At 52.7% G+C, this 56,809-nt stretch carries 55 protein-coding genes, 1 tRNA gene, 1 pseudogene and 1 riboswitch (2 of these 58 only partly in view); of the genes and pseudogenes, 20 read left to right on the top strand and 37 right to left on the bottom strand.

Translation table 11 applies throughout. The annotated features are described in order from the left end of the window. From OLG56_RS03015 to OLG56_RS03080, 14 genes are all read right to left on the bottom strand, one after another. A protein-coding gene (locus tag OLG56_RS03015; RefSeq protein WP_000384139.1) for a DUF805 domain-containing protein crosses the window boundary here: on the bottom strand, positions 1–169 show its beginning. The gene continues 197 nt to the left of window position 1, outside the view; 169 of the gene's 366 nt are visible here — the first part of the coding sequence; its start codon is at positions 167–169; the stop codon falls past the left edge of the window. Positions 170–292: 123 nt separating this feature from the next. Then, a complete protein-coding gene (locus OLG56_RS03020; RefSeq protein WP_023217464.1) occupies positions 293–1,279 on the bottom strand; it encodes a glutathione S-transferase family protein in 987 nt (328 codons plus the stop codon). Between the two features lie 67 nt (positions 1,280–1,346). Next, the gene (locus tag OLG56_RS03025; protein ID WP_001592732.1) at positions 1,347–1,739 is read right to left on the bottom strand and encodes a DoxX family protein; all 393 of its coding nucleotides are present in this window, start codon (positions 1,737–1,739) and stop codon (positions 1,347–1,349) included. Positions 1,740–1,986: 247 nt separating this feature from the next. Next, complete coding sequence (locus OLG56_RS03030; RefSeq protein WP_000095496.1) at positions 1,987–2,286, bottom strand: YqjK-like family protein; 300 nt, start codon at positions 2,284–2,286, stop codon at positions 1,987–1,989. Further along, the gene (locus OLG56_RS03035; RefSeq protein WP_000785626.1) at positions 2,283–2,681 is read right to left on the bottom strand and encodes a phage holin family protein; all 399 of its coding nucleotides are present in this window, start codon (positions 2,679–2,681) and stop codon (positions 2,283–2,285) included. Before OLG56_RS03035 ends, OLG56_RS03030 begins: the two co-directional genes overlap by 4 nt. A 2-nt stretch (positions 2,682–2,683) precedes the next feature. Next, positions 2,684–2,989, bottom strand: a complete 306-nt coding sequence (locus OLG56_RS03040; protein ID WP_000031219.1) for an ElaB/YgaM/YqjD family protein — start codon at positions 2,987–2,989, stop codon at positions 2,684–2,686. Positions 2,990–3,030: 41 nt separating this feature from the next. Further along, complete coding sequence (locus OLG56_RS03045; protein WP_000877297.1) at positions 3,031–3,399, bottom strand: DUF1090 domain-containing protein; 369 nt, start codon at positions 3,397–3,399, stop codon at positions 3,031–3,033. Between the two features lie 144 nt (positions 3,400–3,543). Further along, positions 3,544–3,927 (bottom strand): EnvZ/OmpR regulon moderator MzrA, encoded by a 384-nt coding sequence (gene mzrA / locus OLG56_RS03050; RefSeq protein ID WP_000917516.1) that lies wholly within the window; start codon positions 3,925–3,927, stop codon positions 3,544–3,546. 3 nt (positions 3,928–3,930) lie between these two features. Next, positions 3,931–4,593, bottom strand: a complete 663-nt coding sequence (gene yqjA, locus OLG56_RS03055; RefSeq protein WP_000422143.1) for a DedA family general envelope maintenance protein YqjA — start codon at positions 4,591–4,593, stop codon at positions 3,931–3,933. A 449-nt stretch (positions 4,594–5,042) separates the two neighbouring features. After that, on the bottom strand, positions 5,043–6,287 hold the full coding sequence (sstT, locus tag OLG56_RS03060) for a serine/threonine transporter SstT (protein WP_000235360.1): 1,245 nt from the start codon (positions 6,285–6,287) through the stop codon (positions 5,043–5,045). 254 nt (positions 6,288–6,541) lie between these two features. Beyond that, positions 6,542–7,510 carry a TerC family protein gene (locus OLG56_RS03065; RefSeq protein WP_001098833.1) on the bottom strand — a complete coding sequence of 323 codons (969 nt, stop codon included), beginning with the start codon at positions 7,508–7,510 and terminating at the stop codon, positions 6,542–6,544. Between the two features lie 269 nt (positions 7,511–7,779). Next, positions 7,780–8,778 (bottom strand): Gfo/Idh/MocA family protein, encoded by a 999-nt coding sequence (locus OLG56_RS03070; RefSeq protein ID WP_061377622.1) that lies wholly within the window; start codon positions 8,776–8,778, stop codon positions 7,780–7,782. An 88-nt stretch (positions 8,779–8,866) separates the two neighbouring features. After that, positions 8,867–9,559 carry a SanA/YdcF family protein gene (locus OLG56_RS03075; RefSeq protein ID WP_001646364.1) on the bottom strand — a complete coding sequence of 231 codons (693 nt, stop codon included), beginning with the start codon at positions 9,557–9,559 and terminating at the stop codon, positions 8,867–8,869. A gap of 151 nt (positions 9,560–9,710) precedes the next feature. Continuing rightward, a complete protein-coding gene (locus OLG56_RS03080) occupies positions 9,711–10,208 on the bottom strand; it encodes a M48 metallopeptidase family protein (protein WP_000202969.1) in 498 nt (165 codons plus the stop codon). Between the two features lie 85 nt (positions 10,209–10,293). Here OLG56_RS03080 and rlmG point away from each other — a divergent pair, with 85 nt between their 5' ends. Further along, positions 10,294–11,430 carry a 23S rRNA (guanine(1835)-N(2))-methyltransferase RlmG gene (rlmG, locus tag OLG56_RS03085; protein WP_000019989.1) on the top strand — a complete coding sequence of 379 codons (1,137 nt, stop codon included), beginning with the start codon at positions 10,294–10,296 and terminating at the stop codon, positions 11,428–11,430. 80 nt (positions 11,431–11,510) lie between these two features. Here rlmG and OLG56_RS03090 read toward each other — a convergent pair whose 3' ends face one another. Together OLG56_RS03090 and ygjG are read right to left on the bottom strand one after the other, a co-directional pair. Beyond that, on the bottom strand, positions 11,511–13,529 hold the full coding sequence (locus OLG56_RS03090) for an NADPH-dependent 2,4-dienoyl-CoA reductase (protein WP_000121520.1): 2,019 nt from the start codon (positions 13,527–13,529) through the stop codon (positions 11,511–11,513). 170 nt (positions 13,530–13,699) lie between these two features. Continuing rightward, positions 13,700–15,079 (bottom strand): putrescine aminotransferase, encoded by a 1,380-nt coding sequence (ygjG, locus tag OLG56_RS03095; protein WP_072275024.1) that lies wholly within the window; start codon positions 15,077–15,079, stop codon positions 13,700–13,702. A gap of 429 nt (positions 15,080–15,508) precedes the next feature. On the opposite strand from ygjG, the gene OLG56_RS03100 reads away from it, so the two are divergent. Beyond that, positions 15,509–17,029 (top strand): methyl-accepting chemotaxis protein, encoded by a 1,521-nt coding sequence (locus OLG56_RS03100; RefSeq protein ID WP_000094642.1) that lies wholly within the window; start codon positions 15,509–15,511, stop codon positions 17,027–17,029. A gap of 386 nt (positions 17,030–17,415) precedes the next feature. Beyond that, complete coding sequence (locus tag OLG56_RS03105; RefSeq protein WP_000478462.1) at positions 17,416–18,984, top strand: methyl-accepting chemotaxis protein; 1,569 nt, start codon at positions 17,416–17,418, stop codon at positions 18,982–18,984. On the opposite strand, the gene OLG56_RS03110 is transcribed toward OLG56_RS03105, so the two are convergent. After that, positions 18,981–19,628 (bottom strand): PadR family transcriptional regulator, encoded by a 648-nt coding sequence (locus OLG56_RS03110; RefSeq protein WP_000983434.1) that lies wholly within the window; start codon positions 19,626–19,628, stop codon positions 18,981–18,983. The two genes, OLG56_RS03105 and OLG56_RS03110, sit on opposite strands and share 4 nt — an antisense overlap. Before the next feature lie 231 nt (positions 19,629–19,859). Here OLG56_RS03110 and OLG56_RS03115 point away from each other — a divergent pair, with 231 nt between their 5' ends. Further along, positions 19,860–20,627, top strand: coding sequence for a siderophore-interacting protein (locus OLG56_RS03115; RefSeq protein WP_000213762.1), 768 nt, complete (start codon positions 19,860–19,862; stop codon positions 20,625–20,627). 78 nt (positions 20,628–20,705) lie between these two features. Here the strand turns inward: OLG56_RS03115 and OLG56_RS03120 are convergent. Continuing rightward, positions 20,706–20,781: transfer RNA gene (locus OLG56_RS03120), tRNA-Ile, on the bottom strand. A gap of 125 nt (positions 20,782–20,906) precedes the next feature. Here OLG56_RS03120 and mug point away from each other — a divergent pair. Beyond that, complete coding sequence (gene mug / locus OLG56_RS03125; protein ID WP_000237776.1) at positions 20,907–21,413, top strand: G/U mismatch-specific DNA glycosylase; 507 nt, start codon at positions 20,907–20,909, stop codon at positions 21,411–21,413. Positions 21,414–21,536: 123 nt separating this feature from the next. Here mug and rpoD read toward each other — a convergent pair whose 3' ends face one another. The 3 genes from rpoD to rpsU all read right to left on the bottom strand — a co-directional run bounded on the left by rpoD (position 21,537) and on the right by rpsU (position 25,730). Beyond that, positions 21,537–23,384 carry an RNA polymerase sigma factor RpoD gene (gene rpoD / locus OLG56_RS03130; RefSeq protein WP_001519776.1) on the bottom strand — a complete coding sequence of 616 codons (1,848 nt, stop codon included), beginning with the start codon at positions 23,382–23,384 and terminating at the stop codon, positions 21,537–21,539. Between the two features lie 149 nt (positions 23,385–23,533). Next, positions 23,534–25,279, bottom strand: coding sequence for a DNA primase (gene dnaG, locus OLG56_RS03135; protein ID WP_000918862.1), 1,746 nt, complete (start codon positions 25,277–25,279; stop codon positions 23,534–23,536). Positions 25,280–25,514: 235 nt separating this feature from the next. Further along, a complete protein-coding gene (gene rpsU / locus OLG56_RS03140; RefSeq protein WP_001144069.1) occupies positions 25,515–25,730 on the bottom strand; it encodes a 30S ribosomal protein S21 in 216 nt (71 codons plus the stop codon). 227 nt (positions 25,731–25,957) lie between these two features. Between rpsU and tsaD the strand changes: the two genes are divergently transcribed. Continuing rightward, complete coding sequence (tsaD, locus tag OLG56_RS03145; RefSeq protein ID WP_001264389.1) at positions 25,958–26,971, top strand: tRNA (adenosine(37)-N6)-threonylcarbamoyltransferase complex transferase subunit TsaD; 1,014 nt, start codon at positions 25,958–25,960, stop codon at positions 26,969–26,971. A gap of 223 nt (positions 26,972–27,194) precedes the next feature. On the opposite strand, the gene plsY is transcribed toward tsaD, so the two are convergent. Continuing rightward, on the bottom strand, positions 27,195–27,812 hold the full coding sequence (gene plsY / locus OLG56_RS03150) for a glycerol-3-phosphate 1-O-acyltransferase PlsY (protein WP_001272785.1): 618 nt from the start codon (positions 27,810–27,812) through the stop codon (positions 27,195–27,197). 106 nt (positions 27,813–27,918) lie between these two features. Here plsY and folB point away from each other — a divergent pair, with 106 nt between their 5' ends. Both folB and bacA read left to right on the top strand, forming a co-directional pair. After that, positions 27,919–28,278 (top strand): bifunctional dihydroneopterin aldolase/7,8-dihydroneopterin epimerase, encoded by a 360-nt coding sequence (gene folB / locus OLG56_RS03155; RefSeq protein WP_001528101.1) that lies wholly within the window; start codon positions 27,919–27,921, stop codon positions 28,276–28,278. 97 nt (positions 28,279–28,375) lie between these two features. After that, on the top strand, positions 28,376–29,197 hold the full coding sequence (bacA, locus tag OLG56_RS03160; RefSeq protein ID WP_001281933.1) for an undecaprenyl-diphosphate phosphatase: 822 nt from the start codon (positions 28,376–28,378) through the stop codon (positions 29,195–29,197). A 104-nt stretch (positions 29,198–29,301) separates the two neighbouring features. Here the strand turns inward: bacA and OLG56_RS03165 are convergent, their stop codons facing one another. Beyond that, on the bottom strand, positions 29,302–30,543 hold the full coding sequence (locus OLG56_RS03165; protein ID WP_061377619.1) for a multifunctional CCA addition/repair protein: 1,242 nt from the start codon (positions 30,541–30,543) through the stop codon (positions 29,302–29,304). 62 nt (positions 30,544–30,605) lie between these two features. Then, positions 30,606–31,220: a TIGR04211 family SH3 domain-containing protein gene (locus OLG56_RS03170; protein WP_001125344.1), complete on the bottom strand. Its 615-nt coding sequence runs from the start codon at positions 31,218–31,220 to the stop codon at positions 30,606–30,608. Between the two features lie 241 nt (positions 31,221–31,461). On the opposite strand from OLG56_RS03170, the gene OLG56_RS03175 reads away from it, so the two are divergent. From OLG56_RS03175 to hldE, 3 genes are all read left to right on the top strand, one after another. After that, on the top strand, positions 31,462–32,763 hold the full coding sequence (locus tag OLG56_RS03175; protein ID WP_207011551.1) for a CYTH domain-containing protein: 1,302 nt from the start codon (positions 31,462–31,464) through the stop codon (positions 32,761–32,763). 117 nt (positions 32,764–32,880) lie between these two features. Continuing rightward, a complete protein-coding gene (glnE, locus tag OLG56_RS03180; protein ID WP_061377618.1) occupies positions 32,881–35,724 on the top strand; it encodes a bifunctional [glutamate--ammonia ligase]-adenylyl-L-tyrosine phosphorylase/[glutamate--ammonia-ligase] adenylyltransferase in 2,844 nt (947 codons plus the stop codon). Between the two features lie 47 nt (positions 35,725–35,771). Beyond that, positions 35,772–37,205, top strand: a complete 1,434-nt coding sequence (gene hldE / locus OLG56_RS03185; protein WP_000867682.1) for a bifunctional D-glycero-beta-D-manno-heptose-7-phosphate kinase/D-glycero-beta-D-manno-heptose 1-phosphate adenylyltransferase HldE — start codon at positions 35,772–35,774, stop codon at positions 37,203–37,205. 159 nt (positions 37,206–37,364) lie between these two features. Here hldE and OLG56_RS03190 read toward each other — a convergent pair whose 3' ends face one another. The 3 genes from OLG56_RS03190 to OLG56_RS03200 all read right to left on the bottom strand — a co-directional run bounded on the left by OLG56_RS03190 (position 37,365) and on the right by OLG56_RS03200 (position 39,949). Continuing rightward, entirely contained in the window at positions 37,365–37,424 is a 60-nt protein-coding gene (locus tag OLG56_RS03190; RefSeq protein WP_001804776.1) for a type I toxin-antitoxin system Ibs family toxin, read from the bottom strand. Between the two features lie 206 nt (positions 37,425–37,630). Next, positions 37,631–39,310 carry a flotillin family protein gene (locus OLG56_RS03195; RefSeq protein ID WP_000342876.1) on the bottom strand — a complete coding sequence of 560 codons (1,680 nt, stop codon included), beginning with the start codon at positions 39,308–39,310 and terminating at the stop codon, positions 37,631–37,633. Between the two features lie 18 nt (positions 39,311–39,328). Then, positions 39,329–39,949: an OB-fold-containig protein gene (locus tag OLG56_RS03200; protein WP_061377617.1), complete on the bottom strand. Its 621-nt coding sequence runs from the start codon at positions 39,947–39,949 to the stop codon at positions 39,329–39,331. A 257-nt stretch (positions 39,950–40,206) separates the two neighbouring features. Here OLG56_RS03200 and glgS point away from each other — a divergent pair, with 257 nt between their 5' ends. Next, complete coding sequence (glgS, locus tag OLG56_RS03205; protein ID WP_061377616.1) at positions 40,207–40,416, top strand: cell surface composition regulator GlgS; 210 nt, start codon at positions 40,207–40,209, stop codon at positions 40,414–40,416. A 73-nt stretch (positions 40,417–40,489) separates the two neighbouring features. Here the strand turns inward: glgS and ubiK are convergent, their stop codons facing one another. Next, the gene (ubiK, locus tag OLG56_RS03210; RefSeq protein ID WP_000566824.1) at positions 40,490–40,786 is read right to left on the bottom strand and encodes a ubiquinone biosynthesis accessory factor UbiK; all 297 of its coding nucleotides are present in this window, start codon (positions 40,784–40,786) and stop codon (positions 40,490–40,492) included. Between the two features lie 132 nt (positions 40,787–40,918). Next, positions 40,919–41,117, top strand: a riboswitch (FMN riboswitch). Between the two features lie 105 nt (positions 41,118–41,222). On the opposite strand from ubiK, the gene ribB reads away from it, so the two are divergent. Next, positions 41,223–41,876: a 3,4-dihydroxy-2-butanone-4-phosphate synthase gene (ribB, locus tag OLG56_RS03215; protein ID WP_001076978.1), complete on the top strand. Its 654-nt coding sequence runs from the start codon at positions 41,223–41,225 to the stop codon at positions 41,874–41,876. Between the two features lie 170 nt (positions 41,877–42,046). Here the strand turns inward: ribB and dsbI are convergent, their stop codons facing one another. The 3 genes from dsbI to assT are packed head-to-tail and all read right to left on the bottom strand — an operon-like array spanning position 42,047 to position 45,226. After that, entirely contained in the window at positions 42,047–42,724 is a 678-nt protein-coding gene (gene dsbI, locus OLG56_RS03220) for a protein-disulfide oxidoreductase DsbI (protein ID WP_000345576.1), read from the bottom strand. A gap of 14 nt (positions 42,725–42,738) precedes the next feature. Beyond that, complete coding sequence (locus tag OLG56_RS03225) at positions 42,739–43,410, bottom strand: thiol:disulfide interchange protein DsbA/DsbL (RefSeq protein WP_000096230.1); 672 nt, start codon at positions 43,408–43,410, stop codon at positions 42,739–42,741. 19 nt (positions 43,411–43,429) lie between these two features. Further along, positions 43,430–45,226 carry an arylsulfate sulfotransferase AssT gene (gene assT / locus OLG56_RS03230; protein ID WP_000460265.1) on the bottom strand — a complete coding sequence of 599 codons (1,797 nt, stop codon included), beginning with the start codon at positions 45,224–45,226 and terminating at the stop codon, positions 43,430–43,432. A 399-nt stretch (positions 45,227–45,625) separates the two neighbouring features. Here assT and OLG56_RS22165 point away from each other — a divergent pair, with 399 nt between their 5' ends. Beyond that, a complete protein-coding gene (locus tag OLG56_RS22165) occupies positions 45,626–45,802 on the top strand; it encodes a hypothetical protein (protein WP_000469257.1) in 177 nt (58 codons plus the stop codon). 66 nt (positions 45,803–45,868) lie between these two features. On the opposite strand, the gene zupT is transcribed toward OLG56_RS22165, so the two are convergent. Continuing rightward, positions 45,869–46,642 carry a zinc transporter ZupT gene (zupT, locus tag OLG56_RS03235; protein ID WP_000115874.1) on the bottom strand — a complete coding sequence of 258 codons (774 nt, stop codon included), beginning with the start codon at positions 46,640–46,642 and terminating at the stop codon, positions 45,869–45,871. 140 nt (positions 46,643–46,782) lie between these two features. On the opposite strand from zupT, the pseudogene ygiD reads away from it, so the two are divergent. After that, positions 46,783–47,570: pseudogene (gene ygiD / locus OLG56_RS03240) on the top strand (4,5-DOPA-extradiol-dioxygenase). A 61-nt stretch (positions 47,571–47,631) separates the two neighbouring features. Here ygiD and OLG56_RS03245 read toward each other — a convergent pair. The 3 genes from OLG56_RS03245 to tolC form a co-directional block, all read right to left on the bottom strand. After that, entirely contained in the window at positions 47,632–48,795 is a 1,164-nt protein-coding gene (locus tag OLG56_RS03245) for a glutathionylspermidine synthase family protein (protein ID WP_061377615.1), read from the bottom strand. 5 nt (positions 48,796–48,800) lie between these two features. Continuing rightward, positions 48,801–49,472 (bottom strand): DUF1190 family protein, encoded by a 672-nt coding sequence (locus OLG56_RS03250; RefSeq protein ID WP_061377614.1) that lies wholly within the window; start codon positions 49,470–49,472, stop codon positions 48,801–48,803. Positions 49,473–49,684: 212 nt separating this feature from the next. After that, complete coding sequence (gene tolC / locus OLG56_RS03255; protein ID WP_015899378.1) at positions 49,685–51,160, bottom strand: outer membrane channel protein TolC; 1,476 nt, start codon at positions 51,158–51,160, stop codon at positions 49,685–49,687. Positions 51,161–51,360: 200 nt separating this feature from the next. Here tolC and nudF point away from each other — a divergent pair, with 200 nt between their 5' ends. The 5 genes from nudF to parE are packed head-to-tail and all read left to right on the top strand — an operon-like array spanning position 51,361 to position 55,765. After that, the gene (gene nudF, locus OLG56_RS03260; RefSeq protein WP_001231950.1) at positions 51,361–51,993 is read left to right on the top strand and encodes an ADP-ribose diphosphatase; all 633 of its coding nucleotides are present in this window, start codon (positions 51,361–51,363) and stop codon (positions 51,991–51,993) included. After that, a complete protein-coding gene (locus OLG56_RS03265) occupies positions 51,990–52,412 on the top strand; it encodes a DUF1249 family protein (RefSeq protein ID WP_000833404.1) in 423 nt (140 codons plus the stop codon). The genes nudF and OLG56_RS03265 overlap by 4 nt, the downstream gene beginning before the upstream one ends. 24 nt (positions 52,413–52,436) lie before the next feature. Then, positions 52,437–53,264, top strand: coding sequence for a 3',5'-cyclic-AMP phosphodiesterase (cpdA, locus tag OLG56_RS03270; RefSeq protein ID WP_000444735.1), 828 nt, complete (start codon positions 52,437–52,439; stop codon positions 53,262–53,264). Then, positions 53,264–53,845 carry an esterase YqiA gene (gene yqiA / locus OLG56_RS03275; protein WP_000105725.1) on the top strand — a complete coding sequence of 194 codons (582 nt, stop codon included), beginning with the start codon at positions 53,264–53,266 and terminating at the stop codon, positions 53,843–53,845. Before cpdA ends, yqiA begins: the two co-directional genes overlap by 1 nt. 27 nt (positions 53,846–53,872) lie before the next feature. After that, positions 53,873–55,765 carry a DNA topoisomerase IV subunit B gene (parE, locus tag OLG56_RS03280; RefSeq protein WP_000195315.1) on the top strand — a complete coding sequence of 631 codons (1,893 nt, stop codon included), beginning with the start codon at positions 53,873–53,875 and terminating at the stop codon, positions 55,763–55,765. Positions 55,766–55,889: 124 nt separating this feature from the next. On the opposite strand, the gene OLG56_RS03285 is transcribed toward parE, so the two are convergent. Together OLG56_RS03285 and OLG56_RS03290 are read right to left on the bottom strand one after the other, a co-directional pair. After that, the gene (locus OLG56_RS03285; RefSeq protein WP_000958587.1) at positions 55,890–56,204 is read right to left on the bottom strand and encodes a putative quinol monooxygenase; all 315 of its coding nucleotides are present in this window, start codon (positions 56,202–56,204) and stop codon (positions 55,890–55,892) included. 31 nt (positions 56,205–56,235) lie between these two features. After that, positions 56,236–56,809, bottom strand: partial view of an NAD(P)H-dependent oxidoreductase gene (locus OLG56_RS03290; protein WP_000065416.1) — the 3' portion only. 8 nt of this gene lie beyond the right edge of the window; 574 of the gene's 582 nt are visible here — the last part of the coding sequence; the start codon falls outside the window, past its right edge; the stop codon is at positions 56,236–56,238.

The raw sequence follows: 56,809 nt of genomic DNA on the forward strand, positions 1-56,809 counted from the left end.
TGGTCAGAACGCCTTCACCCCCGGCGCGTTGCCAGCCAAGCATGGCGTCCAGCAGGCCCAACACAAAGGTAAAGATGATATTGACCAGAATAAACATCCAGTACTCTTTGCGTCGCGCGCGGCCGCCAAATCCCAGATAATTTTTTAAAACCTTTAAATACCAATCCATTTTCGCCTCAATAATGGTTCAATCACTTGTTTTTAAAGTAATCAAACTAAGAATAGCCGCGAATGAAATGCTGGTAAATATTTGTGGTATTAATTAATAAGGCGTCCCGGAGGACGCCTGAAATTAGCCAAAGCGCACGTCGCGTCCGTGAGGTTCGAGCAGATCCTGCCACGGTCCGATAGAAATGATACCTGTGGGGTTAATCGTTTTATGGCTACGGAAATAGTGGTGACGAATATGGTCCATATTAACGGTTTCAGCAATGCCCGGTATTTGATAGATATCGCGCAGGAAACCGTACAGATTCAGGTAGTCGCTGATTCGGTATTTGTCGCATTTGAAATGAGTCACGTAAACCGGATCAAAGCGTACCAGGGTCGTCCATAAGCGGATATCCGCCTCGGTCAACTGGTCGCCCGTCAGATAGCGGTGCTGTCCGAGAATCTGTTCCAGGCGCGCCAGCGCAGTAAATACCTTTTCTACCGCTTCATCATACGCTTGCTGGCTGGTGGCGAAGCCTGCTTTATAAACGCCGTTATTAACGTTGTCATAAATCCAGCCGTTTAACTCGTCAATTTTGCTTTGCAGCGCGGGGGGATAGTAATCCCCGGCTTTAGCGCCTAGCCCATCGAAGGCGGAGTTAAACATACGAATGATTTCGGCGGACTCGTTGCTGACGATAGTATGATTTTTTTTATCCCATAAGACCGGTACGGTGACGCGGCCGCTGTAGTGTGGATCGGCGTGCAGATACAACTGGTAGAGAAATTCATGCTGATAGAGGGTATCGCCGGTGGCCGCCGGAAAAGTATCATCAAACGTCCAGCCGTTTTCCAGCATCAATGGATTCACGACGGAAACCGGAATAAATGGCTCCAGACCTTTCAGTTTACGGAAAATGAGCGTGCGATGCGCCCAGGGGCAGGCAAGGGAAACGTACAGATGGTAACGATCTTTTTCTGCGGCGAATCCGCCTTCGCCGGAAGGTCCGGGCGCGCCGTCAGCGGTAAGCCAGTTGCGGAAAGCCGACGCTGAACGCTGAAATTTCCCCCCGGAAGATTTGGTGTCATACCAGGTGTCGTGCCAGACGCCATCGATCAGTTGTCCCATGTCTCTCTCCTTCAGATGACAAAAGCGAGGCGCTATTCCCTCGCTTTTTTAATTGAGTATAGATTGCTTACCACTTTTTATTCAGCAGACGGTCAAGGCTGAACGCGCCAGGCCCGGTTAACGCCAGTAATAAGAATCCGCCGGCAATGGTCAGGTTTTTCATAAACATCAGCGAGTTTACACCTTCTGCAAAATTGCTATGGAAGATCAATGCCGTCAGCAACGTAAAACCAGCGGTAAAAAGCGCAGTGGTGCGGGTGAGGAACCCCAGCAGAATCGCCAGACCGCCGCCGAACTCAAGCAGTATGGTGAGCGGCAGCAGGAATCCTGGTACGCCCATCGCTTCCATATACTGTTGTGTGCCCGCATAGCCGCTAATTTTTCCCCATCCTGCGGTAATAAACAGAACTGGCATTAAAATACGCGCTATCAGTACACCAACATCTTCTAATTTTTTCATTTTATTCTCCAGGAGGCCGATTCGGCTGCTGCTGCTATTTTCATGAGCAATGACACGGTTTAGCGCGTCATTGTTATCGCTGGAGAGAATCATAAACGTGGCGTACAGGAATTGTTAGCAAGGAAAATTGCCAAATTTTTTCAAAAAATTTGAGCGATTGATAAAGAGACGATATGCATAAAAGTATCGCGCCACCAGGTGTAATAGGGCGATAACCTGATGGCGCGATGCTATAAAAGAAAAGATATTAACCGCGGAGCTGTTGTTGACGGAGGGTAGTTTTTACCAGGCGCCAGGCGCTCCAGATACCCAGGCCGCGTTTCGCCCAGCGTACCAACATATTAGGATGACGGATGGTCCAGATGGCCATTACGCTGCTACCGACCAGCGCCCAGGAGCGCAGGCTTAACACCGTATTCCAGCCGCGATCGTACGCGCCGGTGGTCTCCAGCCAGTCGCGACGACTGGCGGACAGATCCAGCCGTTGCTGCTGGATCTGACTGAGAAGCAGCGCTTTACGTTTTTCGCGTTCGCCTTTGCTGCTCACGACTGATCGTCCTCCAGAATTTGCCGATCGTTAGCCAGTTCGTGCCGCGTATGGCGCAATAGCGTGGACTGACGCGCTTTGCGCAAAGTCCAGATGCCGCCGATTAGCGCAAGCACTAACAGCACAACTGTGGTAGCGATCATCGCGTTCAAACGGTACTGAGGATCGATAGCCCAGATGACCAGAACCATCAGGCTCATTAAGCCAAACGCCGCGAAGAGCATGGTAAGACCTACCATCAGCAAAAGCTGAAAGAGGTTCGCCTTCTCTTCTTCCAGTTCTACTACCGCCAGTCGCAGCCGGGTTTCCACCATCTCAACGATAATGGTGACAATCCGCTGCCCGATACCCAGTACGCTTTTGCCTGGTCCTTGTGCCTGTCGAGAGTCCGCCATAATTAACGACGCGTCAGCAGTACGCCCAACACCAGACCGACAGCGGCGCCAATGCCTACGCCTGTCCAGGGATTTTCGCGCACATAATCATCGGCGCGGGCGGCGGCGACGCGAGTCTGTTTGGCAATCACATCACCCGTTTCGCCCAGGCGGTAACGGCTCTCTTTCAGCGCGCGCTCGGCTTTGCTACGAATCTTACTCAACTCTTCTTTCGACTTTTCGCCCGAAGAGCTCAGCACTTCTTCAAGCGTATCGGTCAGGGATTTCAACTCAGCGCGCAGATGTTCCGTAGTGTTATCTTTCGACATAGTTTTCTCCAGGTGAGTGAGTATTTACATTCGGCGTTAATTTAGTAGTCTCTGGCCTCAAGTTTTTTTAGCTCATCCTGAGCCTCGGCCAGCTTACGTTCACGTTTGTCTATTTTATCCGCATCGCCTTTTGCTTTTGCCTCGGCTAAATCACGTTGGCGTTCGGCTACCTCTTCTTTTTGCTCAGCGATCTTTTTCTGATGCTCGGCGCGTAGCTTGCTGTCAGTACAATTAGCGCGTACTTCGCTGAGCGCCTTGTTCAGACCCTCAATACGGCGCTGATTGTTGTGCTTTTCAGCGTAGCTAATTTCCTTTTGTATATCCTGCTCTTTTTCCTGACAAAGCGAATTAGCGTAGCTACCGGCGCTAAGTGTAAAAAGCGTGATAGCCAAAGCGATGCGGTATTTCATTCCTGAACTTTCCCTTATGTTCGGACCCGTTGTCCGGGGCGGTGATCCCGATAATAACGCGGTGGGTTAAACACCGCTTTATTAATCATAGTCATTAAACAATGAAATCACCAAAGTGAGTGATATGATTCGGATTCCTGGAGATTAGCCAAAGCGGTGTGAGCTTTCCCGTAAGCGGGACAGCCACTGTACCGTTTCGTTGTCATCGTCCTGCTGAGCGACGACATAACCGTGTGGTAACGTTTGATCAAGCACTGTTTTTGCTGCGGCGCTTTGCGCAGGGGAATCGAAGGTAATGAGCAACATGTCATTTTTAGGCGTAATGCTTTTAAAATGAATGCCGTTCGCATCCAGATGATGCAGAACTGAGAAGCCGTCTGGCATACTGGCGCCCTGGTTAACCGCGCGAATGGCCAGCGTCGACTCTTGCTGACGCAGCGTTGACCACGTCATCATGAGTATGGTCAGCATCAGTAGAAAAGCGCTGATCCAAATGAGTTGTCGGGCAGTTATGCGTGGTTTAAGCATAAGTTATCCCCGGCTCCCATACTTCTTTTTCCACAGCATGACCAGTGAACCCGCCAGGCCAAAAAAGAGCAGCACCACGGGCAGCAGCATCAGGCATGACATTAACTGATCTTCATACTTCATAAAGACGGGCGTTTTGCCCAGCAGATAGCCCAGCGACGTCAGGATAAGCACCCACAACAAGCCGCTCATCCAGTTGAAGAACTGAAAGCGCGCGTTATTCAGGCCGGATATGCCGGCAATGGTGGGCAGCAGCGTTCTGACAAACGCGATAAAACGGCCTATCAATAATGCCGACAGGCCGTGTTTATGGAAAAGGTGATGGGCGCGTTGATGATAATGTGCGGGGAGATGAGAGAGCCAATTCTGCACGGTGCGGGTATTCCCCAGCCAGCGGCCCTGAATATAGCTCACCCAGCAACCCAGGCTGGCCGCGACGGTAAGCAGCAAAATGGTTTGTGGATAACCCATCGCGCCTTTGGCGATCAGCACGCCGACCAGGATCAACAGGCTGTCGCCAGGCAAAAAGGCGGCAGGGAGCAGCCCATTTTCCAGAAACAAAATCATAAATAACACAAAATATAACATGCCAATCATGGAAGGATTGGCCAGTGTTTCAAAGTCCTGAGCCCACAGGGCATTCAGCAATTGAGTCAGTAGTTCCATTCAGTATTCCTGGAGAATCGGTTAACGTCACGCCGGTGATCTGAGGTTTGCACTGCCGCAACAGAGTTGGAGTTTTTATCAGCGTTGCGGAAACGGCAAATTCGCGGCCTGAACTATTCCTTGTTAAGTTGTGAAGTAAGCAAGCACTAACACACAAAAATTCAAAATGCATCTAATTGTAACAAAGGTCAACGAAGTCCGTTATAGAAATTACGCGTCGTTGAGCTTTGATTTTGCTTATCGCAAAGGAGGGTGGCGAGAGGATTTACACAGGCTGACACTTTATACTGTACGCTGACCGAGCGCCGCGGCAGACGCCATCTACATATAACGTTACGCGAGGATGTCGCGCGTGAACATCAATTCGCTTTCCGTCACAGCCTATGGATTGGGAGATTCAGATCTATCATCACGCCGGATGGCACGCGCCATCCGGCATCGATAATCACTTAGCTACGCAAGGCGTTATTCGCCAGACGTTCGTCCTCTGCCTGGCAGGCTGCCGCAGTGAACAGAACATCGGTAGATGAGTTCAGCGCCGTTTCACACGAATCCTGCAATACGCCGATAATAAAGCCGACCGCTACTACCTGCATCGCGATATCGTTCGGGATGCCAAACATGTTGCACGCCAGCGGGATTAGCAGCAATGAACCGCCTGCCACGCCGGAGGCGCCGCAAGCACACAGCGAGGCCACCACGCTCAGCAGCAGCGCTGTAGGCAGATCCACCGGGACGCCTAACGTATGAACTGCCGCCAACGTCAGAACCGTAATGGTAATTGCCGCGCCGGCCATATTGATGGTGGCGCCCAGCGGAATGGAAACGGAGTAAGTATCCCTGTCCAGATTCAGCTTTTCGCACAGCGCCATATTCACTGGAATATTGGCGGCAGAGCTGCGGGTAAAGAAGGCATAAACGCCGCTTTCACGCAGGCAGGCGAACACCAGCGGATAAGGGTTGCGACGAATTTTCCAGAATACCAACAGCGGGTTGACCACCAGCGCGACCAGCAGCATACAGCCAATCAAGACGACCAGCAGGTGCGCATAGCCCCACAGGGTGGAGAAGCCGGTGGTTGCAAGCGTTGATGAAACCAGACCAAAAATACCGATTGGCGCGAAACGGATCACCAGTTTCACCATAAAGGTCACGGCGTTAGACATATCGTTCACGAGGTTTTTGGTAGTTTCATTGCCATGACGCAGGGCAAATCCCAGACCGACGGCCCATACCAGAATCCCGATATAGTTAGCGTTCAGCAGCGCGTCGATGGGGTTCGACACCATACTCATCAGCAGACCGCGCAGAACTTCTACAATGCCGGACGGCGGCACGATATCCTGGGCGCTACTGGACAGATGCAGCGTTGAAGGGAAGGCGAAGCTGAACACAACGGCCGCCAGCGCGGCTGAAAAGGTGCCTAGCAGGTAAAGAAAGAGAATAGGGCGAATATTGGTTTTTTGACCGTGCTGGTGGTTGGCGATCGAGGCCATGACCAGCATCAGCACCAGAACGGGGGCGACCGCTTTTAAGGCGCCGACGAACAGGGTGCCAAGCAAGCCAACCGCTTCCGCCGCAGGCTTAGAAATCCATGCCAGTAAAATCCCCAGTACCAGACCCACTAAAATTTGTTTAACCAGACTGCCTTGCGCTAAACGCTGCAGTAGCCCTGATGCTCGTTGCGTAGCCATTTCATGTTCCTTGTATTGTGTTGCTGGTCATCCCCTGCACGCTCTTACGGCGCATCTTTCAGGATGTAACAAAGTGTTTGCCTGGTTGAGTATAAGGAAAGTTGAAGGTTCGGGAAGCGAAATATCCTGGATTTTTTGCTGCGATCATGTTTTATAACTTTATATTAACAGTATTGTGACATGTTAAACAAAAACGCCCGGCAGGTGTGCGCTGCCGGGCGTTTTTGACGGGGCAGGTTTACCCCGATAAAAGATTATTGCGCTCGCAGTTTCTTATCGCGCTGATGGTTAACCCAGGCGTTAATCACCAGCGTAATGGTCAGAATGCCAAACACTACGCCCAGCGAAATCGCGATAGGAATATGGTAGAAGTCGACGATCAGCATCTTAATGCCGATAAAGACCAGAATGACCGCCAGACCATATTTCAGCATCGAGAAGCGTTCCGCCACGCCGGACAGCAGGAAGTACATCGCGCGCAGTCCTAAGATGGCAAACAGGTTAGAGGTCAGTACGATGAACGGGTCGGTGGTGACCGCAAAGATCGCCGGAATACTGTCAACGGCGAAGATTACATCGCTGAACTCAACCATAATCAGCACCAGCAGCAGCGGCGTGGCATACAGCAGGCCGTTTTTACGTACGAAAAAGTGCTCGTTCTCGATCGTATCGGTCATGCGCAGATGCCCGCGCAGCCAACGCACCATCGGTTTTTCGCCAATGCCGGATTCGTCTTCCTTCGCCAGCGCCATTTTTACGCCGGTAAACAGCAGGAAGGCGCCGAACACATACAGCAGCCATTCGAACTGAGTGATAAGCCAGGTACCGGCGAAAATCATGATAGTACGCAACACGATCGCGCCAAGGACCCCATACACCAGCACCCGGCGTTGCAGAGCCGGAGGGACGGAGAAATAGCTAAACAGCATCAGCCAGACAAAGACGTTATCTACGGCCAGCGACTTTTCAATCAGATAGCCGGTAAGGAACGCCAATGCCTGCGGGTCAGCAACTTCGCGCCCTTGCGTTTCAGCCAGATACCACCAGAAAGCGGCGTTAAACAGTAGCGAGAGCGTTACCCACAGGATTGACCATCCTGCCGCTTGTTTCATCGACATAGCATGTGCGCCACGGCGTCCCTGCAACAACAGGTCGATGGATAGCATTATCACCACAACAACCGCGAATCCACCCCATAATAATGGCGTACCAACAGTATTCATTATTTCTCCCTATGCAAAAAAAAACGGCTAACGCCGAATGGCATTAGCCGCTGCTTTTATGCATAGACCTTGCCATTCGGCAAGGTCTCACTTACAACAATAAAGGAATACGCTGACGCATTCCTTTATGGCTGCCCGGTGACCGGATGTGGTTTTGCACACATCGTAATGACGATCGACCGGCAATGAAGTTACTCCCCTTTGCGCGTAACAAAGTATGACAGGCCACGCATAGAGTCAATGACCTGTAACATATAATTTACATAATTTTACGCAGTAAGGGGATGAGTCAGATCGTCCGCCGGGAAGATGACCCCGGTTTGACGGCGTATTTCTGTCAGCCATTTTGCCGTGGCGCGACTTAGCGACAACCCCGGATGTTCCACGGCATGGTTTTCAATAAGCTGGGCAAACGCCCCGGCTTCATACAGCATGGTATTAATATGCTGAGGCTGGGTCAGATCCTGCATCAGCGCGCCGCGCGGCGCAAAACACACTTTCTGGCATTCCGACAGCTTTTCAATGACCAGCGATCCCCTCTCGCCCTGAATTTCACTGGCCAGTACCGAGTCGCTGACTTTGGAATGCTGTAGCGTGACGCTAAAATCGCCGTAATCCATAACCACGACGCCGTGCGCATCTACTCCGCTTTCCAACAAATTCGCCGACGCCTGAACGCTGCGCGGCTCGCCCCATAGCGCGATCGCCGACGCCAGACAGTAATACCCGATATCTATAATCGAACCATTGGAGAAGGCCGGATTAAACGTATTCGGATTTTCACCGTTCAGATAGCGCTGATAACGTGAAGAGTACTGGCAGTAATTTAGGAATGCTTTATGCATTCTGCCGATTTTCGGCAACGATTCCCGCAGCAGCAGGAAATTGGGCAGGCAGGCGGTTTTAAAGGCTTCAAACAGTACCCGCTGGTTATCGCGCGCGCAGGCGATAGCGGCATCAACCTCCGCCAGGTTAGAAGCCAGCGGCTTTTCGCACATGACATGTTTTTTATGCTGCAAAAAGCGCTGTGTCTGGGAGAAATGCAGGGAGTTCGGGCTGGCGATATAAACCGCCTCAATCGCGTCGCTTTGCGCCATCGCTTCCAGCGAGGTAAACAGATGCTCGACGGGATAATCATTTGCGAAAGACTGCGCCTGTTCAAGACTACGGGAGTAAACGGCGGCGAGCCTGAATTTGCCGGTTTCATGGGCGGCGTCGACAAACTGGCGCGTGATCCAGTTAGTCCCAATTACAGCGAAACGTATCATAAACGTCAGCGGACTCCAGAAAGGGATTTTTCGTCAATGTAGCACGCCTTTCCGCCCTTGCCAGTGCGCTGCGACGCACTCTGGCATTTTACTGGCGAGAAGGGCACCCGTGTGCGCTATCAGCCCCAATAGTGACGCCAGCGCCCAGATATTTAGGCTGACGGTGCAAAATTTTGGCATCCAGCACCGCGCTAACCCGCGCCAGCTTTTCCCGAAGTCGTGTGTAGGTTCCGTGCCTTTTATTCAGATCCGGCGCGTTAACGCCGATAGCGTCAATGCCATATTGTTGCGCCAGCCAGATCGCCCGTTGATTATGGAATGCTTGCGAGATAATCGTAATGCGGTTTTCGCCAAACACTTTCCGGGCGCGAACCACGGAGTCCAGCGTGGAGAATCCGGCATAATCACAAAAAATGGCCGCTTCCGGCACACCTTTCGCTATCAGCGCCTGCTGCATCGCCGAAGGTTCATCGTACTCTTTTTTGCCGTTATCGCCGCTGACTAACAGCCACTTCACTTTACCGGCGTGATACAACGCGGCGGCAGTATTAATCCGCCGGGTAAAATACCGATTGCCGGGTTTAGCGCCTAACACCAGCCCGACGTTGCGGGCGGGAACGGTCTGAATGTCATTCCATGTCAGATGCTGCGAGGCGTTGACGATAAGCCAGTTGGAATAGAAAAGCGCGACGCCTGCTGCGACAAGCAGAAAACACGCCACTGTTAACGCCCGGCGTGTAAAACAGAGGCGGCGGATAAAACGGGCACATTGTGAGAGCATGGTTGTTGCGCGGTTCCGTTGGCGGTGGATAAAAAATACCCTCTACAGATCGTCATCCTTGACGTGGCGGCAGGCAATGAGCGAAATGTGAACGCGCCGATTTTATGCCCACGCCGTTAAAAAGATACGGGGGAAGGGGCATTTTCAGAATTTATTGTGCCGACAGCGCCTGATGCGTCAGCCACAGGCGCGTATCAAACTCCAGTTGATGGTACTGCGGCTCCATATGGCAGCAGAGCTGATAAAACGCTTTGTTATGATCTTTCTCTTTCAGGTGCGCCAGTTCGTGAACCACAATCATTCGTAAGAATGGCTCCGGGGCGTTGCGAAACACGGTGGCGACGCGGATCTCCGCCTTTGCCTTGAGCTTGCCGCCCTGAACGCGCGAGACAGCGGTATGCAGTCCCAGCGCATTTTTCAGCACATGGATCTTGCTGTCATACATCACTTTATTGATGGGCGGCGCATTGCGCAGAAACTGACTTTTCAGTTCCTGAGTATAGTGATATAGCGCTTTGTCAGTGGCGTAATCATGCGCGCCGGGATAACGTTTTTCCAGCACCGCTCCCAGGCGCTGCTCGGCGATTAAGGTACGCACCTGGGCAAGGAGATGTTCCGGATACCCCTGAAGGTAAGTTAGTGAGGTCATCAAAGCTCCATGTTGCTGATAAAAAGTGTATACTCACGCACCCTTTTCAGGGATAACGCCGCAATTTTACCATTCAGGAGGCCTAATGAGCCACGTAGACGACGGTTTCCGTTCACTGACGCTGAAACGTTTTCCGCAAACGGATGATGTTAACCCGCTTCTGGCGTGGGAGGCGGCCGATGAGTATCTGCTGCAACAGTTGGATGAGACGGAAATTCGCGGCCCGGTGCTGATCCTGAATGATACGTTTGGCGCGCTAAGCTGTGCGCTGGCGGAGCATTCGCCATACAGTATTGGCGATTCGTATTTAAGCGAACTGGGTACGCGAGAGAATTTACGCCATAACGGCATCGCGGAGTCCAGCGTAACGTTTCTCGACAGTACCGCTGACTACCCGCAGGCGCCGGGCGTGGTATTGATTAAGGTACCGAAAACACTGGCGTTGCTGGAACAGCAGTTACGCGCTTTGCGTAAGGTCGTTACGGCGCAAACGCGTATTATCGCCGGCGCGAAAGCGCGTGATATTCATACCTCTACGCTGGAACTGTTTGAAAAAGTGCTGGGCCCAACCACGACGACGCTGGCGTGGAAGAAAGCGCGCCTGATTAACTGTACCTTCAGTCATCCGCAACTGGCCGACGCGCCGCAAACGCTAAGCTGGAAACTGGAAGATACAGGCTGGACGATTCACAACCACGCGAATGTGTTTTCTCGTACCGGATTGGATATCGGCGCGCGCTTCTTTATGCAGCATTTGCCGGAAAACCTCGACGGGGAGATTGTCGATCTCGGCTGCGGCAATGGGGTGATTGGCCTGAGCTTACTGGCGAAAAATCCGCAGGCGAACGTGGTATTTGTCGATGAATCGCCGATGGCGGTAGATTCCAGCCGTTTGAATGTAGAAACGAACCTGCCGGAAGCGTTCGAACGCTGCGAATTTATGATCAACAATGCGCTCTCCGGCGTGGAGCCGTTCCGTTTTAACGCTGTGTTCTGCAACCCGCCGTTCCACCAGAAACATGCGCTGACGGATAATATCGCCTGGGAGATGTTCCATCACGCCCGCCGTTGCCTGAAAATCAACGGCGAACTGTATATTGTGGCGAACCGCCATCTGGACTATTTCCACAAGCTGAAGAAGATTTTCGGTAATTGCGCGACGATAGCAACCAACAATAAATTTGTTATTTTGAAAGCGGTGAAGCAGGGGCGCCGTCGATAAGGCGCTCAAGCGTCATACCGGCCTATAAAACCGGTATGACGGTGTAAGCCCGATAAGCGCAGCGCCATCAGGCAAAGTCGTTAAATCTCCAGCGCCAGTCGAGTGCCCTGGGCAATCGCCCGTCGGGCATCCAGCTCCATCGCGACATCGCATCCGCCGATAAGATGTACCGTTTTACCTGCGGCGCGTAACGGGTCCGCCAGCTCGCGGCGGGGTTCTTGTCCGGCGCAGATCACCACATGATCCACTTCCAGCAACTGCGGCTCGCCGCCAATCAAGAGATGTAATCCGTCGTCGTCGATCTTCTGGTAACTGACCGCCGGGATCATCTTCACGCCGCGCGCCAGTAACGTCGCGCGATGGATCCAGCCGGTGGTTTTACCTAACCCTTCGCCCGGCTTGCTGGCTTTGCGTTGCAGCATGACGATTTGCCGTGGACTACGTGCCAGGCGCGGGCCTTCCGGGCGCAGACCGCCTGCCTGCTGCAGGCTGGTATCAATTCCCCATTCCGTACAAAATTCAGCAATATTTTGGCTGGTGGATTCGCCGTGCTGGCTCAGATACATGGCCGTGTCAAAACCGATCCCGCCGCAGCCGATGATCGCCACTCGTTTACCAACCGGCGCTTTATCGCGCAATACCTCCAGGTAGGTCAATGCCTTTGGATGATCGATACCGTCTATCGGCGGGCGGCGCGGTACTATTCCACAGGCGAGGATCGCTTCGTCAAACGGCTGAAGATCCTCTGCGTTCACCTGTTGGTTCAGTTTCAGCGTAACGCCAGTAATATCGATCATTCGACGGTAGTAGCGCAGCGTTTCGTAAAACTCCTCTTTACCCGGGATCTGCCTGGCGATAGTGAACTGACCGCCAATTTCACTCTGGGCGTCAAACAGCGTGACATGATGGCCGCGCGACGCGGCGTTAATCGCGAAAGCCAGCCCCGCCGGGCCTGCGCCGACAACGGCCAGATTCTTTTTGCGTATGGCCGGCGTTATCGGCATGTGGGTTTCGTGACAGGCGCGTGGGTTCACCAGACAGGAGGTCACTTTGCCGATGAAGATCCGATCCAGACAGGCCTGATTACAGCCGATACAGGTGTTGATCTCATCTGCGCGTCCGGATTGCGCTTTAGTCAGGAATTCGGCATCGGCAAGGAAGGGGCGCGCCATCGACACCATATCGGCATCGCCGCGCGTCAGGATCGTCTCGGCGACCTGCGGATCGTTAATGCGATTGGTCGCGATCAGCGGAACCGACACATGACCTTTGAGTTTCCGCGTCACCCAGCTAAAGGCGCCACGCGGTACTGGCGTGGCGATGGTCGGGATTCGCGCCTCATGCCAGCCAATGCCGGTATTAATTAGGCTTGCGCCTGCGGCTTCAATGGCTTGCGCCAGTTGTACCGTTTCGTCGAACGTGCCACCATTTTCCACCAGATCGAGCATCGACAGGCGATAGATAATAATAAAGTCGTTCCCTACCCGCTGGCGTACCGCGCGTACTACCTCAACCGCGAAGCGCATACGGCTGGCATAGTCGCCGCCCCATTCGTCATCGCGATGGTTAGTTCGCCGCGTGAGAAATTCATTAATCAGATAGCCCTCTGATCCCATCACCTCTACGCCGTCGTAGCCTGCTTCCCGCGCCAGTTGCGCGCAATGCGCGAAGTCGTCGATTAACTGCAAGATTTCATCATGCGTCAGTTCATGCGGCATAAAGCGGTTGATTGGCGCCTGAATTGCCGACGGCGCGACCAGGTGCGGTTGATAGCTGTAACGTCCAGTGTGCAGAATTTGCAGCGCGATTTTACCGCCTTGCGCATGTACGGCATCGGTCACCACGCGGTGAGGCGTTAATTGGCTGGCATCGTTCAGCATCGCACCGCCGGTCATCACGACCCCGGAGGGAACGGGCGCAATACCGCCGGTGACGATTAACGCTACGCCGTGTCGCGCGCGCTCGGCATAAAATGCCGCCAGGCGCTCAGCGCCATCAGGATGTTCTTCCAGACCCGTGTGCATCGATCCCATCAGCACGCGGTTTCTGAGAGTAGTAAAGCCCAGATCGAGCGGGGCGAACAGCGACGGGTAGCTCATAAGCGTATCCAGTATGTAAAATTATTGTTATGTGGTCGGATGAGTTACTACTGTAGCCGTCGCGAGGTAAAAGGGAAAAGGGGAATGTGGTGATTGTGATGGGATTCAAAAAAGAGGCCGCGACCCGGGGAAAACAGGCCGGATAAGCATAGCGCCATCCGGCATCGTTTTTAAACCTCTTCAACGCTCACCTGCATCGCCGTCAGCGCATTACGCGCTGATTTCAATACCTGTTCGCACAGTTCAATGGTTAGCGTGAGCGGTGGCTCGATACGAATTGTTTTCGCATTATTCAGCGTACCAGCGACCAGCACGCGTTGACGGAACATCTCACTGGCAAAACGGTAGCCCGTTTCGTTATCGACAAATTCAATGGCCATCAACATACCTTTGCCGCGCGCATCGTGTACCAGATTGGGATATTCACGCGCAAGTTGTCGAAAACCATCCAGTAGCGTATCGCCTTTTTGTTCCGCCTGGGCCGGGAGGTTTTGCTCCAGCAGGACGTTAATGGTCGCCAGCGCGGCAGCACAAGCCAGCGGATTACCGCCAAAAGTGGTGGTATGCAGGAAGGGGTTGTCGAACAGAACCGAAAACACCTCTTCAGTCGCGATGGTGGCGCCAATCGGCATCACGCCGCCGCCCAGGGCTTTCGCCAGACACAGAATATCAGGCTGCACATTTTCGTGCTCGCAGGCAAACATCTTGCCGGTACGCCCCATGCCGGTTTGTACTTCATCCAGAATCATCAGCGCGCCGAATTCATCACAGAGCTTACGTACCTCTGTCAGGTATCCCTGCGGCGGCAGGATCACGCCGCCTTCACCCTGAATAGGCTCCAGAATCACGGCTGCTATCTCGTCGCCCGTTTTTTTGCCTTCGCTAAATGCCATGCTCATCGCGTCGATATTGCCAAACGGCACATGGCGGAAGCCCGGCAGTAAAGGCATAAAGGGTCTGCGGAAGGTGGATTTGGCCGTGGCGGAGAGCGCGCCCAATGATTTGCCGTGAAATGCGCCGCTGGTGGCGATAAAGGTAAACTTGCCGCGCGGCGACTGATACGCTTTTGCCAGTTTTAGCGCCGCTTCGACGGATTCGGTGCCGCTGTTACAGAAAAAGCTGTACTTGAGTTTCCCCGGTGTCAGCGCCGCCAGCGTTTTTGCCAGCATCGCCCGCAAGGGGTCAAGTAACTCCTGGCTGTGGAGAGGTTGTTTTGCGAGTTGATTCTGGACGGCGGATACCACAACAGGATTACGGTGCCCCACGTTAAAGATGCCAAACCCCCCAAGACAGTCGATAAACTCCTGCCCCTGGGTGTCGACAAGCGTATTCAAACTGCCCGCTTGCCACTCTACGGCTCCGTAATCCCCGCCGGCGGTAACAGATTTCCGGTATTCCAGAAATCCTGGATTTACATGCTCTTTAAAGTAGTCAATGACCTCTCGGTTTAGTGCTTTCATTTCCTCATGGTTTAGCGTTCGCTTCTCGATGAGATTCAGTGCGTGCGCGCTACAGGCCAAAGCCGATGCGCTGGAAGGTAACCTGTTCAAAATGAGCTCCAGAGGGCCGTGTATCACATGATACTGAATTAAGTATTGCAGGGATTAGCGGGGGTCTAAGCCCATAGTGAAAATCGGGATAAACACCAGGAATAATCACATTTACACAACATTTAATGTTATGTGTTAACAATTGGATGCATTTTGAGCAGATCTTGTTTTATGGTTTACGGTGTGTTGCGTTAACGGCGGCGTGAGAAAAAGGTGAGCCAGGGCAGATTTTAAAGAAAAAGGTTGTCCATGCTAAACAATTTCATAATGAAAATAAGGCGCAGGATGAGGTGAAAATCGTACAAATATTAAGGATTAATCGCAAATTGCGATCCAGAGCAATTTTAACAACTAAAGATAAATAGATTAGCGCCGAAATAACATCTGAGCGAAAAATTAACATCCAGATAACCTGCACAGGACGCTATCATGTCTTCTCATCCCTACGTCAGCCAGCTAAATACCCCGCTGGATGATGATACCACTCTGATGTCTACGACCGACCTGGAAAGCTATATCACTCACGCCAATGACACTTTTGTCCAGGTGAGCGGCTATCAGTTAAACGAGTTACTGGCGCAGCCACATAATCTGGTGCGTCATCCGGATATGCCGAAAGCTGCCTTCGCAGATATGTGGTACACCCTAAAACAGGGCGAACCGTGGAGCGGCATTGTGAAAAACCGGCGTAAAAACGGCGACCATTACTGGGTGCGGGCCAACGCGGTACCGATGATACGTGAAGGGCGTGTGACGGGATATATGTCGATCCGTACCCGCGCCACGGATGATGAGATTGCCGCCGTCGAGCCTTTATATCAGGCGCTAAATGAAGGGCGGTGTAGTAAACGTATTCATAAAGGCCTGGTGGTTCGTCAGGGCTTGCTGGGCAAACTGCCCGCTATGCCTGTTCGCTGGCGAGTGCGTAGCATTATGGGGCTAATGGCCGTAATGCTGGCGTTGGCGCTGTTCGGTACGGATGCCTCATGGCAGGCGTTGCTGTTGGGCGCGTTGGCGATGCTGGCAGGTACGGCGCTATTTGAATGGCAAATTGTGCGTCCCATTGAAAATGTGGCGACGCAGGCGCTGAAAGTGGCGACCGGCGAACGCAACAGCGTACAACATCTTAATCGCAGCGATGAGTTGGGGCTGATGCTGAGGGCCGTGGGGCAGCTTGGCTTGATGTGCCGCTGGCTGATCAATGACGTATCAAGTCAGGTTTCCAGCGTCAGAAACGGCAGTGAAAGGCTGGCGAAGGGTAACAATGATCTGAACGAACACACCCGTCAGACCGTGGAGAATGTTCAGGAAACGGTAACGACCATGAACCAGATGGCGGAGTCCGTGAAGCTCAATTCCGAGACGGCTTCCGCTGCGGATAAGCTTTCCATGGCGGCCAGTAGCGCGGCGACTCAGGGAGGTGAGGCGATGGATACGGTGATTAAAACGATGGATGATATCGCTCACAGTACGCAACGTATCGGGACGATCACCACGCTAATTAACGATATCGCTTTTCAGACGAATATCCTGGCGCTGAATGCGGCGGTAGAAGCGGCGAGAGCGGGCGAGCAGGGGAAAGGGTTTGCCGTGGTTGCTGGCGAGGTACGCCATCTTGCCAGCCGCAGCGCTAACGCGGCGAACGATATTCGTAAATTAATTGACGCCAGCGCAACAAAGGTGCAGTCAGGCTCCGAGCAGGTTCACGCCGCAGGCCGTACCATGGATGACATTGTAGCCCAGGTGCAAAATGTCACCCTGCTTATCGCACGTATCAGTCAGTCGACGCAGGAACAGACAGATGGGCTTTCCAGCCTGACTCGCGCCGTGGACGAGTTGAACCGCATAACCCAGAAAAATGCGGCGCTGGTGGAAGAGAGCGCACAAGTCTCCGCAATGGTAAAACACCGTGCCAGCCGGCTGGAGGATGCGGTCACGGTACTGCATTAAGTTTATTTGTAGGTAGCAACGGTAATGACATCCGCCCGGTAGCAACAAGCTTACCGGGCGGATGCGCTCTGATAGAAGGCGGTGCCTGCCATCACAGAGAGTATCAGTGGCCTGTGATGTTAAAAATAATGTGATATTTATTCCTTCTTTCTTCCTACCTATTAATAGGTATAAGCTCAGTTAATAAATAAGAAATGGTTAACCTTTTAGCGTATTTCTTTCATTATTGGTGCCAATTTATGTCACTATTGGTTCATCTTTCTGTGAACAATAAAAATTACTTACTAATAATGTTCCGAAATAAAAAGCGATCAATATCATAAAGTTAGTAACATTATTGCCGATAAATCTTCCTGTATGAGGATATGCAATCCCAGGGAGAAAATATGTTTTTGCATAACATTAAAATACGTTCAAAATTATTTATGGCCTTTGGCTTATTCATTGTTCTCATGGTGGTGAGTTCCGCTCTGTCTTTGTTTAGCCTTGATCGGGCTAATACGGGTATGCAGGACATTATTACCAATGATTATCCCACCACGGTAAAAGCCAATCTGTTAATCGATAATTTTAATGATTTCATCATCGCGCAGCAGCTCATGTTACTGGATGAAGAGGGGCGCTGGAGCCAGAGCTCGCAGAAAGAACTCAGTGAGATAAGCCAGCGCATTTCGGCGTTACTGGATGAGCTTTCCAGGGAAAATAGTCACGATGCGGATTCACAGAAAATCATTAATGAGATCCGTGAAGCGCGCCAGCAATACCTGGAGTCCAGATTCCGTATTTTGAAAGATATTCAAAGCAATAATCGTCAGGCGGCCATTCAGGAGATGATGACCAGAACGGTGCAGGTGCAAAAAGTCTATAAGGACAAAGTCCAGGAACTTATCGCTGTTCAGGACGCGCAGATGCATGAAGCGAGCGTGCAGGTCAAAGAGGATTTTAAAAATAATCGGACGCTGTTAATCACTTTGGCGCTGATAAGCATCGCCGCCGGAGGCGTAATGGGATGGTATATTGTGCGTTCTATTACCCGGCCGCTTGATGACGCAGTACGCTTTGCCGAGGCGATTGCCGATGGCGATCTGACTCGTCATATCACCACCGACTATAAAGATGAAACAGGCGTACTACTGCAAGCATTAATGGCGATGAAAACGCGTCTGCTGGATATCGTACAGGAAGTGCAAAACGGTTCGGAGAGTATCTCCACGGCGGCGGCGCAAATTGTCGCCGGTAACCAGGATTTGGCGGCGCGTACGGAAGAGCAGGCCAGCTCGGTTGAAGAAACGGCGGCGTCGATGGAACAGATTACCGCCACGGTTAAAAACACAGCCGATCATACCAGTGAAGCGACCAAACTCTCTGCCGGCGCCGCCAGCGTGGTGAAAAACAATGGGGAGATGATGAATCAAGTGACGCAGAAAATGCGCGTCATTAACGATACGGCAAATCGTATGTCGGATATCATCAATATCATTGATTCCATTGCCTTTCAGACCAATATTCTGGCGCTGAACGCGGCGGTTGAAGCGGCGCGCGCGGGCGAACATGGACGTGGTTTTGCCGTTGTCGCCGGAGAGGTTCGCCAGTTGGCGCAAAAGAGCGCCTCGTCAGCCAGTGAAATCCGTAATTTGATTGAAGATTCAACCAGTCAGACTCAGGAAGGGATGCACCTGGTGGAGAAAGCCAGCGCCCTGATTAATGGCATGGTGGATAACGTCGAAGAGATGGATGTGATATTACGTGAGATTGGGCAGGCCAGCCGCGAGCAAACTGACGGTATTTCGCAGATTAACAGCGCGATTGGCCTGATTGACGCCGCCACGCAACAAAACTCCTGCCTTGTGGAAGAGTCTGTTGCCGCCGCAGCGTCGCTGAACGAACAGGCGTTACATTTAAAAGAGCTGGTTAACGTGTTCCGCGTCCGCGAAGAGGACACGCAGCCCGCTTAATCCAGTTCGGCGATTTCCAGCGCCGCGCGATCAATCACGCCGATAATGCGTTTGATTTGCGCGTCGTTGATATCGCTGTGGTTTATCCGCAGATCCAGCACGGCCTTGAAGTTATCCAGCGCCCGCTTCATCTGCGGATTTTTACGTAACTCCATGCCCACACAACGGGCTTTTAGCCGCGCCTGAATATGCGTCAGATGTTCGCGATTTTCATCAAGCCATTGCGCGCCGTTCGCGGTAATCGCGATTTTTTTCCGCCCGCCTTCTTCGTCGCTAATCGTGATAAATTGCTGATCCTGTAAAAAATCCAGCGTAGGGTAGATCACGCCAGCGCTTGGCGTATAGCCGCCCCCCGTCAGGTTTTCTATCGCTTTAATCAGTTCATAGCCGTGGCTGGCGTCCCGGGTCAGGATATCAAGAATGACCAGCCGAAGTTCCCCGTGGCCAAAAAATCGCTGGCGTCGACCACCGCCCTGTCCATGACGACCACAGCCGTGTCCGTGACGGTGTTCGCCGCCGCAACTGGCGTTCTCATGCTGATGCGCGCTATGGCAGCCTTCATGCTGATGTTCGCGATCTTTGCAGCAACCATCGTGCTTATGATCCCGGTTTTTGCAACACCCTTCATGTTGATTTTGCATCATTGCCTCCTGCTTATTTAGATATATCTAATTTATATCTAAATGATGGGTTTTAGCAAGGGTAAAAGCGATTGTTTCTATAATCTATTAATTTATAACGTTTTATTCTAAGGTTATAGTTAGCGACTCGTTGCCAGAACACTATCAAAAAACAGTTGCATTTTTACTGATTAACAATCATTATCATTTAAAACTTTAATTTAGATATATCGTATTACTTCACGAAGGCAAAAAATGACGACATCATCCGTACGCTACCCACAACGTGTTCGTAATGAACTGCGTTTTCGCGAGCTGACCGTTCTGCGGGTAGAACGTATTAGCGCAGGATTTCAGCGGATCGTACTTGGCGGCGAGGCGCTGGACGGTTTCACCTCCCTGGGCTTTGACGATCACACGAAAGTTTTTTTCCCTGAGCCAGGCTGTCGCTTTACGCCTCCGACAGTCACTGAGGAAGGTATTATCTGGGGGGAGGGCGTTCGTCCGGTCTCCAGGGATTACACGCCGCTGTATGATGAGGCGCGTCGCGAGCTGGCGCTGGATTTCTTTATCCACGATGGCGGCGTAGCCAGCCGTTGGGCAATGGAAGCCCGTGAAGGCGATACACTGACGATCGGCGGGCCGCGCGGTTCGCTGGTGGTGCCGGAGGATTATGCCTGTCAGGTTTATGTCTGCGATGAGTCCGGTATGCCTGCGCTGCGTCGTCGTCTGGAATCGCTTAGTCGTCTGCCTGCGCGCCCAGCGGTAACCGCGCTGGTGAGCATTCAGGATGCCGCATATCGCGATTATCTCGCCCATTTGACGGATATTACTGTGGAATATGTTGTTGGCGGCGATGAACAGGTAATGCAAACGCGCCTGTCGCAGCTGACAATACCAGAATCAGACTATTTCATCTGGATTACTGGCGAAGGCAAAACGGTAAAACGTTTAAGTCAGTGCTTTGAAAAGGGGTTTGATCCACACCTGGTACGTGCGGCAGCCTATTGGCATCGTAAATAGCGGTATGGGGCGACCCTGTCAGAAACAAAAAAGCCACTCTTTAGAGTGGCTTAATTATATGATTTTAAAGCTAAAATTTGGTGGCCCCTGCTGGACTTGAACCAGCGACCAAGCGATTATGAGTCGCCTGCTCTAACCACTGAGCTAAGGGGCCGTGGCGGTGGATTATAATGTAACTTTACGCTGTAATCCAGCCGTAACCGTGCGGGTGCTGTTTTTATAAACAATGTGTTTTCAACCCGTTATACTTAAAGTACGTTGTATTGCTCAGGAGTAATAATGGTTAAGGACATACTGGCGCCAGGGCTACGGGTGGTTTTTTGCGGCATCAATCCGGGACTCTCCTCGGCGAATACCGGCTTTCCGTTTGCGCATCCCGCGAATCGTTTTTGGAAAGTTATTCATTTGGCCGGTTTCACCGATCGACAGTTGAAACCGGAAGAGGCGGAAAAATTACTGGATTTTCGCTGCGGGGTAACGAAACTCGTCGATCGACCGACGGTACAAGCGACCGAGGTGAAGTTGCATGAATTACGTAGCGGCGGACGCAACCTGATTGAAAAAATAGAGGACTACCAGCCCGCAGCGCTGGCGGTGCTTGGTAAACAGGCTTTTGAACAGGGATTCAGCCAGCGTGGTATCGCCTGGGGTAAACAAAAGATCGCCATTGGCGCGACGATGGTGTGGGTGTTGCCGAATCCCAGCGGCTTAAACCGAATTAAAACGGAAAAACTGGTCGAGGCCTATCGCGAACTGGATCAAGCGCTCATTATGCGTGGGCTATAGCAATGGGGAATGAGGGCGCGAATACTCGCGCTGTGTAGAAATTCTGCAGGCCAAATAGGGCGCTTGCGCATGGCCTGATAAAAAAACGCCGCCTTGCGGCGGCGTTTATACCTGTACGGCGAATTAATCGTCGAGGAAGCTGCGCAGCACTTCAGAACGGCTCGGGTGGCGCAGTTTACGCAGCGCCTTCGCTTCGATCTGACGGATACGTTCGCGGGTAACATCGAACTGTTTACCCACTTCTTCCAGCGTGTGGTCGGTGTTCATATCGATACCGAAACGCATACGCAGCACTTTCGCTTCACGAGCGGTCAGGCCAGCCAAAACGTCGTGAGTGGCGGCGCGCAGGCTCTCGGTAGTGGCAGAGTCCAGCGGCAGCTCGAGGGTGGTATCCTCGATGAAATCACCCAGATGCGAATCTTCATCGTCGCCGATCGGCGTTTCCATGGAGATAGGCTCTTTGGCGATTTTCAGCACTTTGCGGATCTTATCTTCCGGCATCAGCATCCGTTCAGCCAGCTCTTCCGGCGTCGGCTCGCGGCCCATCTCTTGCAGCATCTGGCGAGAAATACGGTTGAGCTTGTTGATGGTCTCAATCATATGCACCGGAATACGGATGGTGCGCGCCTGATCCGCGATAGAGCGGGTGATCGCCTGACGGATCCACCAGGTAGCGTAGGTGGAGAACTTGTAGCCGCGGCGGTATTCAAACTTATCTACCGCTTTCATCAGACCGATGTTGCCTTCCTGAATCAGGTCAAGGAACTGCAAGCCACGGTTGGTGTATTTCTTAGCGATAGAAATAACCAGACGTAAGTTCGCTTCAACCATCTCTTTCTTCGCACGGCGGGCTTTCGCTTCCCCGATGGACATGCGACGGTTGATGTCTTTCACCTGTTCGATGGTCAGACCGGTCTCTTCTTCAATCTGCCGCAGTTTTTGCAGACAGCGTTGCACTTCTTCCGCGACATCGTGCAGTTTTTCCGACCACGGTTTGTTCATCGCGATAGCGGCATTGAACCAGGTTTCGCTGGTTTCGTTACCGGTAAACAGCGTGATAAAGTTTTTCTTCGGCATTTTGCACTGCTCGACGCAGAGCTTCATGATCAAACGTTCCTGAGTACGCACGCGATCCATCATCACGCGCATACTGTTGACCAGATAGTCGAATTGCTTCGGTACCAGACGGAACTGTTTGAACACTTCAGATAGCTTCAGAATCTCTTCCTGCGCGGCAGCATGGCTGCGGCCTTTCGCTTTGATGGTGTCGCGCGTAACGACGTATTGCGCGCGCAGCTCAGCGAATTTTTCGCGTGCCAGTTCAGGGTCAATGCTGTTGTCGTCATCGGCGGCGTCATCGTCGCCGTCTTCTTCATCTTCGTCTTCGTCATCATCCAGGTCTTCCTGGGAGAGTTCAGAACCGACGTGAGTTGCGGTCGGCGCCATCTCTTCTTCCGCGTTCGGATCGACAAAGCCGGTGATAAGATCGGACAAACGAGCCTCTTCAGCCTCAACGCGATCGTACTGTTCCAGCAGATAGGTAATGGCTTCCGGGTATTCGGCAACGGAGCATTGAACCTGGTTGATCCCGTCTTCGATACGTTTAGCGATGTCGATTTCGCCTTCCCGGGTCAACAGTTCAACAGTGCCCATTTCACGCATATACATGCGTACCGGGTCAGTCGTACGACCGATTTCAGACTCAACACTGGACAGAACTTGTGCAGCAGCTTCTTCCGCATCTTCATCGGTGCTGGTGGTATTTTCAGCCAGCAGCAGATCATCGGCATCAGGCGCTTCTTCCATTACCTGAATACCCATGTCGTTGATCATTTGGATGATATCTTCAATTTGATCTGAATCGACGATATCTTCCGGCAGATGGTCATTGACCTCAGCATAGGTCAGATAGCCTTGCTCCTTACCACGGGTGACAAGAAGTTTCAGCTGTGACTGCGGGTTTTGCTCCATAAGACGGTATCCACACTTATTCGTTTGATTGGTGTCGACGGTATAGCTGTCGACATTTAAAGCGAGGGCATACTTATATTTTGGCCGCTGCCTCTCACTGCGGCTGTCGGGGGCTTCCCGATCGATATGCGGCATTTAAGCCGTTAAATTCATTTTCTGGCCAGCTCCTGGTTTAACGTCCAGAGCTCTCGGCGTTCTTCGCTGCTTAAACCGTGAGTGCGATCGCGAGCGATCAGCTCTTCTTGTCGCAGTTGCAGCAGCGAATCAAACATATGGTTGAGTGAGTCGGTAAAGGTCTTTTCGGCAATCGCCTTATCTGCTATATCGTCCCACATCGATAATTTTTCAAGGGTCGCAGCATCATTTGTGCCACGGTAGAGTTCCAGAAGTTGTCCGGTAGTAAGACCTGGCTGAGCCAAACAAGTTTTGACCAATTCTTTAAATAAGCCAAGCCCAGGCAGCTTATTCTCATCCAGCGCGTCTAAGGGCGGCACTAACGGCGCGAGATCCGGATTTTGCACCAGTAATCCTATCAGTATACGCATGGTCGTGCGTTTTAGCTGCGGAGCCGGGCGGGAAACGCCGCTTTCCGCCTGTTTTGGCACTAAACGATCAAGCTGACTATCATCGAAAATGCCTAACTTCAGCCCCAACGTCTGGCGCAGCTGAATACGGTGCGCGTCGCCAGGCACCTGATTAATGAGCGGCAGCGCCAGTGCGGCTAACTGCGTGCTGCCATCCGGCGAGCTTAAATCCACCTGCGGCAGGAGGCTATTAAACAGAAACGTAGAGAGCGGCTGCGCCTGCTCCATCCGCGCTTCGAAAGCCGCCTTGCCTTCTTTACGCACCAGCGTATCCGGGTCTTCGCCGTCAGGTAAAAACATAAAGCGTACCTGCCGACCATCGGTCATATAAGGCATTGCTGTTTCCAGCGCTCTCCAGGCGGCATCACGGCCAGCCCGGTCGCCGTCGTAACAGCAAATTACGTTGTTCGTCGCCCGGAATAACATATGCATATGGTCTGCCGTGGTTGAGGTACCCAGCGAAGCAACCGCATAGTTAATGTCGTATTGCGCTAGTGCGACGACATCCATATAACCTTCGACCACAAGCAAGCGTTGCGGTTCAGCACTATATTGCTGAGCCTCATAAAGACCATATAGCTGGCGGCCTTTATGGAAAATGTCCGTTTCCGGAGAGTTAAGGTATTTCGGCGTGTCGTTCCCCAGAACTCGACCGCCAAAACCAATCACCCTGCCGCGTTTGTCCCGAATAGGGAACATGACCCGATTACGGAAACGATCGTAAGTGCTGCCCTGCTCGTTATTGACCAGCATTCCGGCATCCAGCAACAATGCCTTGTTATCGCTGTTATTACCGAAGCGCTTTAACGCGTTATCCCAACCAGGCGGCGCGAAGCCAATGGCGAAACGCTGAATAATTTCAGCGCTCAGACCGCGCTTTTGCAGATAGTCACGCGCAGGTTTTGCCGCAGGATGGGTAAGCGACTGTTGATAAAAGTCATTCAGACCATTCATCAACTGATAGAGGTTTTGCCGTTGATGGCGCTCTATCTGGCTAAGCCCGGTGCCTGCTTCATAGGGAATTTCCAGGTTATGCATGGCCGCTAATTCTTCGACGGTTTCGACAAATTCGAGCTTGTCGTAATTCATCAAAAAGTCGATCGCATTGCCATGCGCGCCGCATCCAAAGCAGTGATAAAACTGTTTTTCACCGTTTACGGTGAAAGAAGGGGTTTTCTCATTATGGAATGGACAACACGCGTGATAGTTCTTGCCCTGTTTCTTGAGTTTTACGCGCACGTCGATCAGATCGACGATATCGGTTCTCGCCAGCAGGTCATTAATGAATACGCGTGGGATTCGTCCAGCCATATGCCCCTTTTATACACGTCATTCTTCAGGCTGCCGTAGTGTTGGCTACGTTCGCTCACCCCTGTCGCTGACTTGCGTAAGCGCCGGGGACTTGCTCTCTTGCCGCCTGGACGCAGCATGAATGATTTTGTGTATATGCTAATGCATAAACGAAAACAAGCCGCGCATTCCTTTCGGAAGCACGGCCTTACAACTACAACTCGATCTGAATTGAGAGCAGCCCGCTCTCAAAAGATTAGTACAGACGAGTACGGCGTGCGTTTTCGCGAGCCAGTTTCTTCGCGTGACGTTTCACTGCAGAAGCTTTAGCGCGCTTACGTTCGGTCGTCGGTTTTTCATAGAACTCACGACGACGAACTTCCGCCAGAACACCTGCTTTTTCGCAGGAACGCTTGAAGCGACGCAGAGCTACGTCGAACGGCTCGTTTTCACGTACTTTAATTACCGGCATGTGCCTCTCACCTTTGATTAATTCGGTTTGCCGCTGGCATCAACGCCAGCTTATTTCAAAATGGTGCGGAATTTTACTGCAATTGCTGCTGCTTTGTAAAGCACCGCGGCCTTTTTTGAAAGGGACTTTTATAAGGTGAGGGAGTATACACGAAGTCGGGACTGAGGGTATACATCCACCCGCATTCGACCTACACTGCGCGGTATTAGAGCGAGGTAAAACAAGTCATGCGTGTACTGGGTATTGAAACATCCTGCGATGAAACCGGCATCGCTATTTACGACGACAAAAAAGGTCTGTTAGCCAACCAATTGTATAGTCAGGTGAAATTACATGCTGACTACGGCGGCGTAGTGCCTGAACTGGCTTCCCGCGATCATGTGCGTAAAACCGTGCCGCTGATTCAGGCGGCATTAAAAGAAGCCGGTCTGACGGCGAGCGATATCGACGCGGTGGCCTATACCGCAGGCCCGGGCCTGGTCGGCGCGCTGCTGGTCGGCGCAACCGTCGGGCGTTCGCTGGCATTTGCCTGGAATGTGCCGGCCATTCCTGTACACCATATGGAAGGTCATCTGCTGGCGCCGATGCTGGAAGATAACCCTCCGGATTTCCCGTTTGTGGCGCTACTGGTCTCCGGCGGACATACGCAGCTCATTAGCGTGACCGGAATCGGTCAGTACGAACTGCTGGGAGAGTCGATTGACGATGCCGCCGGTGAAGCGTTTGATAAAACCGCCAAATTGTTGGGGCTGGATTATCCTGGCGGCCCGATGCTGTCGAAAATGGCGTCGCAGGGGACGGCGGGACGTTTTGTCTTTCCGCGCCCGATGACCGATCGCCCGGGGCTGGATTTTAGTTTTTCCGGTCTGAAAACCTTTGCCGCTAACACCATTCGTAGTAATGGCGACGACGAACAAACTCGCGCTGATATCGCGCGCGCTTTTGAAGATGCGGTCGTGGATACGCTGATGATCAAGTGCAAGCGCGCGCTGGAAAGCACCGGTTTTAAGCGTCTGGTCATGGCGGGCGGCGTCAGCGCTAACCGCACGCTGCGTGCGAAGCTTGCCGAAATGATGCAAAAACGCCGCGGCGAAGTGTTCTATGCGCGTCCGGAGTTTTGTACTGACAACGGGGCGATGATCGCCTATGCCGGAATGGTGCGGTTTAAGGCGGGCGTTACGGCGGATCTTGGCGTAACGGTACGTCCGCGCTGGCCGCTGGCCGAGCTGCCGGCGGCGTAAAAGCGGAAAAAAGGGGGCGACATCATGCCGCCCCAACGGGTTTACAGTAAAACGACGGGCATCCACAACAGCCCGGTGACGATCAGCAGCACCAGGAAGATCAGGCCGAAAATCGCGCCTAACCACGCCAATGGTGGAAGAGTGACGCGCGGCGGATTCGATATGTACGCCTATCACCGAGCTATTTATCCGGCGATGCGCAGGCACGGCATAGCGTAAAAAACTACTCCGAATCTTTCTGGCGTTTCTTTTTCAGCTTCGTCCAGATTTTCGTCTCCTGGCGACGCCACAGACGCTGGATGTTGTCATGATGGCGCAGCAAAATGAGACATGACAGCATCGATACCGGGAAGGTGAACTGCGGTTTAAACCACCAGACGTAAAACGGCGCAATCAAGGCGCTGACAATCGCCCCTAACGATGAATAACCGCTTAACAGGACCGTCAGCAGCCAGGTGCCAGCCATAACGCCGGTTAAATCCCAGCCGATGGGCGCAATGGCACCAAATGCGGTTGCTACGCCTTTCCCACCTTTAAAGCCAAAAAAGACCGGCCAGATATGCCCCAGACAGGCGGCGATAGCGATAAGCCCCAGCCAGAAAGGGGTAACGCCTAACGCATACGCGCCCCAGACGGGCAACATGCCTTTAAGGATGTCAAAAATAAGTACCGCGACAGCCGCTCCCTTGCCACCGATTCGTAATACGTTCGTCGCGCCCGGGTTGCCGGAACCGCTTTCACGCGGATCGGGCAGCCCGGCGATGCGGCAAACCAGAATGGCACTGGAAATTGAGCCGCAGAGGTACGCGAAGAGGATCATTCCAGGCGCGATTGCACTCATAAGCTGTTCCGTATTGAAAGTGTCGTTTTATTTACTATTTCTGTGGATAATACGCACATTTCGCCGGAAGTGGTATCCGGGTTAGCCAAAAAGCAGGCAGGTCGTGATGGATATTGTATTTATAGAGCAACTTTCGGTAATCACCACTATCGGTGTTTACGACTGGGAACAGACTATCGAGCAAAAACTGGTGTTCGATATCGAAATGGCGTGGGATAACCGTAAGTCGGCGAAAAGCGATGATGTCGCAGATTGTCTAAGTTACGCGGATATCGCCGACACGGTGATAAATCATGTCGAAGGCGGGCGTTTTGCTCTGGTCGAGCGCGTGGCGGAAGAGGTGGCGGAGCTGCTGCTTAGCCGATTTAATTCTCCGTGGGTTCGCATCAAACTGAGCAAGCCTGGCGCCGTCGCGCGCGCGGCGAACGTAGGGGTAATTATTGAGCGTGGCAATAATCTGAAATAAAAATAAATAATTTTATATTTTTTAAACCAAACGGTTATATATGGGGTCTTAACGCGAGATCCATTTTTGCAGTGTTTTTCATTTTAGGGGTTTATTGATGAGCGATATGCACTCGCTGCTGATAGCGGCAATTTTGGGTGTGGTCGAAGGATTGACGGAGTTTTTGCCGGTATCCAGCACGGGCCATATGATTATTGTGGGTCATCTGCTGGGGTTTGAAGGCGATACGGCCAAGACATTCGAAGTGGTGATTCAACTTGGATCTATTCTGGCGGTCGTGGTGATGTTCTGGCGGCGGTTGTTTGGTCTCATCGGTATTCACTTTGGCCGCCCGCTACAGCGTGAAGGTGAAAGTAAAGGTCGATTAACGTTGATTCACATCCTGCTGGGCATGATTCCGGCGGTGGTGCTGGGGTTAGTCTTTCATGACACGATCAAGTCGCTATTTAACCCGATTAACGTGATGTACGCGCTGGTGGTAGGCGGTCTGTTGCTGATTGCCGCCGAGTGCCTGAAGCCGAAAGAACCGCGCGCGCCGGGGCTGGATGATATGACGTATCGTCAGGCGTTTATGATTGGCTGTTTCCAGTGTCTGGCGCTGTGGCCGGGCTTCTCGCGTTCCGGAGCGACCATTTCCGGTGGGATGCTGATGGGCGTCAGCCGTTACGCCGCCTCTGAGTTCTCGTTCTTACTGGCTGTGCCGATGATGATGGGCGCAACGGTTCTGGATCTCTACAAAAGTTGGTCATTCCTGACCGCAGCGGATATTCCGATGTTCGCAGTGGGCTTTGTGACGGCGTTTGTGGTGGCGCTGATCGCCATCAAGACCTTCCTGCAACTGATTAAGCGTATCTCGTTTATTCCGTTTGCGATTTACCGCTTTGTGGTAGCGGCTGCCGTTTACGTTGTTTTCTTCTGATGATTGACCGTGCCGGATGGCGGAGTACCGCCTTGTCCGGCCTAACTGTTTTGTCGGTCTGATAAGCGCAGCGCCATCAGGCAATTTATCGTGCCGGATGTTGTTTAGCTGGCGGGGTTCGGGCAGCGCTTCTCTTTCCAGTTGGCGACCGCTGCAATTCGTCGCTTCGTCAGCTCCTCGCGAATCTCAATGCCCTTAAATCCGGCCTCCACCACCTCTTTCGTCGGTACCGCCTGCGCCACCTGCCAGGCTTCGCGCAGCCAGCGCCCCTGCGGGTAATCCGACGCTTCAAAGCCGGTACGTCCACGGACATCGGCCTCGCTGGTCAGCGCAATCTGCTCGACGCGCTGCGGTTTACGCCATGCATCAATGGCGTCAAACAGCTTAACGATCGTTTTCGGCTGGAGTATCGGAAAGGTGTGGATCAGATCGTGGTACTCGGCGACCAGTTTAGCTAAATCACGCAGGTCATTGGGGACGCGCAAACGCTGGCATAACTGTTCGACCAGTTTCACGCCCGCCGGGCCGTGGCCATGATGGCGCGGCCAGAGGTTTTTCGGCGTTAAGCCTTTGCCCAGATCATGACAAAGCGTGGCGAAACGGACATCAAGCTGCGGACTGAGCATGGCGGCCATCGACAGCGTCATCAGCGTATGAACTCCGGTATCAATTTCCGGATGCCACTTTGCCGGCGCGGGTACGCCAAACAGGGCGTCGATTTCCGGAAACAGGACGCGCAGGGCGTCGCAGTCGCGCAATACCTGGAAGTAAACCTGCGGATTGCGGGTGGTAAGCGCATTTTCCGTCTCTTTCCATACCCGTTCCGGCGTCAGATGTTCCAGCTCGCCTGCCGCGGTCATGTCGCGCATTAGCGCCAGTGTTTCATCGGCGATACGGAAACTCAGATGAGCGTAACGGGCGGCAAAACGCGCCACGCGCAATACGCGCAAGGGATCTTCGCCAAACGCGGGAGAGACATGGCGCAGTAGACGCGCCTCCAGATCCCGGCGCCCGTGGTAAGGGTCGATAATCTGGCCGTCATCGTCGCGCGCCAGAGCATTAATGGTCAGATCGCGACGCTGGAGATCGGCTTCCAGGGTAACGTCCGGCGCGGCATAACAGGTGAAGCCCGTGTAGCCGGAACCGGATTTACGCTCAGTACGCGCCAGCGCGTATTCTTCGTGAGTTTGCGGATGGAGAAACACAGGAAAATCACGGCCTACCTGCTGGTAGCCCGCATCAAGCATCTCCTGCGGCGTGGCGCCGACAACGACCCAATCTTTATCTTTAACCGGTAGCCCTAACAACGCATCCCGAACCGCACCACCGACCAGATAAATCTTCACGCCACTTTCCTTTTAAAAACGATCATCCTCTAATGATAAGACAGTGCCGCAGAGAAGGCGATTTAGTTCATCCAGCGGTCTTTGCGTTTACGGCTTGGGATCATATGCGGCAGCACCAGCCCTAACAGCAAGCCAATACCCAATACGCCGCCGCCATACATAAACCACTGCATAATAATGGTGCGCTGTTTGTCATCCAGCTGCAGATTCGCGGCGCTAACTTTTTTCTGCGCGACAATCAGCTCGTTTTTCAGCTTCTGGTTCTCTTCTTTTAGCCCGTTGATGACGCTGTCGCTTTGCGCCACTTTCTGCTGCATATCGGCGGTGCGCTGATTCCACGTGGTATCAATATTGTTGAGTTTATCGGTCAACGTTTTGACCTGATTTTCCAGATCCGGCACGCGGGTACGCAGGCTTGGCGTGGTATTCAGTTCTTTTAACGGTATCCAGGCAGTACGACCAGAACTGTCTTTGATTTGACCATAGTTGGCATCGCTCTGTAAGAGCGTGACTTCCTCGCCGGCGTTGACGGTACCCACAAGGCGATAATTATCTCCCGGACCGCTGCGGACCCAGGTATTCAGTTCATCAGAAACGTAACGCGTCTCTTCAGCATGAGAGACGGCGGTGGCGCTAAGCGCAAGTAAAGTTAGTCCAATCAGGCGTAATTTTGGCATCAGGCTGTCGTTATTGTCAGAGAAAGTGGAACGATAGTAACGGCATCAGTGTCGCTACGCAAAGCAGTCGACATCAATCGGAATCATCTGTGTCGCCTTTGCCGCTACGTCAAACTTTTACGCCCGTCAAATTGCTCGTTGCATGGCAATTTGGCGCAAAATACTATCTACTGACAAAAATAATGCGGGTAAGTTCGCCAAGAATCTTCCCAGATGTGACATAACCCATAAGTACAAGGCCATGGCTCAGGAAATCGAATTAAAGTTTATCGTCAATCACGACGCCGTAGATGCGCTGCGAAATCATCTTCATACGCTCGGCGGTGAGCATCATGCGCCCAGCCAGTTGCTGAATATCTACTTCGAAACGCCTGATAACTGGCTACGCCGCCATGATATGGGGCTACGTATTCGTGGTGAAAATGGGCGCTATGAAATGACCATGAAAATTGCCGGCCGGGTAACGGGCGGGCTGCACCAGCGACCCGAATACAATGTCGCGCTAAGCGAACCCGTGCTGGATCTGACGCAACTTCCGGCGGAGGTCTGGCCGGATGGCAACCTGCCCGCCGGCCTGGCATCAAGCGTACAGCCGCTGTTCAGTACCGATTTTTACCGGGAAAAATGGTGTCTGGACGTTGACGGCAGCAGGATTGAAATTGTGCTCGATCTCGGCGACGTAAAAGCGGGCGAGTTTGCCGAACCGATTTGTGAGCTGGAGCTTGAGTTGCTTCGCGGCGATACGCGCGCCGTGTTAAAACTGGCGAAGCAACTGCTGTCGCAAACCGGTTTGCGTCAGGGCAGTCTGAGTAAGGCGGCGCGAGGTTATCACCTGGCGCAGGGGAATGCGCCGCGAGAGAATACACCAACGGCAATTCTGCGGACTGCCGCGAAAGCCACGGTAGAGCAAGGGCTGGAGGCCTCGCTGGATCTGGCGTTGTCACAGTGGCAGTACCATGAAGAGCTCTGGCTGCGCGGCGACGAGTCGGCGAAAGAACACGTGCTGGATGCTATGGGGTTGGTGCGCCATGCCTTAATGCTCTTTGGTGGCATTGTTCCGCGTAAAGCGAGCGCTCACTTACGTGATCTACTTACCCAGGCGGAAGCGACGATGACATCCGCGGTGTCCGCCGTCACAGCCGTTTATAGTACGCAAACGGCGATGGCGAAACTGGCATTGACGGAATGGCTGGTGACGAAAGCCTGGCAGCCATTTCTGGACGCGAAGGCGCAGGCCAAAATGGCCGATTCTTTTAAGCGTTTCGCCGACATTCATCTTTCTCGTCATGCTGCTGAATTAAAGAAGGTTTTTGGACAACCGCTGGGTGATAAGTATCGCGACCAGTTGCCGCGTTTGACTCGCGATATCGACAGCGTTTTACTGCTGGCCGGGTATTATGATGCGATGGTCGCGCAGGCATGGCTGGAGAACTGGCAGGGATTGCGTCACGCCATTATTACCGGGCAACGTATTGAAATTGAACATTTCCGTAATGAGGCCATTAACCAGCAGCCGTTCTGGTTGCACAGCGGAAAACGATAATCAGAACCGTAGAAAGCGCCTGATGACGCTGCGCTTATCAGGCTTACGGTATGCGGACTTGTAGGCCGGATCAGGCGAAACGCCGCCATCCGGCATTATTTAAAGGATATCCCCTAAATGACGCCGCTCTCTTCACCCTTATCGCAGTACTGGCAGACCGTTGTTGAGCGCCTACCAGAAGGATTTACTGAGACATCGCTTAGCGCGCAGGCAAAGTCAGTACTTACATTTAGCGATTTTGCGCTGGATAGCGTGATAGCGCATCCGGAGTGGCTTGCCGAACTGGAATCCGCATCGCCGCAGGCTGATGAATGGCGACATTACGCTGGCTGGTTACAGGAGGCGTTGGCAGGTGTCTGTGACGACGCCTCGCTGATGCGTGAACTGAGGCTTTTTCGTCGTCGCATCATGGTACGCATCGCCTGGGCGCAGACGCTGTCGCTGGTGGACGATGAGACTATTTTACAACAGTTGAGCCATCTGGCGGAGACGCTCATCGTGGGGGCGCGCGACTGGCTGTATGCCGCCTGTTGCCGCGAATGGGGAACCCCCTGTAACCCGCAGGGCGTTCCGCAGCCGCTGTTGATTTTAGGCATGGGTAAGCTGGGCGGCGGCGAACTGAATTTTTCGTCTGATATCGATCTGATTTTCGCCTGGCCGGAACATGGCGAGACCCGGGGCGGGCGTCGTGAACTCGATAACGCCCAGTTTTTTACGCGTCTCGGGCAGCGGCTGATCAAAGCGCTGGATCAGCCCACAATGGATGGTTTTGTCTATCGGGTGGACATGCGCCTGCGACCGTTTGGCGACAGCGGCCCGCTGGTACTGAGTTTTGCCGCGCTGGAGGATTACTATCAGGAGCAAGGACGCGACTGGGAACGCTACGCCATGGTGAAAGCGCGGCTAATGGGCGATAACGACGACGCCTGGTCTCGTGAATTACGCGCCATGCTGCGACCTTTCGTTTTCCGCCGCTATATCGATTTTAGCGTCATCCAGTCGCTACGCAATATGAAAGGGATGATCGCCCGCGAAGTGCGACGCCGCGGTTTGAAGGACAACATTAAACTTGGCGCGGGCGGTATTCGTGAAATTGAGTTTATCGTGCAGGTATTCCAGCTCATCCGCGGCGGGCGCGAGCCGTCGCTACAGTCGCGTTCGTTACTGCCGACGTTGGATGCTATCGCTGCGCTGCATTTGCTGCCTGAGAATGACGTGGCGCAACTGCGCGTGGCCTATCTTTTTCTACGTCGTCTGGAGAATCTGCTGCAAAGCATCAATGACGAACAGACACAAACGTTGCCTGCCGACGATCTGAACCGGGCGCGGCTGGCCTGGGGAATGAAGGCGGAGAACTGGCCGCAGCTTGTTGGCGAACTGACGGATCATATGGCTAATGTACGCCGCGTATTCAACGAATTAATTGGCGATGATGAAGCCGATACCCCGCAGGAGGAAGAACGTTCAGAGCCGTGGCGTGAAGTATGGCAGGATGCGCTACAGGAGGATGATTCGACGCCAGTGCTGGCGCATTTAGCCGATGAGGATCGGCGACAGGTTCTGACCCTCATCGCTGACTTCCGTAAGGAACTGGATAAACGCCCTATCGGCCCGCGCGGGCGGCAAGTGCTGGACCAACTGATGCCGCACCTGCTTGCTGATGTCTGTTCCCGCGAAGACGCCGCTGTTACGCTATCGCGGATAACGCCGTTGCTGGCGGGGATTGTCACTCGCACCACCTATCTGGAGCTGCTGAGCGAATTTCCTGGCGCGCTGAAACACCTGATTATGCTCTGCGCCGCTTCGCCAATGATAGCGAGCCAACTGGCGCGTTATCCGTTGTTGCTTGATGAACTGCTCGACCCCGGCACGCTTTATCAGCCGACGGCTACCGACGCTTACCGCGACGAATTACGCCAATATTTACTGCGCGTGCCGGAAGAGGACGAAGAACAACAACTGGAGGCATTACGCCAGTTTAAACAGGCACAGCTTTTGCGGATTGCGGCGGCGGATATTGCCGGTACGCTGCCGGTGATGAGAGTGAGCGATCACCTCACATGGCTGGCAGAGGCGATGATTGATGCTGTGGTGCAGCAGGCGTGGACGCAAATGGTTGCGCGTTATGGTCAGCCAGCGCATCTGGACGAGCGCCAGGGGCGGGGGTTTGCGGTTGTCGGTTATGGCAAGTTGGGCGGATGGGAGCTGGGCTACAGTTCCGATCTGGATCTCATCTTCCTGCATGACTGTCCGATGGACGTCATGACCAACGGCGAACGCGAAATCGACGGGCGGCAGTTTTATCTGCGCCTGGCGCAGCGCATTATGCATCTGTTCAGTACGCGCACCTCCTCCGGCATTTTGTATGAGGTGGATGCGCGTCTACGCCCCTCTGGCGCGGCGGGAATGCTGGTGACTTCAGCGGACGCGTTTGCCGATTATCAGCAGCATGAAGCCTGGACCTGGGAACATCAGGCATTGGTACGCGCTCGCGTGGTATATGGCGACCCGCAGCTTACCTCACAGTTTGATACGGTGCGCCGCACTATCATGACGACGGCGCGCGACGGCAAGACATTGCAGACTGAAGTGCGTGAAATGCGCGAGAAAATGCGGGCGCATCTCGGCAATAAGCATCGCGATCGTTTTGATATTAAAGCTGATGAAGGCGGTATTACGGATATTGAGTTTATCGCGCAATATCTGGTACTGCGCTACGCTCATGAAAAACCTAAATTAACGCGCTGGTCTGATAACGTGCGCATCCTGGAGCTTCTGGCGCAAAACGACATTATGGATGAACACGAAGCGCAGGCGCTGACGGTAGCCTACACCACACTGCGTGATGAACTGCACCACCTGGCGTTGCAGGAGCTTCCCGGTCATGTGGCGCAGACGTGTTTTAGCAAAGAGCGCGCGCTGGTGCAGGCAAGCTGGCGGAAGTGGCTGGTAGCCGTTTGAATTATGCTATTATCGCGCGCAAATTTTGAATCTCTCAGGAGACAGGAATGAAAGTAAATCTGCCAGCGTTTGAACGTGCAGGCGTCATGGTTGTGGGTGATGTAATGCTGGATCGCTATTGGTATGGCCCCACTTGCCGTATTTCACCGGAAGCGCCGGTGCCCGTGGTTAAGGTAAATACCGTTGAGGAACGTCCGGGCGGCGCGGCGAACGTGGCGATGAACATTGCGTCTCTGGGAGCGAACGCCCGTCTGGTCGGCCTGACGGGTATTGATGACGCCGCGCGCGCGCTGAGCAAAACGTTGGCGGAGGTCAATGTGAAGTGCGACTTCGTTTCTGTGCCGACGCATCCGACGATTACCAAACTGCGCGTACTATCACGTAATCAGCAGCTCATTCGTCTTGATTTTGAAGAAGGCTTTGAGGGCGTGGACCCGCAGCCGTTGCATGAGCGTATCAACCAGGCGCTGGGATCGATCGGCGCGCTGGTATTGTCCGATTATGCCAAAGGCGCTCTGACCAGCGTGCAGACTATGATTTCCCTGGCGCGCCAGGCGGGCGTGCCGGTGCTCATCGATCCGAAAGGAACGGATTTTGAACGTTACCGCGGCGCCACGCTGCTGACGCCAAACCTTTCTGAATTCGAGGCGGTCGCGGGGAAATGTAAAAGCGAAGACGAACTGGTTGAACGTGGTATGAAGCTCATTGCCGATTACGACCTTTCCGCGCTGTTGGTCACGCGTTCCGAACAGGGAATGACGCTGCTGCAACCGAATAAAGCGCCGCTACATATGCCGACGCAGGCGCAGGAAGTTTATGATGTTACCGGTGCGGGCGATACGGTGATCGGCGTGCTGGCGGCGACGCTGGCGGCGGGAAATACCCTGGAGGAGGCGTGTTATTTCGCCAATGCGGCAGCGGGCGTAGTGGTAGGTAAGCTCGGGACGTCAACGGTTTCCCCTATTGAGCTGGAAAACGCAGTGCGCGGACGCGCGGATACCGGTTTCGGCGTCATGACCGAAGAGGAGTTGAGACAGGCCGTCGCCAGCGCGCGTAAGCGTGGCGAGAAAGTGGTCATGACCAACGGCGTTTTCGATATTCTGCACGCGGGCCACGTCTCTTATCTGGCGAACGCGCGCAAACTGGGCGACCGCCTGATTGTTGCGGTCAACAGTGACGCCTCGACTAAACGTCTGAAAGGCGAAAGCCGTCCGGTTAATCCGCTCGAACAGCGTATGATCGTGCTGGGCGCGCTGGAGTCGGTCGACTGGGTTGTCTCTTTTGAAGAGGATACGCCGCAACGACTGATTGCCGGTATTCTGCCGGATCTGCTGGTAAAAGGCGGCGACTATAAGCCGGAAGAGATCGCGGGCAGCGAAGAGGTCTGGGCCAACGGCGGCGAAGTCATGGTGCTGAACTTCGAAGATGGTTGTTCCACGACCAATATCATCAAAAAGATCCAGACCGAGAGCGAAAAGTAAAACCGCGTCATCAGGCGTTACAGACGCTGCGGGCGCTGATTTTGAAGGCGCGTCGGACATTTTGTTTCGACGCGTATCTCGCGGTTGACGCTGCTTTTTTTTCGACCTAAATTAAAGGAATAAGGGTGAGAGGGGATCTCTCCCCCCTCTGATTGGCTGTTAGTAAGCTGCGAAACTTATCAGTAACAGAACAATCAGTATGATGACCTGGTGCATCATAACCCTTTCCTTATTAAAGCCCCTTGCTGACATCGCGATTGTTGGTGAGTGGCCTGTCTGACGCAAGGGCTTTCTCCCGCCGATTTTGCGTTACTGGATCGCCCACGCAAAATGGCCTGCTGGTCATAACGCTTTGTACAGACAAGGTGGAAAAAAGATAAAAAAATCCCCGGTCTTATGACCAGGGACAGGAGATATGGCGGGGATTATTGCTCTTTTACCGTTGCTTCGCGATTAATCTCATCCGTTGCCGATGAAACCAACGGCGTGGTCAGCGCCTTTAGCGAGCCGCCAGCGATGCCAATCTCGTTTAACAGCGAATCGATCAGCGGCGCCTGGGTACGATAGGTGAGCGCGGCAGATAACGCTTGTTCCGCCAGGTTTCCCCCGTTAGCGCCGCCAGCGGCGACGTCGCCCGCCATCGCGCCGCGATTGAGGCCATCGACCTGAATAATCTTAATGCCGTCGATGGATTTCATCGGTTCAACAGACTTCTCAATAACAGCAGGCAACGATTGTAAGAGCGCTAGTTTAAATTTGAGGCTGGTTTGTTCGTCAGATAGTACGTTGATAGCGTCATTCAGCGCCCGCTGCGCTTCGGCTTCCGCCAGACCTTTTTTACGCGTTGCTTCCGCCAGTTCGATGATGGCGGCGGCTTGCAATTCTGCCGCTTCTTTCTCTGCTTTTGCCCGAACGGTCAGTTCGACCGCTTTGGTTTCCGCATCCTGCGCCGCGGCGATCAGAGCGACCTGCTTGGCGCGATCCGCTTCGGCGGTCTGGCGGGTAGTTTCTACGTTTTGCTGGGCGCGAACCGCATCGGCCAGCGCGTCGTTGGCGCGCGCTTCCGCTTGCGATTGCTGCTCGGATTTGGCGGCAATGGCGATAGATTTCGTCTGGTTGGCGATTTCTGTCACCTGTTGCTGTTCGATCTCTTTAATACGTACTTCACGCTCGGCCTCAACTTTCCTGGACCGTACTGCTTGCTCACGTTCGATCTCCGTCTCCTGGATCTGCCGCTCAGCAAGTATGCGCGTCTGTTCTGCTTCACGATGGCGCTCGGCCTCAAAAGCGGCAATTTTGGCGTTTTGTTCGGCGGTGCGGGTTTTAACCTGTTGCTCCTGCTCCAGAGTCATAAAGGCTTCTTGCTGCTCGATTTCCAGCTTGCGTTCAAGCGCGTCGCGGTTCTTTTCGCGCACCGCTACTTCCACATCCTGTTCCACTTCATTACGTTCACGACGGCGGCGTTCGGTTTCCTGCGTCAGTTTCGTCAGACCTTCGGCATCAAAGGCATTGTTTGGATTGAAATGCTCTTTGGACGTTTGGTTAAAGTTGGTTAATGAGACGCTTTCCAGTTCCAGGCCGTTTTTCGACAAATCTTCCGCAACGGTGTTTTGTACGCCCTGAACGAAGTTTTCGCGCGTGTCCTGTAGCTCATGCATCGTCATCTGGGCTGCGGTAGCGCGTAGGGCGTCAACGAATTTATCCTCAACCAGCATACGAAGATCTTCCGGCGACAGCGTTCGCTGGCCAAGGGTTTGTGCGGCGGTGGCAATACCTTCAACAGAGGGCTTTACACGCACGAAGAAAGCGACGACCACGTCAACGCGCATACGATCTTTGGTGATCAGGCTGTCGACGGTAGCACGGCTGACTTCAAGTTTTAGGGTATTCATATTGATCGGAATAATTTCGTGAAAGATTGGCATCACAATAGCGCCGCCGCTCATCACCACTTTTTGCCCGCCAAGCCCGGTACGGACAAACGCCTGTTCCGCAGATGCGCGGCGATAAAGGCGAGCAAAAATGATCCCGATAATTAGTAAGACGATAACCGCAACGATGGCGGTAAACATCCATGATGGCAATATGCCAAAAACATCATCCATTATGTAAGTTCCTCTCAATTAAACATAGAAGGTACGCTCAGCCAAATAACGCGTTGCGGAAAGTCGGCAGACAATCAGCACCTTGTCTCCTTTTTTAAATTCTTTTCCCTTTTCGGGTTCCAGCAGTAAATAGTGAATCTGGCCGAACTTATCGGTAAATTTTCCTTCGCAAGGTGTACCGGCGACGGCGGCGTGGCCGGTAATAATCGCCATGCCGCCGATAAATTCCTCTTCCCTGAGGGCGGAGCTTTCATCTCTGGGTAGCCAGGGCGCGAGGATTTTTCCGCTGTAATGCACGGCAAAGACCGACAGGACAATGCTCAACGGGACCAGCAGCAGATTGCTGAGCGGCGCTTGCCAGAGCATGATCCCGCCATGCTGGATGAGGATACCGAAGAGGCCGAAATAACCGGCCAATAGACAGAGGACGACCAGGGCGGGAACGCGTCCAATATTCAGATAATGAAGCGCCTGGCCCGTAGGGCCAGATGACAGGGCGTCATAATGATCGAGTTGGGCGTCGAGCGTGCCTGAAAGAAAGTGGCCAAAAATCAGAGAAATCATCTCCAGCACGCCGATAAAGAAAACGAACGCGATGGCAAACAGATAGGGGCTGTTATACTCCGCAAATAAGGTCATATTTTCTATCCTTGTTGCCGCCTTCAGAAAGGTGTTCGCGTGATAATTTTCATGCTTGTTATTTCATTGCGTTACAATATCATGTGACCCATATCTCCTTAAGTCCGAAAAGCGATTTATCCGTCGCTATCTTTGGTGAATATTGTGATTTTGCGCATTAAATTTGCGCACGTTATGTATAAAACCGCCGTACATATAGGGAAATACTGAAATCAGAAAAAGCATATAGCCTTAACAGAATTCAATAACTGGAGGGTATGCTGATGAACAACAATAACGTCTATTCATTAAATAATTTCGATTTTCTGGCGCGCAGTTTTGCCAGAATGCAGGCGGAGGGGCGTCCTGTTGATATCCAGGCGGTAACCGGCAATATGGGCGAGGAGCACCGCGACTGGTTTTGCAAGCGTTACGCGCTTTACTGCCAGCAGGCGACTCAGGCGAAAAGGTTAGAATTAGAACACTAATGCAGGCTCCCTTTACAGGTGCAGGGCATTATTCAGATCTTATATGAGCGGGCCGTCAGGCCCGTTCACGTTTTTACTCTTGTGGATCGACTGGCGGGATGGCGGGCGCAGGTTTTACTTCTTCAGGCTTGTCACGAGCTTCCAGTTCGCTGAGGCGTTGCTCCAGCAGCGCCAGTTTTTCCCGGGTGCGCAGCAAGACCTGAGTCTGGACATCAAACTCTTCGCGGCTCACCAGATCGAGACGCGTCAGCTGAGATTGCAGCGTTTGACGGATTTTTTTCTCGATATCTTCCCCGAACTCGCGAATACCTTTCGGCATTGACTCATGAACCTGGCGTGCGATTTGCTCAATTTTTTTCGGGTCAATCATTGTGGTTTCCCTGAACTGGTAAGTGTTAGCTCTTATTGTAGTGCGATATGTGGACGCCATAAACCAGAATTGTGTGACGTCATACGGAGTAAAGGCGTTGATGAAGGTAATCAATAGCGTTATAGTTAACCCGCTTATTCTCAGGGCGGGGCGAAATTCCCCACCGGCGGTAAATCAGCGATGTTTAACGCATTTCTCATCACGGCGCGCCGTGACGGAACGCGGAGAGCAGGTTGAAAGCCCGCGAGCGCTTTTTGCCATAGCGAAAAGGTCAGCAGATCCGGTGTAATTCCGGGGCCGACGGTTAAAGTCCGGATGGGAGAGGGTAACGATCCAGTCGGGCATGGACCCGCTCACGTTATTTTTTTGCCGCTTGTCGGCACTCCTAAGACTGCCCTGATTCTGGTAACCATAATGTTAATGAGGTTTTTTTACCATGAATCAGACGCTACTTTCCTCTTTTGGTACGCCTTTTGAACGTGTTGAACTTGCACTGGATGCGCTGCGTGAAGGACGCGGTGTGATGGTGCTTGATGATGAAGATCGTGAAAACGAAGGCGATATGATTTTCCCCGCAGAGACGATGACCGTAGAACAGATGGCGTTAACCATTCGTCACGGTAGCGGTATTGTTTGCCTGTGCATTACTGAAGACCGTCGTAAGCAGCTCGACTTGCCAATGATGGTGGAAAACAACACCAGCGCCTACGGCACCGGTTTTACCGTGACCATTGAAGCCGCAGAAGGCGTGACCACCGGCGTTTCCGCCGCTGACCGTGTCACTACGGTGCGTGCGGCAATTAAGGATGGCGCAAAACCGTCCGATCTTAACCGTCCGGGGCACGTTTTCCCACTGCGCGCTCAGGCGGGCGGCGTGCTGACGCGCGGCGGTCATACGGAGGCGACCATCGATCTGATGACGCTGGCCGGTTTTAAACCTGCAGGTGTACTGTGCGAGTTGACTAACGACGATGGGACGATGGCGCGCGCGCCGGAGTGTATCGCGTTTGCAGGCCAGCATAATATGGCGGTGGTCACGATTGAAGATCTGGTGGCTTACCGCCAGGCACATGAGCGCAAAGCCAGCTGATCGAACGGATCATGGTTGAAAAAAGCCGATGAGATGTCATCGGCTTTTTTGTATTCTTTCGGTGCCATACTGTTCAGTTTCAAAGAACGACGAATAAGCTGAATGGTAAAATTATTGTGAGAAAAGCAGAGGCCTGAATGCAGACCTCTGCTTTGGTTTATCTATTCAGGTTATTTGCCTCTGGCCAGTTTCAATGCCCAGGCGCCGCTCATCACCAGCAGCAGAATCAGGCACAACCCAAAGGCCAACATACATGCCTGCGCCATGTTCATAAAGTGCCAGGGCGGAAGCAGATACCAGCCTTCAGACTGCTGGTAGAGATCGACAAACCACTGCTGTACGCTACTGAGCGTTACGCCATCAGGGACGATAGGCGCGTCATAACCGCAGTCTCCGGTAGGTTTAAACCACTCCGGCGCCCATTCCGCCAACGGTAAGTTGAAAGGAAAGGTCGGGTCAGTCGAACATCCTTGCACGCCAAAAAGTGAATCGGGGTCCGCATTATGTACCGCATGATGGATACCATTAAGCTTAATAGAAAACTTAATGCCCATAATGCTGCCATAAAACGCCGCGATGCAGCCAATCAGCTTCAGCACGATATTTTTGGGATTTATCGCCGCAATCACCCCGCCAATTACCATCACAAACATCGCGTAACGAATGTAAACACACTGTTCGCACGGCGCCATGTAGAGGTAGATTTGGAAGAACGAGTGCGCCAGGATAATTAACCCTCCCATCGCGATGGCCATTAACAGCCACAGAAAGCGCTGTTCCTGCCATCTCACCAGCGTATCTACTGGTCTTGCGCGTAGGTCTCGCCATAATCCCTTAATAAAATCCATAATCGTTTCCCTGCTTATTTTTTAGTGGCCAGTTCCCGAACGAGTTCAGCCATAGAATCGATGGATTTGATGTTTTTGGTATAGATAAGGTACTTGCCGTTGACGACGTAAGCCGGAACACCCTGAATTTTGGCAACGTCATAGGCGGCTTTCCATTTTTCCAGAGTCTCCTGAACGGCAGGATCTTTCAGCGCCGCTTCAAAATCAGCCTGGCTCATGCCTGCGGCGTCCAGCCCGGTTTTAATAAATGCCGCCGGATCTTTCCCATCTGACCAGCGCTCTTTCTTATCATGGTAAGCCGCGTACCAGGCGAACTTCGCTTTTTTGAATTGTGATTTAGCATCAAATAACGAAATCCCGGCAGCTTTATCTTTGGCGATCAGGACTGCAAATACTTCGCTGGCCTGTTTGCCATATTCGCCTTTTGTTTCCAGGTGGAACGGGGTGAACGTAACGAGATCGGCTACTTTATCAGAAACCGGACCTGTTACGGCTTTGTCATATTTGTAGCAGAAAGGGCAGGCGTAGCTAAATACCTTAATCAGCGTTTTATCCGCATTAGGAATCGGTTTCTCCAGAACCATATAATCTGTGCCCTCGGTAAAAGCCGATGCCGCAAAAGGAGTGACCAATGCCGCGGTTAATACTACGCTTTTAAATAAAGAGGTAATCCATTTAGATGACATATTAATTCCTTCCCGTGATTTATTTAAACATTTGCGTTGGATGAACCAGTAATGCACGATAGTGAGTCTGGTTGGGTTTATCCGACAGCACATCAATTTCAACTTTCACTTCTTTCGTTTTATAGTCAATCTCATTCAGTTTGCCGACTGTGGGTTTACCAACGTCGAACAGGTTAATAGAACCGCCAAAGCCGAACATGGTGTCGCGGTCTTTTTGATATTCAACAACCGAGGTAATAGGACTATAGAAATCATATCCACGTTCTTTACCGTATTCCCAAACTTGTTGTACGGTGCCTTTCTTCTCATCGATCTTATATTCGACAAAACGGGAATATTTCATGGTCGGTAGAGCCGGTTGCTCCAGGCCGCGACCATCGCCGTTATCAAAGACCGTTAACGTGCCTTTGCTGGAAAGCCATGCCGTATGTTGGGTATAGGTGAAATCGAAATCGGTGTCCTTACACTTGCCGTTTTCGTCACAGGTCAACGGCTTACCATGATCGTCTACCGGCTTCAGCAATTTACTGGCTAGCTGCTTATTCCAGCCTTTAGACGGTGCCAGTATCCATTTCACCTGCTTATCGCGACCAATTTTTACAATACCCTGATGGCGGGAAGAAAGGATGATGGAGTCGTCTTTCGCGTCATAAGCGATAGAGTTGACGTGCGCCCAGTTACGACCGGCACCAACGCCAAGCGCATCGCCATACGGCGTATCCGGTTCGAGTTTCGCCTGCTGCCCGGCATGGGCCAGATCGACGTTCACGCATACTGCGCCCGCATCCAGCGCGCCGAGCAGCGCATCACGCATAGGGTCGAGGATTTTGGTTAAATCCCAAACGTCTACTACGCGGCCAGACTTATCGACCTCAATGATTTGGTCACGAATCGTATGAACATGTATGCCGTCTTCTTTGCGGTAATCGCGTTTGCCGACGCGCAGCAGTACGGTGCCGTTCACGGTTTCGATGGATTCATGAGACGCATCCAGGAACCCGCGCGGCAGTTTATGATCGGCAAGAATTTGCCCCATCATGTCAAACTCGTACCAGTGCTGGCCCTGCACCGCGGTAAAGGTGCCGCGAGGCGTTTCACGAATACCCATCAGGTAGCCGCGTTTGTTGATATTCATATCGTGGCCGTCGTAGAAGGTATCTTGATCCAGCCACCAGCGATATTCACCCTGAGTGTCGACCACAAACGTATAAGGGGCGATATCGAAAGGCAAAGCCCCGCCCGCCGGACCGGCATCAAGAATGCCCGCATTTTTATCTTTTTCGCCGTGCCAGTGAAATTCAGCGCCCTGCGGCGTAAAGGTATGGGTATTTACCAGATAAAGGCGATCTTCAAATCCTGGCGCGACTTTAATAACTTTCGTTTGCTGGAGATCTGAAATAGAACGGTTATCCATATAATGGTTGACGATGGCGGACGTCTGCACCACATAGTCATCCTTCATGGCTTTGCCGTTTTCTTTATATTCTACTGTGACGTTGTTGGCAAATTTCTGATAAAGGCCAAAAATAGGAATACCGTCATAGGTTTCTAAAGACTCTTTCCCAACGGTATAAGTAACGGGAACGCCTTTTTCCCCTTTGCCATGTACAGTAACTTTAACGTCTGAAATAACATGGCTATCTAATTCCACCAGTGCGGTGAGAGGGGCATTACCGTAAGGATCGACAACGACTGCGCCTAATTTTCCTGCGGGCTGCGCCGGTTGAAAACCTGCGGCAAACGTACTGGCTGCGGTGAGTCCGCATGTCAGTGCGACGGCACCGGCAAGTATTGTTTTCCGGTATTGGTCAAACATGGATATATCTCCTTATATACAACTTCTAAATATAATACTTCTGTATATACTATGTTTTTATTAATGATAAATGAGGTAAATGATTGGTCTTTAAATATAAGTCATGATGCTATTACTTATTTTAAAGTATATTTTGTATCAATATTTTTTAATTGCCTGAGTGAGTCGATAGTAGAAGTGTGATATTTTAAGAACAATATAAATTAGTACGAAGTGTGATCTTATCGACATTGTTTTCTGCTTAATACCTCTTTCATTATTGTGTTTCACCACTGATTTATATGATCAAAATCATTTATTTGTTCCACAAATATGCCAGTATATGAATACGTCAAAATAAGGGTATGTAAAATTTTAACGTTAAATGTTTAGTGATGTTAAATTTTAAGGGTAAAAAGGATGTTTATTGCCTGGTATTGGATAATATTAATCGTTCTGGTGGTAGTAGGGTATATTTGCCATATGAAGCGTTATTGCAGAGCGTTTCGGCAAGACAGAGATGCATTACTTGAAGCGCGAACGAAACGTTTTCGCCAGACGAACGAAGGCGACAGCGTGATGAATGAGCAGAAATAGCGCATATCCTTGACGGGCAGCCGGATGTTGCCTGGCTAAAGGCCTGCATCCGGCGCGAGGTTTCTCTTAACCGATACCTATCGTCTGCAAAATGACGAGACTGAGCCCCATGATGGACATACCGCAAAGCACGCCATAGCTGGGGTTATTGTTAGGATCGATCTCTTTTGCCAGCGGCATCAGTTCATCGACGGAGAGCGCCACCATAATACCGGCGACTGCCGCCATGATAGCCGCCATAACGATTGGCGAAACCAGACTGCCCAAAATCAGCCACGCCAGCACGCCGCCAAGAATTTCCGCCATGCCGGAGATACCGGCCCAAAAAATCGCGGTACGTTTTGAGCCCGTCGCGGCATAAACCGGACCGGCAACCGCCAGACCTTCAGGAATATTGTGCAACGCCACCGCCAGTGCGATGCCGAAACCCAGTTCAAGATTGCTGCTGGCAGTGACAAAGGTGGCGATCCCTTCCGGAAAGTTATGCAGGCTAATGCCGAGCGTCAATAAAATCGCAGTGCGTTTTATCGAGCCGGGAAGCGGCTGCTGCCTTTTTTGTACCAGATCCTGCGGATGAGCGTGAGGAAGCAGGCGGTCCAGCCCGAAGTAGCCCAACAGGCCGATAATAAACATCCCGTAGCCCAGTACGGGCGACATTCCCTCGGTATCAAGCGCGGCGGGCAGCATCTCCATCAGTGAGATGAGCAGCATGATCCCTGCGGCGAAGCCCAGCGAAAAAGCCAGCACGCGATTAGACGGTTTTTGGCCGAGAACGCCAAGAAACGCGCCAATAAAGGTGGCGGCGCCCGCCAGTAAGGTCAGAATAAGTGGTACTGACATCCATTACTCCTTATCAATTTGCCGTCCGAACCTGACCTTCAAAATAACTGATGATCTTCATCATAGTTATCTGAGTTCTTCCTCTGTGAAGAAAGCGTATGGTGATGTTAACAAAATGTCTTTCCTGTAAGGATAACATCATGTCTTTAACGTGTATGCCAGCATTGTTTTTGGGGCATGGCAGCCCGATGAACGTGCTGGACGATAACGATTATACCGCGCCTGGCGGCGATTGGGGGAAGCCCTGCCTCGACCACAGGCGATAGTGGTGGTGTCGGCGCACTGGTATACCCGCGGGACGGGCGTCACAGCGATGGAAAGGCCGCAAACTCTCCATGATTTTGGCGGTTTTCCGCAGGCGCTGTATGACACGCATTATCCGGCCCCTGGATCGCCTGCGCTGGCGCAGCGTTTGGTTGAACTGTTGGCTCCCGTTCCCGTCGCGCTCGATAAAGAGGCGTGGGGATTTGATCATGGCTCCTGGGGCGTATTGATCAAGATGTACCCGAATGCGGATATCCCGATGGTGCAGCTTAGTGTTGATAGTACCAAACCGGCGGCATGGCATTTTGAGGTGGGTCGTAAGCTGGCGACGCTGCGTGACGAAGGCGTGATGCTGGTGGCCAGCGGGAATGTGGTTCATAACCTGCGGACTGTGCGTTGGCACGGTGACAATATACCGTATCCCTGGGCGGCGTCATTTAATGACTTTGTGAAAGCCAATCTGACGTGGCAGGGGCCGGTGGAACAGCACCCGCTGGTGAATTATCTGCAACATGAAGGGGGGGCCTTATCGAACCCGACGCCGGAGCACTTTTTACCTTTGCTGTATGTACTTGGCGCCTGGGACGGCAAGGAACCTATCACCATCCCGGTCGACGGTATTGAGATGGGCAGTATAAGTATGTTGTCGGTGCAGGTGGGGTAGGCCGGATAAGGCGCTGAATGGTTGCCCGATGGCGCTACGCGCATCGGGCTTACAGGAAAATCTATCCTTCGACAAAAATATGCGGATAGAAACGGGAGAGATCCTGGGTGATCAGCGCCCGATCTTCACGGATACCAATTCCGGCGGGCTGATCGTTAATCAGCCAGCTACCAATCAGGGTGTAACTGTCGCCGAATTTTGGCAGCGGATAGAACTGTTGCACGATCATACCCTCTTCGCCATACGGGCCTTCCACGGATTCGATCGTTTTACCGTTCTCAATAATCGATACGTTCGCCCCTTCGCGGGAGAAGATCGGTTTCACGACATATTTATCCATTGGCGGATGTTCGTCTTCGGCGAAATACGCAGGCAACAGATTCGGATGGTCCGGGAACATCTCCCACAACAGCGGCAATAACGCTTTATTGGAGATAATGCTTTTCCAGGCCGGTTCCAGCCAGCGCACGCCGGCATCTGCCAGCTTGGTGGAAAACATCTCGCGCAGCATAAATTCCCACGGATAGAGCTTGAACAGGTTCGCAATGACCTGATCCTGCAGATCCGTAAATTGGCCTTTTTCCCCCAGACCAATATCGTCGATATAGAGAAATTCGGTGGCGATTTCCGCTTCGGCCGCGCAATCCTGTAAATACTGAATGGTGCCGCGATCCTCAACCGTATCGCGACAGCAGGTGAGATGCAGCAACTGAAAACCGTACTGCTCGCGAAGTTCAGCAAAGCGTTCAATCAGCTTTTCCTGCAGGCTATTAAACTGATCGCTGCCTTCCGGCAGATTGCCCGCGTTGATCTGATCTTCCAGCCAAATCCACTGAAAAAACGCCGCTTCATACAGCGACGTTGGCGTGTCGGCATTATTTTCGAGCAGCTTAGGCTCGCCGATGCCGTCCCAGGCCAGATCGAGGCGGGAATAGAGCGACGGTTGTTGCGTTTGCCAGGACTGGCGAACAAAACCCCAGGTATGTTTTGGAATACGAAACTTCGTCATCAGCTCATCGCTGGCGATGACGCGTTCTACTACCTTGAGGCACATCTGGTGCAGCTCGGCGGTAACGTCTTCCAGTTTTTCCACCTGGGCGAGCGTTAACTTGTAATAAGCGTCTTCACACCAGTACGGTTCACCATACATAGTGTGAAAATTAAACCCGTATTCAGTCGCTTTATCGCGCCAGTCCGGGCGCTCGGTAATACTGACTCTTTCCATGCGTATCAGCCGCCCATCGAACGTGTTGAAGTACCGGCAGCGCTACGCTGCATGGTGCTCTGTTTGGCGACGGATTCGCCAAAACCGCCGCGGGTAACGGTTGTTGTGGTGGCAGGTTTCGGCGCCATCGCGGTTTTCGGTACGGTCATTGTCCGGCCCGGTTGCGCCGCGCCGTAGTTTTTACCTGCCGCATCGGTATATTTGCCGTATGCAGGGCTGGCCGGGTTTTTCGAGCTAAACAGCGGCTGTTGCGCAAAGCCTGCGCCGCCGCCCATCAGACGCCCCATCATGTAACCTGCCATAAGTGGCATCCAGAAACTGCCGCTGGATTGTTGGGCCTGCGCCTGATTTTCCGTCGCCATGCCAGCCTGTGCGGGCGCTTGCTGGCACTGACCTTCGCCAAACTCAGCGACGCAATCTTCGCGTGTAGCGTACTTAGGCGCAGTACGTTCGGCCTCTTTCAGCGCATTGCTATACGCGGTTGTACACTCCGCGCTTTTGCCCGGATTCGCCGCTGAACAGTCATCAGCGTTTTGATACAGCGATACGGTTTCATCGCTTTTTTCACAGCCAGCCAGCATAAAAACAGCCGTAACCGCCAGGGCGACCGGCGTTAAATGCCGCGCGCTCCAGCTTTTGCGAAATGATGCGTGATGGATGGATTTTGTCCGTTTCATATTTGTCTTCCAGGACCCAGTGGTAAATACAACATGCGTTCAGAATAGAGGATGACTGGTCGAAATTGAAGCGAGAAAAGGCGAGAATGCGGCGGAATAGCAGGATCTTTACGTTGTCTTACGTTCAGGCGCGGCTTTATGACAGGTAGCGCCGCGCTTACCAGACCTACAAGGGCACAGGTCTGATAAGCGCAGCGCCAGCGAATAACTTATCAATGCCGGAATGGATTGCCGTTATTGCTGTTGGCGCGAGCGGCGGTCGGCTGTACTGCCGGCGCGGCGCTATGGGCATTATAACCGTCTGCGGCAGCATCCTGATCTGGCGTTTCCGGCGCTACGCTTTCCGGCGACGTCGGGATAGGTTTACCCAACGTACTGTTAAGCGCGAGCAGATCCTGCTCGTTCAGCGTACCGAGCGCATATTTGATATTTAACTGATTAATCAAATAGGTATAACGCGCGTTGGCCAGTTGCTGCTTGGCATCATACAGAGTGGTGGTGGCATCCAGTACGTCAACAATGGTACGTGTACCGACCGAGTAACCGGCTTCCATTGCATCCAAAGAACTTTGCGCGGAAACGACTGCCTGTTTATACGCGTTGATGCTGCTGATGGAGGCGTTAATATTGTTAAAGGAAGAACGTACGGTCTGCACCACGCTACGGTGCGCGCTTTCCAGCTGTTCGCTTGCGCCGACGAAGTTATACTGCGCCTGTTTTACCTGCGAGTTAACCATCCCGCCTTGATACAGCGGCAGGGAGAAGTTCAGGCCGATTTTATTCTGCCCCATGTTGCTATCGTCGTACTGGGCGGAGTTGGTTTTAGAACCGCTATAAGAGGTATCAGAAATGCCGGTTGAGGCCGTTAAATTCAGCGTCGGCAGATGGCCATCCTGCGCCTGACGGATTTGCTCGCGCGCCAGATCCTGACTTAAACGCGCCTGCAACAGCGACAGGTTACGGTTTTCCGCTTCCTTCAGCAGCGCATTAACAGCTTTGGGTTTGTCGGTTTTAAAATGCTCGACGTTAAGCGACGCCAGCTCCGGGTAATAATTGCCGGTCACCTGGCGCAGCTCTTCTACCGCGTTATCCAGGTTGTTGCGGGCGGTCACTTCATTCGCCAGTACGGTATCATATTGCGCACGGGCGTTTTGCACGTCGGTAATGGCGACCAGACCCACGTTAAAACGTTGCGTCGTTTGATCTAACTGACGGTAGATAGCCTCTTTTTGCGCCTGGGTATAGGAAAGCACATCAATAGCGTTCAATACCTTAAAATACGCGTTCGCGGTATTGAGGATCAGCGTCTGCTGATCGGTCTGATAGGTGACATCCTGAATGCCTGCTGCTTTTTCTTGCAGGGTGAGCCCACGCCATTTCGACATATCAAATAGCGTCTGCGTTAATTGCAGGGAAGCGCTGGTTTCATTGGAGTTGATACCGTTCGCATCGCGATAACCGTTGCTGTAGGTGTAGTCGGCACCTAAACCCAGTTGCGGCAGTAAAGGACTACGCGCTTCGTTAATTTTTTCGAATGCAGCATCGCGATCGGCAGCGGATTTACGCAATTCCGGGTTGCTCAGGCGTGCTTGCTGATAAACTTGCATCAGGTTCTCTGCCTGGCTTAGTGTGCTGAACCCCGACAGGCTCAGGCCGATAAGGATGGGGAGCAATTTCTTCATTTGCATTCCTTGTTGTGAAGCAGTATTTAGCGCTGATCAATTTGTAAAAATAATTGCTGATTCTAGCAGAATCCGCCACTGCAAAAAGTTGGCGTTACGTGCCATACGAGCCTTAATTGGCACCAATTTACCACAAGGGTGATAAAACAGCAGTCAACCACCCTTGAAATTCATCATTTAATCATTATTCCTAGCAGGGCAGCACAATGCGTAAATCAGACAACTTGCCAGTTACTTTCACCAAAAGCGATGTAGAAATTATTGCACGGGAAACGCGCTATCGCGGTTTTTTTTCATTGGATGTGTATCGATTCCGCCATCGTTTATTCAACGGAGAAATGAGTGGCGAGGTAAAGCGCGAAATTTTTGAGCGCGGGCACGCCGCCGTCTTGCTACCCTTTGACCCTGAACGCGACGAGGTGGTGCTGGTCGAACAGATTCGTATTGCCGCGTATGACACAAGCGTTACGCCGTGGCTGCTGGAGATGGTCGCCGGCATGATAGAAGAAGGCGAAACCATTGAGGCGGTCGCCCGGCGAGAGGCGATGGAAGAAGCGGGGCTGACCGTAGGCCGCACCCGACCGGTCATCAGTTACCTGGCGAGTCCAGGAGGAACCAGCGAGCGCTCATCTATTCTGGTGGGTGAAGTGGACGCCACGACCGCGGCAGGTATTCATGGTCTGGCGGATGAAAACGAAGATATTCGGGTTCATGTGGTAAGCCGGGAACAGGCATACCAGTGGGTAGAAGAGGGGAAAATCGACAACGCAGCCGCAGTCATCGCTTTGCAATGGCTTCAGTTGCATCATCAAGAGTTAAAAAACGAGTGGAAAAAATGAAGCGTTATACACCTGACTTCCCAGAAATGATGCGTTTGTGCGAAACCAATTTTTCGCAATTGCGCCGCCTGCTGCCGCGCAATGACGCCCCCGGTGAAACGGTGAGCTATCAGGTGGGCAACGTACAATATCGGTTAACGATTGTGGAATCGACCCGATACACTACGCTTGTAACGATCGAGCAAACGGCGCCAGCCATCACCTACTGGAGCCTGCCGTCGCTGACGGTGCGCCTCTACCATGATGCGATGGTGGCTGAAGTGTGTTCAAGCCAGCAGATCTTTCGCTTCAAAGCGCGGTATGATTATCCAAATAAAAAGTTGCATCAACGCGACGAAAAGCATCAAATTAATCAGTTTCTGGCCGACTGGCTACGATTCTGTTTAGCACATGGAGCGATGGCGATTCCGGTTTATTAGCGTCGTGAAACCTAAGGACACCATTTGGAAAGCCTGTTAACCCTACCTCTGGCTGGTGAGGCCCGAGTCAGGATTTTACAAATTACAGATACTCACCTGTTTGCCGAAAAGCATGAAACGCTGTTAGGCGTCAATACCTGGGAAAGTTACCAGGCCGTGCTGGAGGCTATTCGGGCGCAACAGTATGAATATGATCTGATCGTGGCCACCGGCGATCTGGCGCAGGATCAATCCGCTGCGGCTTATCAGCATTTTGCTGAGGGTATCGCAAGCTTTCGCGCGCCTTGCGTTTGGCTACCGGGCAATCATGATTTTCAGCCGGCAATGTACAGCGCGCTGCAAGAGGCGGGGATTTCCCCGGCTAAACGCGTGTTAATCGGTGAACAATGGCAGATTTTGTTGCTGGATAGCCAGGTGTTTGGCGTCCCGCATGGCGAACTGAGCGAGTTCCAACTGGAATGGCTTGAGCGTAAGCTCGCCGATGCGCCAGAGAGACAGACATTGCTCCTTTTGCACCACCATCCGTTGCCGGCAGGGTGCAGTTGGTTGGATCAGCACAGCTTGCGTAATGCCGGTGAGCTGGATAGCGTGCTGGCGAATTTCCCGCGTGTAAAATATCTGTTATGCGGACATATTCACCAGGAGCTGGATCTTGACTGGAACGGTCGCCGTCTGTTGGCGTCGCCGTCAACCTGCGTACAGTTCAAACCACACTGCGCGAACTTTACGCTGGATACTATCGCGCCGGGCTGGCGTACGCTGGAGCTCCGGGCGAACGGCGTCCTGGAGACGGAAGTGCATCGCCTGCAGGATACCCGGTTCCGACCCGATACCGCTTCGGAAGGATACTGATGTCTACGCTTCTCTATTTGCACGGATTCAACAGTTCCCCTCGCTCGGCAAAAGCGTGCCAGCTAAAAAACTGGCTGGCGGAGCGTCATCCGCATGTTGAGATGATCGTCCCTCAACTACCGCCGTATCCTGCCGATGCGGCGGAGTTGCTGGAATCTCTCGTGCTTGAGCATGGCGGTGCGCCACTAGGGCTGGTAGGATCGTCGCTGGGTGGTTATTACGCCACCTGGCTGTCGCAATGTTTTATGCTGCCGGCTGTGGTGGTGAATCCCGCCGTGCGGCCCTTTGAATTACTGACCGACTATCTCGGTCAGAACGAGAACCCCTACACCGGGCAGCAATATGTGCTAGAGTCTCGCCATATTTATGATCTTAAAGTCATGCAGATTGACCCGCTGGAAGCGCCGGACCTGATCTGGCTACTGCAACAGACGGGCGATGAAGTGCTGGATTACCGCCAGGCGGTGGCATATTACGCCTCCTGCCGTCAGACAGTGACCGAGGGAGGTAATCACGCATTCACGGGCTTCGAAGATTATTTCAACCAGATTGTCGATTTTCTTGGACTGCACAGTTGCTGACAACCAATTCGAATTGCTAATTAAACCATGACGCAAACTTATAACGCTGATGCCATTGAGGTACTCACTGGGCTTGAGCCGGTACGCCGCCGCCCGGGGATGTACACCGATACGACCCGCCCCAACCATTTGGGTCAGGAAGTAATTGATAATAGTGTGGATGAAGCACTGGCAGGTCACGCCAAACGCGTGGATGTCATTTTACATGCCGATCAATCGCTGGAAGTGATTGACGACGGACGCGGGATGCCGGTGGATATCCATCCGGAAGAGGGGGTTCCGGCGGTAGAACTGATCCTTTGTCGACTTCATGCCGGCGGTAAATTCTCCAATAAGAACTATCAGTTCTCTGGTGGTCTGCATGGGGTGGGGATTTCGGTCGTGAATGCCCTGTCAAAGCGCGTGGAAGTGACCGTGCGCCGCGACGGTCAGGTCTATAACATCGCGTTTGAAAACGGCGAAAAAGTGCAGGATTTGCAGGTTGTCGGCACCTGCGGTAAACGTAATACTGGCACCAGCGTCCATTTCTGGCCGGACGAAAGTTTCTTCGACAGCCCGCGTTTTTCTGTCTCTCGCTTAATGCACGTTCTGAAAGCAAAAGCGGTGCTGTGTCCCGGCGTGGAAATCACTTTTAAAGATGAAGTGAATAACAGCGAGCAGCGCTGGTGCTACCAGGATGGCCTGAACGACTATCTGGGCGAAGCGGTAAACGGCCTGCTGACGCTGCCGGAAAAGCCGTTTATCGGTAATTTTAACGGTGAAACGGAAGCTGTTGACTGGGCGCTATTGTGGCTGCCGGAAGGCGGCGAATTACTGACGGAAAGCTACGTCAACCTGATCCCGACCATGCAGGGGGGGACGCACGTCAACGGTCTGCGCCAGGGCCTGCTCGACGCGATGCGCGAATTTTGCGAATACCGCAATATTCTGCCGCGCGGCGTCAAACTGTCGGCGGAAGATATCTGGGATCGCTGCGCTTATGTGCTCTCCGTGAAAATGCAGGACCCGCAATTTGCCGGGCAGACCAAAGAGCGTCTGTCGTCGCGTCAATGTGCGGCATTTGTTTCCGGCGTGGTGAAAGATGCCTTCAGCCTGTGGCTGAACCAGAACGTGCAGGCGGCGGAACAACTGGCAGAGATGGCGATTGCCAGCGCGCAGCGGCGACTGCGCGCCGCAAAAAAAGTGGTACGCAAAAAGCTCACCAGCGGTCCGGCGTTGCCGGGGAAACTGGCGGACTGTACCGCGCAGGATCTTAATCGGACCGAGCTGTTCCTTGTGGAAGGGGATTCGGCGGGCGGTTCCGCCAAGCAGGCGCGCGATCGCGAATATCAGGCGATCATGCCGCTCAAAGGTAAGATCCTTAACACCTGGGAAGTCTCTTCCGATGAAGTGCTGGCCTCGCAAGAGGTGCATGATATTTCCGTGGCGATCGGTATCGATCCGGACAGCGACGATCTGAGTCAGCTGCGCTACGGCAAGATCTGTATCCTGGCGGATGCGGACTCCGATGGTTTGCATATCGCTACGCTGCTTTGCGCGCTGTTTGTCAGACATTTCCGCGCGCTGGTGAAGAATGGTCATGTCTACGTCGCGCTGCCGCCGCTATACCGTATCGATTTGGGTAAAGAGGTCTATTACGCGCTGACGGAAGAAGAGAAGGCGGGCGTACTGGAACAACTGAAGCGTAAGAAAGGCAAGCCGAACGTACAGCGTTTCAAAGGCTTGGGTGAAATGAACCCGATGCAGTTACGCGAAACCACGCTTGATCCAAATACTCGCCGCCTGGTGCAGCTCACCATTAGCGATGAAGACGATCAGCGTACTAACGCGATGATGGATATGCTGCTGGCGAAGAAACGTTCTGAAGATCGACGCAACTGGCTACAGGAAAAAGGCGATCTCGCGGATCTCGACGTGTAACGGTTGTTGCACGCTTTATCCGGTCTGCATGCCGCAGGCCGGATAAGCGAATCCGACATGACGCCGCAGCCTGATGGCGACACTTGCGCATCGCATCAGGGCGACGTCAGACGAGGGTAATAACTTAAACGCCGGATTCCAGAATACGAATATTCATTTCCAGCACATCGTCTTTTACCGCGTCGCTGTAGGCTTTCATATGCGGGGTTTGCAGATGTGCCTCAAGGTGCGCAACGCTTTCCCACTGTTCAATCATCACGATCGAGTCAGGCGCCAGAGTCTGAAAACTCACGCCCGCGGCATGATCCACCATCGGCGCGTAACCGTGGCACCCCTCTTCTTTAAGAACGGTTGGAATAATTTTCGCAAACTGGTCGAGGACGGCCTGACGGTGATGTTGGCCCGGACGCGTGCGAATTTCGGCAATGACGGTAAGCATGGTTAACTCCTTCTAATTCCAGGATGACCAGTTAAGCAAAAATTTCGCTCAGATGCTTGCGATATTCTGCGGTATAGCGCGGAACATCCGGCATTTTAATCACGTCGTTGGCAATAAACGTTGGCAGCGCGTCCATGCCCAGGAACTGGTTGGCTTTATGGAATGGCAGATAGACGCCATCTACGCCTACGCCGTGGAAAAACTGATCTTTTTCGGTAAATGCTTCCATCGGCGCGTTCCACGTCAGTGACAGCATATATTTTTTCCCCTGCACCAGACCGCCGGAACCGTACTTTTTAGCGGCATCGGAACGCGTGCGGCCATCGCTGGCATAGAGCGTGCCGTGACCTTCGGTAAAGACATCATCCATATATTTTTTTACTGTCCATGGCGCGCCCATCCACCAGCCTGGCATCTGCCAAATCACCACGTCAGCCCAGACGAAATTCTGCACCTCTTCTTTAATGTCATAGTCGCTGTCGGCGCGGACGATCTTAACCTGATGACCCAGATCGCGCAGAAGCCCATCGGCAACTTCGGTCAGGGTGTCATTCAACTGGCCGTTGGAGTGCGCGAATTTTTTCGCCCCGTTGATAATCAGGATG

The sequence above is a fragment of the Salmonella sp. 2018103 genome, from assembly GCF_026247685.1.
GTDB lineage: Bacteria > Pseudomonadota > Gammaproteobacteria > Enterobacterales > Enterobacteriaceae > Salmonella > Salmonella enterica.

What these genes read in the sequence shown, in the direction of transcription:
- OLG56_RS03100 (WP_000094642.1), top strand. Translation starts at nt 15,509, where the DNA reads ATGTCTTCTCATCCCTACGTCAGCCAGCTAAATACCCCGCTGGATGAT.
- folB (WP_001528101.1), top strand. Translation starts at nt 27,919, where the DNA reads ATGGATATTGTATTTATAGAGCAACTTTCGGTAATCACCACTATCGGT.
- OLG56_RS03250 (WP_061377614.1), bottom strand. Translation starts at nt 49,472, where the DNA reads ATGAAACGGACAAAATCCATCCATCACGCATCATTTCGCAAAAGCTGG.
- tolC (WP_015899378.1), bottom strand. Translation starts at nt 51,160, where the DNA reads ATGCAAATGAAGAAATTGCTCCCCATCCTTATCGGCCTGAGCCTGTCG.
- OLG56_RS03170 (WP_001125344.1), bottom strand. Translation starts at nt 31,220, where the DNA reads ATGCCAAAATTACGCCTGATTGGACTAACTTTACTTGCGCTTAGCGCC.
- OLG56_RS03285 (WP_000958587.1), bottom strand. Translation starts at nt 56,204, where the DNA reads ATGCTTACCGTCATTGCCGAAATTCGCACGCGTCCGGGCCAACATCAC.
- ribB (WP_001076978.1), top strand. Translation starts at nt 41,223, where the DNA reads ATGAATCAGACGCTACTTTCCTCTTTTGGTACGCCTTTTGAACGTGTT.
- ubiK (WP_000566824.1), bottom strand. Translation starts at nt 40,786, where the DNA reads ATGATTGACCCGAAAAAAATTGAGCAAATCGCACGCCAGGTTCATGAG.
- OLG56_RS03045 (WP_000877297.1), bottom strand. Translation starts at nt 3,399, where the DNA reads ATGAAATACCGCATCGCTTTGGCTATCACGCTTTTTACACTTAGCGCC.
- OLG56_RS03195 (WP_000342876.1), bottom strand. Translation starts at nt 39,310, where the DNA reads ATGGATGATGTTTTTGGCATATTGCCATCATGGATGTTTACCGCCATC.
- glgS (WP_061377616.1), top strand. Translation starts at nt 40,207, where the DNA reads ATGCTGATGAACAACAATAACGTCTATTCATTAAATAATTTCGATTTT.
- rpoD (WP_001519776.1), bottom strand. Translation starts at nt 23,384, where the DNA reads ATGGAGCAAAACCCGCAGTCACAGCTGAAACTTCTTGTCACCCGTGGT.
- dsbI (WP_000345576.1), bottom strand. Translation starts at nt 42,724, where the DNA reads ATGGATTTTATTAAGGGATTATGGCGAGACCTACGCGCAAGACCAGTA.
- nudF (WP_001231950.1), top strand. Translation starts at nt 51,361, where the DNA reads ATGCGTAAATCAGACAACTTGCCAGTTACTTTCACCAAAAGCGATGTA.
- OLG56_RS03115 (WP_000213762.1), top strand. Translation starts at nt 19,860, where the DNA reads ATGACGACATCATCCGTACGCTACCCACAACGTGTTCGTAATGAACTG.
- OLG56_RS03245 (WP_061377615.1), bottom strand. Translation starts at nt 48,795, where the DNA reads ATGGAAAGAGTCAGTATTACCGAGCGCCCGGACTGGCGCGATAAAGCG.
- mzrA (WP_000917516.1), bottom strand. Translation starts at nt 3,927, where the DNA reads ATGCTTAAACCACGCATAACTGCCCGACAACTCATTTGGATCAGCGCT.
- OLG56_RS03090 (WP_000121520.1), bottom strand. Translation starts at nt 13,529, where the DNA reads ATGAGCTACCCGTCGCTGTTCGCCCCGCTCGATCTGGGCTTTACTACT.
- tsaD (WP_001264389.1), top strand. Translation starts at nt 25,958, where the DNA reads ATGCGTGTACTGGGTATTGAAACATCCTGCGATGAAACCGGCATCGCT.
- hldE (WP_000867682.1), top strand. Translation starts at nt 35,772, where the DNA reads ATGAAAGTAAATCTGCCAGCGTTTGAACGTGCAGGCGTCATGGTTGTG.
- parE (WP_000195315.1), top strand. Translation starts at nt 53,873, where the DNA reads ATGACGCAAACTTATAACGCTGATGCCATTGAGGTACTCACTGGGCTT.
- OLG56_RS03200 (WP_061377617.1), bottom strand. Translation starts at nt 39,949, where the DNA reads ATGACCTTATTTGCGGAGTATAACAGCCCCTATCTGTTTGCCATCGCG.
- rlmG (WP_000019989.1), top strand. Translation starts at nt 10,294, where the DNA reads ATGAGCCACGTAGACGACGGTTTCCGTTCACTGACGCTGAAACGTTTT.
- OLG56_RS03080 (WP_000202969.1), bottom strand. Translation starts at nt 10,208, where the DNA reads ATGACCTCACTAACTTACCTTCAGGGGTATCCGGAACATCTCCTTGCC.
- dnaG (WP_000918862.1), bottom strand. Translation starts at nt 25,279, where the DNA reads ATGGCTGGACGAATCCCACGCGTATTCATTAATGACCTGCTGGCGAGA.
- sstT (WP_000235360.1), bottom strand. Translation starts at nt 6,287, where the DNA reads ATGGCTACGCAACGAGCATCAGGGCTACTGCAGCGTTTAGCGCAAGGC.
- yqiA (WP_000105725.1), top strand. Translation starts at nt 53,264, where the DNA reads ATGTCTACGCTTCTCTATTTGCACGGATTCAACAGTTCCCCTCGCTCG.
- OLG56_RS03020 (WP_023217464.1), bottom strand. Translation starts at nt 1,279, where the DNA reads ATGGGACAACTGATCGATGGCGTCTGGCACGACACCTGGTATGACACC.
- OLG56_RS03075 (WP_001646364.1), bottom strand. Translation starts at nt 9,559, where the DNA reads ATGCTCTCACAATGTGCCCGTTTTATCCGCCGCCTCTGTTTTACACGC.
- yqjA (WP_000422143.1), bottom strand. Translation starts at nt 4,593, where the DNA reads ATGGAACTACTGACTCAATTGCTGAATGCCCTGTGGGCTCAGGACTTT.
- bacA (WP_001281933.1), top strand. Translation starts at nt 28,376, where the DNA reads ATGAGCGATATGCACTCGCTGCTGATAGCGGCAATTTTGGGTGTGGTC.
- OLG56_RS03025 (WP_001592732.1), bottom strand. Translation starts at nt 1,739, where the DNA reads ATGAAAAAATTAGAAGATGTTGGTGTACTGATAGCGCGTATTTTAATG.
- rpsU (WP_001144069.1), bottom strand. Translation starts at nt 25,730, where the DNA reads ATGCCGGTAATTAAAGTACGTGAAAACGAGCCGTTCGACGTAGCTCTG.
- mug (WP_000237776.1), top strand. Translation starts at nt 20,907, where the DNA reads ATGGTTAAGGACATACTGGCGCCAGGGCTACGGGTGGTTTTTTGCGGC.
- assT (WP_000460265.1), bottom strand. Translation starts at nt 45,226, where the DNA reads ATGTTTGACCAATACCGGAAAACAATACTTGCCGGTGCCGTCGCACTG.
- OLG56_RS03070 (WP_061377622.1), bottom strand. Translation starts at nt 8,778, where the DNA reads ATGATACGTTTCGCTGTAATTGGGACTAACTGGATCACGCGCCAGTTT.
- zupT (WP_000115874.1), bottom strand. Translation starts at nt 46,642, where the DNA reads ATGTCAGTACCACTTATTCTGACCTTACTGGCGGGCGCCGCCACCTTT.
- OLG56_RS03065 (WP_001098833.1), bottom strand. Translation starts at nt 7,510, where the DNA reads ATGAATACTGTTGGTACGCCATTATTATGGGGTGGATTCGCGGTTGTT.
- OLG56_RS03110 (WP_000983434.1), bottom strand. Translation starts at nt 19,628, where the DNA reads ATGATGCAAAATCAACATGAAGGGTGTTGCAAAAACCGGGATCATAAG.
- OLG56_RS03225 (WP_000096230.1), bottom strand. Translation starts at nt 43,410, where the DNA reads ATGTCATCTAAATGGATTACCTCTTTATTTAAAAGCGTAGTATTAACC.
- glnE (WP_061377618.1), top strand. Translation starts at nt 32,881, where the DNA reads ATGACGCCGCTCTCTTCACCCTTATCGCAGTACTGGCAGACCGTTGTT.
- OLG56_RS03265 (WP_000833404.1), top strand. Translation starts at nt 51,990, where the DNA reads ATGAAGCGTTATACACCTGACTTCCCAGAAATGATGCGTTTGTGCGAA.
- OLG56_RS03105 (WP_000478462.1), top strand. Translation starts at nt 17,416, where the DNA reads ATGTTTTTGCATAACATTAAAATACGTTCAAAATTATTTATGGCCTTT.
- OLG56_RS03175 (WP_207011551.1), top strand. Translation starts at nt 31,462, where the DNA reads ATGGCTCAGGAAATCGAATTAAAGTTTATCGTCAATCACGACGCCGTA.
- OLG56_RS03040 (WP_000031219.1), bottom strand. Translation starts at nt 2,989, where the DNA reads ATGTCGAAAGATAACACTACGGAACATCTGCGCGCTGAGTTGAAATCC.
- OLG56_RS03035 (WP_000785626.1), bottom strand. Translation starts at nt 2,681, where the DNA reads ATGGCGGACTCTCGACAGGCACAAGGACCAGGCAAAAGCGTACTGGGT.
- OLG56_RS22165 (WP_000469257.1), top strand. Translation starts at nt 45,626, where the DNA reads ATGTTTATTGCCTGGTATTGGATAATATTAATCGTTCTGGTGGTAGTA.
- plsY (WP_001272785.1), bottom strand. Translation starts at nt 27,812, where the DNA reads ATGAGTGCAATCGCGCCTGGAATGATCCTCTTCGCGTACCTCTGCGGC.